Source organism: Actinomadura rupiterrae (genome assembly GCF_024172125.1).
In the GTDB taxonomy this organism is placed as follows: Bacteria; Actinomycetota; Actinomycetes; order Streptosporangiales; family Streptosporangiaceae; genus Spirillospora; species Spirillospora rupiterrae.
In genome coordinates this window covers 346,030-403,700 of sequence record NZ_JAMZEA010000009.1, presented here as the reverse complement: position 1 = coordinate 403,700, position 57,671 = coordinate 346,030, and the positions used below count along the sequence as shown (strand labels likewise).

43 protein-coding genes (2 of these 43 only partly in view) are annotated in these 57,671 nt (G+C 74.3%); 24 read left to right on the top strand and 19 right to left on the bottom strand.

Annotated features, from left to right (window positions below; genetic code table 11):
* Positions 1–811, bottom strand: partial view of an NTP transferase domain-containing protein gene (locus FHU30_RS31890; protein ID WP_253880822.1) — the 5' portion only. 683 nt of this gene lie to the left of the window's left edge; the window shows 811 of its 1,494 coding nt (coding positions 1–811); it begins with the start codon at positions 809–811; its stop codon lies off the left edge, out of view.
* A gap of 113 nt (positions 812–924) precedes the next feature.
* A complete protein-coding gene (locus FHU30_RS31885) occupies positions 925–2,463 on the bottom strand; it encodes a multicopper oxidase family protein (protein WP_253880820.1) in 1,539 nt (512 codons plus the stop codon).
* Positions 2,464–2,649: 186 nt separating this feature from the next.
* Here FHU30_RS31885 and FHU30_RS31880 point away from each other — a divergent pair, with 186 nt between their 5' ends.
* The 15 genes from FHU30_RS31880 to FHU30_RS31810 all read left to right on the top strand — a co-directional run bounded on the left by FHU30_RS31880 (position 2,650) and on the right by FHU30_RS31810 (position 14,553).
* Positions 2,650–3,381, top strand: a complete 732-nt coding sequence (locus FHU30_RS31880; protein WP_253880818.1) for a permease prefix domain 1-containing protein — start codon at positions 2,650–2,652, stop codon at positions 3,379–3,381.
* Positions 3,382–3,643: 262 nt separating this feature from the next.
* The gene (locus FHU30_RS31875; protein ID WP_253880816.1) at positions 3,644–5,347 is read left to right on the top strand and encodes an outer membrane protein assembly factor BamB family protein; all 1,704 of its coding nucleotides are present in this window, start codon (positions 3,644–3,646) and stop codon (positions 5,345–5,347) included.
* A gap of 236 nt (positions 5,348–5,583) precedes the next feature.
* Positions 5,584–6,327, top strand: a complete 744-nt coding sequence (locus tag FHU30_RS31870) for an SDR family NAD(P)-dependent oxidoreductase (RefSeq protein WP_253880814.1) — start codon at positions 5,584–5,586, stop codon at positions 6,325–6,327.
* Positions 6,327–6,722 (top strand): SchA/CurD-like domain-containing protein, encoded by a 396-nt coding sequence (locus FHU30_RS31865; RefSeq protein ID WP_253880812.1) that lies wholly within the window; start codon positions 6,327–6,329, stop codon positions 6,720–6,722. Before FHU30_RS31870 ends, FHU30_RS31865 begins: the two co-directional genes overlap by 1 nt.
* A gap of 3 nt (positions 6,723–6,725) precedes the next feature.
* Complete coding sequence (locus FHU30_RS31860) at positions 6,726–7,613, top strand: NAD(P)-dependent oxidoreductase (protein WP_253880810.1); 888 nt, start codon at positions 6,726–6,728, stop codon at positions 7,611–7,613.
* Positions 7,610–9,271, top strand: coding sequence for an acetyl-CoA carboxylase carboxyltransferase subunit alpha (locus tag FHU30_RS31855; RefSeq protein ID WP_253880808.1), 1,662 nt, complete (start codon positions 7,610–7,612; stop codon positions 9,269–9,271). The genes FHU30_RS31860 and FHU30_RS31855 overlap by 4 nt, the downstream gene beginning before the upstream one ends.
* A gap of 510 nt (positions 9,272–9,781) precedes the next feature.
* A complete protein-coding gene (locus FHU30_RS31850; RefSeq protein ID WP_253880801.1) occupies positions 9,782–10,111 on the top strand; it encodes a TcmI family type II polyketide cyclase in 330 nt (109 codons plus the stop codon).
* On the top strand, positions 10,104–10,547 hold the full coding sequence (locus tag FHU30_RS31845; protein WP_253880799.1) for a cupin domain-containing protein: 444 nt from the start codon (positions 10,104–10,106) through the stop codon (positions 10,545–10,547). Before FHU30_RS31850 ends, FHU30_RS31845 begins: the two co-directional genes overlap by 8 nt.
* Positions 10,544–11,827, top strand: a complete 1,284-nt coding sequence (locus FHU30_RS31840; RefSeq protein WP_253880797.1) for a beta-ketoacyl-[acyl-carrier-protein] synthase family protein — start codon at positions 10,544–10,546, stop codon at positions 11,825–11,827. Before FHU30_RS31845 ends, FHU30_RS31840 begins: the two co-directional genes overlap by 4 nt.
* Before the next feature lie 33 nt (positions 11,828–11,860).
* Positions 11,861–12,118 carry an acyl carrier protein gene (locus FHU30_RS31835; protein ID WP_253880795.1) on the top strand — a complete coding sequence of 86 codons (258 nt, stop codon included), beginning with the start codon at positions 11,861–11,863 and terminating at the stop codon, positions 12,116–12,118.
* A 12-nt stretch (positions 12,119–12,130) separates the two neighbouring features.
* Positions 12,131–12,634 (top strand): SRPBCC family protein, encoded by a 504-nt coding sequence (locus FHU30_RS31830; RefSeq protein WP_253880793.1) that lies wholly within the window; start codon positions 12,131–12,133, stop codon positions 12,632–12,634.
* A 5-nt stretch (positions 12,635–12,639) separates the two neighbouring features.
* Positions 12,640–13,101, top strand: coding sequence for an anthrone oxygenase family protein (locus tag FHU30_RS31825; protein WP_253880791.1), 462 nt, complete (start codon positions 12,640–12,642; stop codon positions 13,099–13,101).
* An 8-nt stretch (positions 13,102–13,109) separates the two neighbouring features.
* The gene (locus tag FHU30_RS31820) at positions 13,110–13,838 is read left to right on the top strand and encodes an SDR family NAD(P)-dependent oxidoreductase (RefSeq protein WP_253880789.1); all 729 of its coding nucleotides are present in this window, start codon (positions 13,110–13,112) and stop codon (positions 13,836–13,838) included.
* Positions 13,838–14,170 carry an antibiotic biosynthesis monooxygenase family protein gene (locus FHU30_RS31815; RefSeq protein ID WP_253880784.1) on the top strand — a complete coding sequence of 111 codons (333 nt, stop codon included), beginning with the start codon at positions 13,838–13,840 and terminating at the stop codon, positions 14,168–14,170. Before FHU30_RS31820 ends, FHU30_RS31815 begins: the two co-directional genes overlap by 1 nt.
* Positions 14,167–14,553, top strand: a complete 387-nt coding sequence (locus tag FHU30_RS31810; RefSeq protein ID WP_253880782.1) for an antibiotic biosynthesis monooxygenase family protein — start codon at positions 14,167–14,169, stop codon at positions 14,551–14,553. Before FHU30_RS31815 ends, FHU30_RS31810 begins: the two co-directional genes overlap by 4 nt.
* A gap of 64 nt (positions 14,554–14,617) precedes the next feature.
* On the opposite strand, the gene FHU30_RS31805 is transcribed toward FHU30_RS31810, so the two are convergent.
* Genes FHU30_RS31805 through FHU30_RS31785 form a run of 5 tightly spaced genes read right to left on the bottom strand, consistent with a single transcriptional unit; the run spans position 14,618 to position 18,781 of the window.
* Complete coding sequence (locus tag FHU30_RS31805) at positions 14,618–15,448, bottom strand: ABC transporter permease (protein WP_253880780.1); 831 nt, start codon at positions 15,446–15,448, stop codon at positions 14,618–14,620.
* On the bottom strand, positions 15,432–16,445 hold the full coding sequence (locus FHU30_RS31800; protein WP_301323902.1) for an ATP-binding cassette domain-containing protein: 1,014 nt from the start codon (positions 16,443–16,445) through the stop codon (positions 15,432–15,434). The genes FHU30_RS31805 and FHU30_RS31800 overlap by 17 nt, the downstream gene beginning before the upstream one ends.
* On the bottom strand, positions 16,442–17,791 hold the full coding sequence (locus FHU30_RS31795) for an acetyl-CoA carboxylase biotin carboxylase subunit (RefSeq protein WP_253880779.1): 1,350 nt from the start codon (positions 17,789–17,791) through the stop codon (positions 16,442–16,444). The genes FHU30_RS31800 and FHU30_RS31795 overlap by 4 nt, the downstream gene beginning before the upstream one ends.
* A 13-nt stretch (positions 17,792–17,804) precedes the next feature.
* Positions 17,805–18,458 (bottom strand): acetyl-CoA carboxylase biotin carboxyl carrier protein, encoded by a 654-nt coding sequence (locus tag FHU30_RS31790; protein ID WP_253880777.1) that lies wholly within the window; start codon positions 18,456–18,458, stop codon positions 17,805–17,807.
* Entirely contained in the window at positions 18,455–18,781 is a 327-nt protein-coding gene (locus FHU30_RS31785) for a hypothetical protein (protein WP_253880775.1), read from the bottom strand. Before FHU30_RS31785 ends, FHU30_RS31790 begins: the two co-directional genes overlap by 4 nt.
* Before the next feature lie 294 nt (positions 18,782–19,075).
* Between FHU30_RS31785 and FHU30_RS31780 the strand changes: the two genes are divergently transcribed.
* From FHU30_RS31780 to cydC, 4 genes are all read left to right on the top strand, one after another.
* Positions 19,076–20,344, top strand: coding sequence for a cytochrome ubiquinol oxidase subunit I (locus FHU30_RS31780; protein WP_253880772.1), 1,269 nt, complete (start codon positions 19,076–19,078; stop codon positions 20,342–20,344).
* Positions 20,345–20,379: 35 nt separating this feature from the next.
* Entirely contained in the window at positions 20,380–21,324 is a 945-nt protein-coding gene (locus FHU30_RS31775) for a cytochrome d ubiquinol oxidase subunit II (protein WP_253880767.1), read from the top strand.
* Entirely contained in the window at positions 21,324–23,024 is a 1,701-nt protein-coding gene (cydD, locus tag FHU30_RS31770; RefSeq protein WP_253880766.1) for a thiol reductant ABC exporter subunit CydD, read from the top strand. Before FHU30_RS31775 ends, cydD begins: the two co-directional genes overlap by 1 nt.
* 119 nt (positions 23,025–23,143) lie before the next feature.
* The gene (gene cydC / locus FHU30_RS31765) at positions 23,144–24,940 is read left to right on the top strand and encodes a thiol reductant ABC exporter subunit CydC (RefSeq protein ID WP_253880764.1); all 1,797 of its coding nucleotides are present in this window, start codon (positions 23,144–23,146) and stop codon (positions 24,938–24,940) included.
* A gap of 2 nt (positions 24,941–24,942) precedes the next feature.
* On the opposite strand, the gene FHU30_RS31760 is transcribed toward cydC, so the two are convergent.
* Entirely contained in the window at positions 24,943–25,275 is a 333-nt protein-coding gene (locus FHU30_RS31760; RefSeq protein ID WP_253880762.1) for a PadR family transcriptional regulator, read from the bottom strand.
* Between the two features lie 253 nt (positions 25,276–25,528).
* On the opposite strand from FHU30_RS31760, the gene FHU30_RS31755 reads away from it, so the two are divergent.
* Both FHU30_RS31755 and FHU30_RS31750 read left to right on the top strand, forming a co-directional pair.
* A complete protein-coding gene (locus FHU30_RS31755) occupies positions 25,529–27,670 on the top strand; it encodes a beta-ketoacyl synthase N-terminal-like domain-containing protein (RefSeq protein WP_253880760.1) in 2,142 nt (713 codons plus the stop codon).
* 29 nt (positions 27,671–27,699) lie between these two features.
* A complete protein-coding gene (locus FHU30_RS31750; RefSeq protein WP_253880758.1) occupies positions 27,700–28,401 on the top strand; it encodes an N-acyl homoserine lactonase family protein in 702 nt (233 codons plus the stop codon).
* A 70-nt stretch (positions 28,402–28,471) separates the two neighbouring features.
* Here the strand turns inward: FHU30_RS31750 and FHU30_RS47330 are convergent, their stop codons facing one another.
* Complete coding sequence (locus FHU30_RS47330) at positions 28,472–29,719, bottom strand: cytochrome P450 (RefSeq protein WP_253880756.1); 1,248 nt, start codon at positions 29,717–29,719, stop codon at positions 28,472–28,474.
* A 306-nt stretch (positions 29,720–30,025) separates the two neighbouring features.
* On the opposite strand from FHU30_RS47330, the gene FHU30_RS31740 reads away from it, so the two are divergent.
* Both FHU30_RS31740 and FHU30_RS31735 read left to right on the top strand, forming a co-directional pair.
* Positions 30,026–31,672, top strand: coding sequence for an FAD-dependent monooxygenase (locus FHU30_RS31740; protein WP_253880748.1), 1,647 nt, complete (start codon positions 30,026–30,028; stop codon positions 31,670–31,672).
* Entirely contained in the window at positions 31,669–32,094 is a 426-nt protein-coding gene (locus FHU30_RS31735) for an antibiotic biosynthesis monooxygenase family protein (RefSeq protein WP_253880746.1), read from the top strand. The genes FHU30_RS31740 and FHU30_RS31735 overlap by 4 nt, the downstream gene beginning before the upstream one ends.
* Here FHU30_RS31735 and FHU30_RS31730 read toward each other — a convergent pair.
* Positions 32,060–33,700: an FAD-dependent monooxygenase gene (locus FHU30_RS31730; protein WP_253880744.1), complete on the bottom strand. Its 1,641-nt coding sequence runs from the start codon at positions 33,698–33,700 to the stop codon at positions 32,060–32,062. The genes FHU30_RS31735 and FHU30_RS31730 overlap by 35 nt on opposite strands.
* Before the next feature lie 702 nt (positions 33,701–34,402).
* On the opposite strand from FHU30_RS31730, the gene FHU30_RS31725 reads away from it, so the two are divergent.
* Positions 34,403–36,742, top strand: coding sequence for an AfsR/SARP family transcriptional regulator (locus FHU30_RS31725; protein ID WP_253880742.1), 2,340 nt, complete (start codon positions 34,403–34,405; stop codon positions 36,740–36,742).
* A gap of 84 nt (positions 36,743–36,826) precedes the next feature.
* Here the strand turns inward: FHU30_RS31725 and FHU30_RS31720 are convergent, their stop codons facing one another.
* The 9 genes from FHU30_RS31720 to FHU30_RS31675 form a co-directional block, all read right to left on the bottom strand.
* Positions 36,827–37,201, bottom strand: coding sequence for a SchA/CurD-like domain-containing protein (locus FHU30_RS31720; RefSeq protein WP_253880740.1), 375 nt, complete (start codon positions 37,199–37,201; stop codon positions 36,827–36,829).
* Positions 37,202–37,232: 31 nt separating this feature from the next.
* Positions 37,233–38,447 carry a cytochrome P450 gene (locus FHU30_RS31715; protein WP_253880735.1) on the bottom strand — a complete coding sequence of 405 codons (1,215 nt, stop codon included), beginning with the start codon at positions 38,445–38,447 and terminating at the stop codon, positions 37,233–37,235.
* A gap of 41 nt (positions 38,448–38,488) precedes the next feature.
* Complete coding sequence (locus FHU30_RS31710) at positions 38,489–38,938, bottom strand: anthrone oxygenase family protein (RefSeq protein ID WP_253880733.1); 450 nt, start codon at positions 38,936–38,938, stop codon at positions 38,489–38,491.
* 47 nt (positions 38,939–38,985) lie between these two features.
* Positions 38,986–40,098 (bottom strand): pyrroloquinoline quinone biosynthesis protein PqqE, encoded by a 1,113-nt coding sequence (gene pqqE / locus FHU30_RS31705; RefSeq protein ID WP_253880732.1) that lies wholly within the window; start codon positions 40,096–40,098, stop codon positions 38,986–38,988.
* Positions 40,095–40,361: a pyrroloquinoline quinone biosynthesis peptide chaperone PqqD gene (pqqD, locus tag FHU30_RS31700; protein ID WP_253880730.1), complete on the bottom strand. Its 267-nt coding sequence runs from the start codon at positions 40,359–40,361 to the stop codon at positions 40,095–40,097. Before pqqD ends, pqqE begins: the two co-directional genes overlap by 4 nt.
* Positions 40,358–41,095 (bottom strand): pyrroloquinoline-quinone synthase PqqC, encoded by a 738-nt coding sequence (pqqC, locus tag FHU30_RS31695; protein ID WP_253880728.1) that lies wholly within the window; start codon positions 41,093–41,095, stop codon positions 40,358–40,360. The genes pqqD and pqqC overlap by 4 nt, the downstream gene beginning before the upstream one ends.
* Before the next feature lie 345 nt (positions 41,096–41,440).
* The gene (locus tag FHU30_RS31685) at positions 41,441–42,952 is read right to left on the bottom strand and encodes a sialidase family protein (protein WP_253880726.1); all 1,512 of its coding nucleotides are present in this window, start codon (positions 42,950–42,952) and stop codon (positions 41,441–41,443) included.
* 82 nt (positions 42,953–43,034) lie between these two features.
* Positions 43,035–50,567: a type I polyketide synthase gene (locus FHU30_RS31680; protein ID WP_253880724.1), complete on the bottom strand. Its 7,533-nt coding sequence runs from the start codon at positions 50,565–50,567 to the stop codon at positions 43,035–43,037.
* Between the two features lie 28 nt (positions 50,568–50,595).
* Positions 50,596–57,671: the 3' portion of a type I polyketide synthase gene (locus FHU30_RS31675; protein WP_253880722.1), read on the bottom strand. Its footprint extends 8,251 nt past the window's final position; only the last 7,076 of its 15,327 coding nucleotides appear in the window; the start codon falls outside the window, past its right edge; it ends in the stop codon at positions 50,596–50,598.

Sequence of the window (57,671 nt, the reverse complement as noted above, 5' to 3'; positions counted from 1 at the left end):
TGCAGTCCGGGCCGATGACGGTGTCCGCGCCGACGACGGTGCCGCCGCGCAGCTCGGTGTTGCGCAGGACGGTCGCGCCGGGCGCGAGGACCACGTCGGTGTCGATCCAGGTGGTCTCCGGGTCCAGGACGGTCACGCCGGCGGCCATCCAGGACCGGACGATCCGGTCGCGGGTGAGGCGCCGCGCGGTGGCGAGGCCCGCCTGGTCGACGACCCGGACGGCCTCGCGGGCGTCGGCCTCCACGGTGGCGACGTGCGCCCCCGAGGAGTCCAGCGCGTGCATCGCCCGGACGAGCGGCTCGCCCGTCGCGAGGTCGCCGCCGGGTGCCGTGCCGTCCGCCTCGTCCGCGGACGGGTCCGGCACGCCGGACGGCCCGGACGCGCCGGACGGCTCGGCGAGCGCCCGCACCAGGTCGCCGCTGCGGAACGCCCAGGCGGGGCCGAGCCGCACCGCGGCGTAGCCGCCCTGGTGCAGCAGCCCGGTCAGCCGGGTGACGCTCGCGGCGGTCAGCATCGGGGTGTCGGACGGGATGATCACGGTGGTCGCGGTGCCGGCCAGCGCCGCCCGCAGCTCCGCCAGGTCGCGCACCGGCCGCACCGGCGCCTCGCCGGGCGCGCCGTCCCCGAGCTCGGCGGCGACCTCGCGGTCCGCGCCGACCAGCAGGATCTCGCCGGCGCCCGCGGGCGCCGCGGCGGCGAGCACGTGCCGGATCATGGGGCGCCCGCAGAGCTCGGTCAGCGGGCCGGGTCCGTTGCGGGTCGGCGCTCGGCAGAGCAGGACGACCCGGACCGGTGTGGTGGATCGGCTCATGGGCGGCCCCTCCTCTCAGCGTGGTTCGTTGCTCGCATCGAGGGTGGGCGGCGCCGCTCGCGCCCCGGTAGTGGACACCTTGCTCGCGCCTGGCTCGTTCCCTGACCGACCGGTCAGACGACTTCGAAGTTGCCCATCATCGCCATGTCCTCGTGTTCGAGGTTGTGGCAGTGCAGGACGTAGCGTCCGCGATGTCCGGTGAAGCGGACGAGGACGCGGGCGCGCTCGCCCTGGTCCAGGTCGAGCGTGTCCTTCCAGCCGGAGTCGTACGGCCCGGGCTTGCCGCCCTTGCGCGCCAGCACCTGGAAGTGGCCGAGGTGGATGTGCACCGGATGCGTGGTCGCGCTGGCGCGGAACTCCCACAGCTCGACCGTGCCGAGCTTGGGCCGCGCGAGGACGGTGTCGGGGGAGAACGCCTTGTCGTTGATGGTGAAGCCGTGCCCGCCGTGCACCTTGCCGCGCTTGAACGTGAACTGCCGGTGCGCCACGGCCTGGCCGGCGGACAGCTGCTCGACGTCCGAGAGCCGCGCGGGGACCGAGCTGTCGTCGCGTCCGCCCCGGACGACCCGGAACCGCATGACCCGGGACGTCCCGCCCGACCCGGCCGCGTTGGCGAGCGTGACCTCGGTGCCGACGCGGTACTTCGAGAAGTCGATGACCACGTCGAACCGCTCGCCGGGCGCGACCGCGAGGGTGTCGTGCCGGACGGGCGCGGCGAGGAACCCGCCGTCGCCGCCCACCTGCACGAACCCGCCGCCGCCCGCCGGAGCCGGCGACAGCCTCAACCGGTAGACCCGCGCGTTGGACGCGTTCAGCAGCCGGAACCGGTACCGGACGGCCGCGACCTCCAGGAACGGCCACGGCGCCCCGTTGACCAGGATCGTGTCGCCGAGCACGCCGTCCGCGTAGTCGGACAGGACGCCCGGCCGCCCCCGCAAGGACGGGTCGAGCGACGGGTAGTGCAGCGAGCCGTCCGCGCCGAACGACCGGTCGGCCAGCATCAGCGGGATCTCGCGGTCGCCGTCGGGGAGCGGGAGCGCGTCGTCCTCGTCGTCCCGGACGATGTGGAACCCGGCGAGGCCCATGTAGACCTGCGGTCCGGTGAAGTCCATCCGGTGGTCGTGGTACCAGAGCGTGGCCGCGCGCTGGTCGAGCGGGTAGGTGTAGTCGCGTCCGGCGCCCGGCCGGACGACGTCGAGGGGGTAGCCGTCGCTGTCGGCGGGTGTGATGCCGCCGTGCAGGTGCGTCGCCGTCGGCCGTGGCAGCTCGTTGCGCAGGTGGACGACGGCCCGCCGCCCGCTGCGGCTCTCGATCGTCGGACCGGGGAAGGTGCCGTTGAAGCCCCAGATCTCCGTGCTGTGACCGGGGACGATCTGCGCCTTCGCCGTGTGCTGGACGAGCGTGTAGTGGTCGGACGACGCGTCCGACCGGTCGGGGCGCAGCACCGGCGGCACGGGCAGCGGCACCTTGAACGGCTCGACCTTCACCTTGCTGGGCAGCACCCGTCCTCCCGTGTCGGCCTCGCCGCCGCCCCTGTCGCCGTGGTCGCCGCCACCTCCGATCTGATCGGTGCCGCCGCAGGATCTCAGGGCCACGACGCCGGCGAGACCGGCCCCGGTGGCGAGCAGGAACGTTCGGCGCGAGGTCGGCATGGCTGCTCCCTGTCGTGCGGTGGCCGTCCATCCCGACTATAGGCTGGCTATATGTAGATGAGCTATCCATCGCAGTCGTGGACTCCGGTGGTGCGGCCGCCCGTGTTGGGCGAGAATGATCCACGGGGTGGCGACTCGATGCCGGGACGGCGCTGTGCCCGGCGGCGGAGGTTGATGATGCGATCGGTGGCTCGGCCGGCCGGGACCGGGCCGGGAGCGGAGGGCACCTCCCCGATCGATCGCTACGTCGCCCGGATGGAGCGCTCCCTGCGCGGCCCGTCCAGGGTCCGCGCGGACATCGTCCAGGAGCTTCGCGACGGCCTGGAGGACGCGGCCGGCGGCTACGCCGAGGAGGAGGGCCTGGACCGGGACGAGGCCGAGGAGCTGGCCGTCGAGGAGTTCGGCGACGTCAGCGAGCTGGCCCCCGACCTCCAGATAGAGCTGAGCTTCGCGCAGGGCCGCCGCACCGGCTGGATGGTCTGCCTGCTGATCGCGCTCCAGGCGTTCGTCGGCCAGTTCGCCTGGCAGCACGACCCGGACGCGGTCGGCCCCGGCGTCCGGCTCGGCGAGGGCTACCACCTGCTCGCCCAGAGCCTGGACTGGTTCCAGTACTCCACGCTGGCGGTGGCGCTGCTCGGCGTGCTGTTCTTCGGCTGGGGCGGGCGGCTCGCCCGGGTCCGGCCGCGCGTGGTCGGCATCGGCGCGCTGTTCGCCGTGGTCGCGCTGGTCGTCAAGAGCACCCTGGCGGTGCTGCTGGTGGCGCTCGTCCCGGGCATGCTCGCGCACGAGCTGTCGGCGCCGATGGGCATGCTCAAGGAGCTGGTCATCTGGGTCGTCCCCACGCTGTACGTGATGGGGTCGGCCGTGTTCTGCCTGCGCGTGTCGATGACCCGTCCGGTCGCCGAACCCGCCTGCTGACGAGCGCCGTCCGCGCCGCGCCGACCTGCTGACGAGCGCCGTCCGCGCTTGTTCCCGCATCTGATGACCTTCACTGGCCAGCCTCGCGCCCGTTCCTGACGGTCCGCCGTCCGCGCCCTCGCGCGAGCCGCAGGTCGTTCGTGTTTTCGCAGGTCAGCACGGTGCTCCAGGGATCCTCCAGCGATCTATATATAGACAGGCTATATGTAGGCGTAGTACATGTAGGCTGGCAAACTATTTGGAAAGGAGGTGCGCCGGACAGATGAACCGCGCAGCTTTCCGCGCACCGATCCGCCCGCCGCGTTCCTCCCGGCTCAGACCGGTCGTGGCGGCGCTCTCCCTGCTCGTCCTCGCCCTCGCGGCGGGGTTCGCGCCGGGAGCGGTGGACGCGGCGTCCCTGACCGACCGCGCGTCCATGCCGCCCGGGGCCAAGCCCGGCGACTGGGCGCAGTGGCAGTTCGGGAGCAGGGGCGGCCGGTACAACCCGTACGAGCACCGGATCACGCCCGCCAACGTCAAGAACCTCAAGCTCAAGTGGTCCTACGTCTTCGAGAACTACACGGGCATGGTCTGGAGCCAGCCCGCCGTGGTCGGCGACAGCCTCTACGTCGGCGGCCCCGACTCGAAGTTCTACGCGCTGGACCCGAAGACCGGCGCCACGAAGTGGACCTTCGACCTGCGGCCGTACGCCGGGCAGGTGCCGCCGCCCGACGCCGACATCTTCCAGAAGAACGCCGTCCGGGACGGGCCGTCGGTGGTCGGCGACCGCGTCTACTTCGGCGACGGGCGCGCGCACATGTTCGCCCTGGACCGGAAGACGGGCAAGTTCCTCTGGATGACCAAGATCGACACCCATCCGCACGCGATGGTGACCGGCTCGCCGACCTTCTTCCAAGGCCGGATCTTCGTCGGGGTGTCGAGCTACGAGTACAGCGTCGCGGGCGACGACTCCTACCCGTGCTGCACCTTCAGCGGGAAGATGGTCGCGCTCGACGCCCGGACCGGGAGGATCGACTGGACGTACCGGACCATGCCCCCGTCCCAGCAGGACGGGACGTGGCCCGGCGGCACACCCAGGTTCGTCTCCTCGGGCGGCTCGGTCTGGTCCACCCCCGTGGTCGACGCGAAGTCCAGGACGATCTACTTCGGCGCCGGCAACAACTACAGCGGCACCGGCGGACGGTCCGACTCGGCCATCGCGCTCGACGTCGACACCGGCAAGGAGCGGTGGACGCGCCAGATGACCCATCCGGACGCCTGGACCGTCCGGTGCCTGTCGCCGCTGCCGCCCGGCGGGTCGTGCCCCGGCCTCGGCGACGGCACCACGCTCGACTACGACGTGGGCAGCGGCCTGCTGTTCCAGATCCACGGCCGCCCGGTCGTCGGCTTCACCCAGAAGTCGGGGATCTACCACGTGCTCGACGCGCGGACCGGGCAGATCGTCTGGGAGACGCAGCTGTCGGTCGGCGCGGTGAACCAGCCGTGGCGCGGCATCGAGTGGGGCGCCAGCTACGACGGGCACCAGCTCTACATCGCCACCTGGCGCGCCTACCCGGGCACGCTGTTCGGGCTCAACCCCGACACCGGTGAGATCAACTGGCGCACGCCGATGCCGGACGACGCCTGCACCACCGGCGGCGCCGCGCACCCGATCCGGATCACCCCGCCGAACGACCCGCCCGTCTGCTCCAGGGGCATGGTGTCGGCGGTGTCGTCCTCGCCCGGCCTGGTGTACGAGGGCGGCGAGGACGGCAAGATGCGGATCTACTCGTCCGCCACGGGCCAGAACCTGTGGACCTACGACGCCGTGCACATGTTCCAGGGCGTCAACGGCCGCAGCGGCCCCGGCGGTTCCATCTCCGGCAACGGCGGGGCCGTGGTGTCCAACGGCATGGTCTTCGTCGAGTCCGGTTACCAGCTCAGCCACGGCATCCCCGGCCACGTCCTGCTGGCCTTCGGCCTCTAAGACACCTACCGGACGCCTTCCGGAGCGCTGAGCGCGCCGGGACCGAACGCCCCCGTGCGGCCCCGGCGAACGGGCCCTGACCCGCGGTTCCCCTGCCGCGGGTCAGGGCCTTCGGCATGCCCCGAGGCCGGAGGCGGCGGTGCGTGCGGCCTTCCACCCGGGCACCAGTGCGACGCCAGCGCCCGGGCCGACCCTCCATGAGGAGACAGCTTCCCCGGCCCAGCGGAGGTGGGCGTGTGACGAGCGGTGGAACCCTGAAGGACAGACGCGTTCTGGTCACCGGCGGGACGCGCGGGATCGGCCTGGCGACCGTGCGGGCCCTGGTCCGCGAGGGCGCCCGGGTGGTCACCTGCTACCACCGGGACCAGGCGGCGGCGGGCGCGCTCGCCGCCGAGTTCTCCGGCGCGGCCGAGCCGCCGCGGATCGTGCGCGCCGACGTGACCGACCCGGCCGCGCTGGAGCGGCTCGCCGCCTCGTGCGCCGAGGAGCTGGACGGCCTGGACGTCGTCGTGAACAACGTCGGCGTGGACGGCAGCGCCCCGCTCGCCCAGCTGGAACGGGCCGAGTGGGACCGCGTCCTGCGGACCGACCTCACCGGCTGCTACCTGGTCGTCCAGGCCGTCCTCGGGCTGCTGGGCGAGGGCGCGTCGATCGTGAACGTCGGCGCGTCCGGGGCGCTGCGCGGCCGGCCCGCCGCCGCCCACCACGGCGCGGCCAAGGCCGCCCTGATCGGGCTGACCCGGTCCCTCGCCAAGGAGCTGGGACCGCGCGGCATCCGCGTCAACACCGTCGCCCCCGGGCCGGTGCACGACCCGGACGCGCCGTCCCTCCCGCCGCGTGCGCTGGCGGGCATCCGCGGCATGGCGGCGCTCGGCCGCCTCGCCGAACCGCGCGACGTCGCCGACGCCGTGCTCTACCTGGCCGGGGACGGCGCGCGCTGCGTCTCCGGCGTCACGCTCAACGTGGATGGAGGAATGTGATGCCGTACCAAGCGATCACCTACCGGGTGAAGCCGGGGCACGAGGACGAGATCGCCGAGATCTTCTCCGACTTCCGCCGGGTGGACGACGCGGAGCTGCGCGACGAGGACGGCACGGTCGTCGGCCGCCTGCTCGGCACCGGGCTGTTCATCAAGGACGACGTGATGGTCCGGGTCATCCACTACGAGGGCGACTTCGTGGCGGTGGCGCGGAAGATGGCGGCCCAGTCCGGCGTGCACTCGGCCGAGGCGAAGCTGGCGCCGTTCCTGGCGCAGGAGCGCGACACCAGCACGCCCGAGGCGTTCGGGAAGTACTTCCGCGACAGCCTCATGCGGCCGATCTCGCAGCTCTCGGTCGACTCCCTGCCCGTTGAACCGGCGACGGCGAAGGGCTGACCGATGGGGACGTTCGAGGGGACCGTGGCGGTCGTCGGGCTCGGCGGCATCGGCGGCGGCGTGGCCCACCGGCTCGTCGCGTCCGGCCACGACGTCGTGGTGCACAACCGCACCGCCGCGAAGGCCGAGCCGCTGCGCGCGGCCGGGGCGCGGGTCGCCGCCACGCCCGCCGAGGCCGTCGCGGAGGCGGCGGTGGTCATGGTGAGCCTCGCCGACGAGGCCGCCATCGAGTCGGTCGTGTTCGGCGCCATGGCCGGGCACCTCAAGCCCGGTACGGTGCTGGTCGAGATGACCACGGTGTCGCCGGGCTACGCGCGCGAGGCCGAGCGGCGGCTCGCCGAGGTCGGCGTCCGCCGGGTCGAGGCGTGCGTGATCGGCAACCCGCAGATGGCGAAGGCCGGTGACCTGCGCGTGTTCGCGGCGGGCCCGGAGGAGGACGTCGCGGCCGTCCGCGACCTGCTCGGCACGCTCGGCCGCCAGGGTGTCCTGCACCTCGGCGCGACGGGCCGGGCCAGCGCGTTCAAGCTCGCCTTCAACCTGCTCCTCGGGGTGCAGACGGCCGGGCTCGCCGAGGCCGTCGCGTTCGCCGAGCACGCCGGCATCCCGCGCGAGACGCTGCTCACCGCCGTCCAGAAGAGCGGCTGGCGGTCGCCGGTGCTGAACTTCCGCGCCGAGTTCATGCGGACGCGCAGCTACCAGCCCGCCGGGTTCCGCGCCTCGCTGATGGCCAAGGACCTGCGCCTCGCGGCGGCCGACGCCCGCGAGAACGGCGTCGACCTGCCGCTGGTCGAGCGGACCGCGAGCCGGTTCGCCGAGGTGGTCGCGGCCGACGGCGGCGACAAGGACGCCGCCTACGTCGTCGAGCTCTCCGGCCCGGGAGGCGCGCGGTGACCACGGCCCCGGTCGAGAGCGCGGCCACCGAGCCGGACTGGCTGCGCTGCTCGTCCTGCAAGGAGTTCGTGTTCCGGGCGCGCTACGTCCGCGAGCTGAGCGTCTGCCCGTCCTGCGGCGCGCACGGCCGGCTGGACTCGGCGGCCCGCGCCCGGCAGCTGCTCGACCCCGGCTCGGTCGAGCCGCTGCCCGCGCCGGACGTGCCGGACGACCCGCTCGGGTTCGCCACCGCCCGCGCCGCCTACGCCGCCGAGCTGGCCCGGGCCCGCCGGTCCGGCGTGGACGAGGCGGTGGTGTGCGTGCGCGGCGCGGTCCGGGGCCGTCCGGTGATCGCCGCGATCATGGACTTCCGGTTCTTCGGCGGCAGCATGGGCGCCGCCGCGGGCGAGCGGCTGACCGGGGCGATGGAGACCGCGCTGCGCGAGCGCACCCCGCTGCTCCTGGTCACCGCGTCCGGCGGGGCGCGCATGCAGGAGGGCGCGCTGTCGCTCATGCAGATGGCCAAGACCAGCCAGGCCATGGCCGAGCTGGACGAGGCGGGCGTCCTCACGGTCACCCTCGTCACCGACCCGACCTACGGCGGGGTCGCGGCGTCCTTCGCCTCGCTCAGCGACGTCGTGATCGCCGAGCCGGGCGCGCGGATGGGGTTCGCGGGCCCGCGGGTCATCGAGCAGACCATCCGGCAGCGGCTCCCCGAGGGCTTCCAGACCGCCGAGTTCCTGCTGGCGGAGGGCCTGGTGGACGGCGTCGTCCCGCGGCAGCTGCTGCGCTCCGCGCTGGCCCGCGTCCTCGCCGCGCACGACGCCGGCAGGAGCGGCCCGTCCGCCGCCGCGCACGCCGAGCTCCTGCGCGACCCGGACGCCCTGTCCGGTCGCGACCCGTGGGAGGCGGTCGGCCTCGCCCGGCACGTCGACCGCCCCACCACGCTCGACTACGTCGCCTACTTCCTGGAGGACTTCCTCGAACTGCACGGCGACCGGATGACCGCCGACTGCCCCGCGATCGTCGGCGGGATCGGCCTGCTCGCCGGCCGCCCGGTCATGCTGATCGGCCACGAGAAGGGCCACAGCACCCGGGACCGGACCGTCCGGAACTTCGGCATGGCCACGCCCGCCGGGTACCGCAAGTCCGCCCGGCTCATGCGCCTCGCCGCCAAGCTCGGCCTGCCGGTCGTCACGCTCATCGACACCCCCGGCGCCTACCCGGGCCTGGAGGCCGAGCGGGACGGCCAGTCCATCGCGATCGCCGACAACCTCCGCCTCATGTCCGGCCTCCCGGTCCCGGTCGTCGCCGTGGTTACCGGCGAGGGCGGCAGCGGCGGCGCCCTCGCGCTCGGCGTCGCCGACCGCGTTCTCGCCCTGCGCAACGCCGTCTACTCGGTGATCAGCCCGGAGGGCTGCGCGGCCATCCTCTGGAAGGACGCGGCCGCCGCGCCCGAGGCCGCCGCCGCCCTCCGCATGCACGCCGGCGAGCTGCTCCGCCAGGGCATCGTCGACGCCGTCGTCCCCGAACCCGAAGGCGGCGCCCACACCGACCCCGCCCACGCCGCCACCCTCCTCCGCAACGCCCTCCTGACCACCCTCGAAGCCCTCCAAGACCAGGACCCTGTCGACCTCATCCAAACCCGCCGAGCCCGCTTCCGCCGCTACGGCCTCTGAATAACCCACCCCCACAGCGCCGCGGTCCCCAACGACCGCGGCGCTTCCATGTCCCCACCCCCACCCGCGCTCGCGCGCTGCCCCCACCCGCGTGGTGCCCGTGCCCGCGTGGTGCTCGTGCCCGCGTGGTGCTCGTGCCTGCGTGGTGCTTGTGCCCGCGCGTTGCCCGTCCCGCGTGGTGCCCGCGCCTGCGCGTTGCTCGTGCCCGCGCGTTGCTCGTGCCCGCGCGCTCCCTGCGCCCGCGTGGTGCTCGCGGGCGGGTTGCTCGGCTTGCGGGGGGCGTTGATTCACGCGCGCGTCCGGCGCCCTCTGGGGCGCTGGACGCGCGCTCGTTCGCGGCTGCGGGCTCGCGCTGTTCTGGTGTGCGGGTCGAGGGGTGGGGTCGAGCGCGGTTCTAAGGGGGTGCGATCGGGGGCGTCGAGCATGAGGCGACCGAAACGAACCGGCGTGAGGACGCGGGGCGGGGGAGTGACCCGCCGGCGGCGCCGGGACGCCGGAGAGGAGCAGCGAGTGGCGCACCGGACCCTGATCGTCGCGCGGATGGAGCCGTCCCACGCGGACGCGGTCGCGCAGATCTTCGGCGAGTCGGACTCGACCGACCTGCCGCACATGATCGGCGTTTCGAGGCGGACCCTGTTCCGCTTCCACGACCTGTACTTCCACCTGGTGGAAGCCGACGACGACATCACCCCGAACCTGTACAAGGCGCGCAGCCACCCCCTGTACGACGACATCAACAAGCGGCTGGCCGAGCAGGTCAGCCCCTACGACCCGAACTGGAAGGAGCCGAAGGACGCGATGGCCCTCCCGTTCTACAGCTGGGAGGCGGGCCGTGGCTGACGGAGTGGCCGAGCGGACCGCCCGCACGTTCGCGCGCTGCGACTGCGCGGTGAACGCGCGGCGCGGCGGCGAGATCCGCGTCCTGCTGAGCCCGAAGACGGTGGGCTCCACGTCCGGCTTCATGGGCGACCTGGTGCTCAAGCCGGGCGAGTACGTGTCCGAGCACTACCACCCGTACTCCGAGGAGTACCTGTACGTGCTGCGCGGCAGCCTGCACGTCCGCCTGGAGGGGGACGAGGAGCTGACCGTCGGCGCGGAGGAGGGCGTGCTCATCCCGATCGGCGTCCGGCACCGGGTGTCGAACGCCGGGGACGAGGAGGCGTTCGCGGTGTTCCACCTGGCGCCGCTCGCGCCGCGGCCCGAGCTCGGGCACGTCGACACCGAGGAGCCCCCGGGGGCCGGTGCGGCCAACCCGGAGGTGGGAGGACCGCGATGAGCGGACGCAGGCACGGGCGTCCGGAGGGACGGCGGGTGGTGGTCACCGGGATCGGCGTGGTCGCCCCCGGCGGCGTCGGGACGAAGGCGTTCTGGCAGCTGCTGATGGACGGCCGCACCGCCACCCGCACGATCTCGCTGTTCGACGCGTCCGACTTCCGGTCCCGGATCGCCGCCGAGTGCGACTTCGACCCGGCGGCCGAGGGTCTCACCCCGCAGCAGATCCGCCGGATGGACCGGTCGGCCCAGTTCGGTGTCGTCGCCGCGCGCGAGGCGCTCGCCGACAGCGGGCTGGAGCGCGACCGGCTCGACCCGGAGCGGATGGCGGTCAGCATCGGCAGCGCGGTCGGCAACACCATGGGCCTGGAGCAGGAGTACGTGGTGCTGAGCGACGGCGGCCGGAACTGGGCCGTCGACTGGCGGTACGGCGTCCCGCAGCTCTACGGCTACATGGTGCCGAGCACGATCGCGGCCGAGGTCGCGCGCGACTGCGCGGCCGAGGGGCCGGTGAACCTGGTGTCCACCGGCTGCACGGCCGGGCTGGACGCGGTCGGGCACGGCGTCCAGCTGCTGCGCGAGGGCTCGGCGGACGTCGTCATCGCCGGCGCCACCGACGCGCCGGTGTCGCCGATCACCTCGGCGTGCTTCGACGCGATCAAGGCCACCTCACCGCGCAACGACGACCCGGGGACGGCGTCGCGGCCGTTCGACGCGTCCCGCAACGGGTTCGTGCTCGGCGAGGGCTCGGCGGTGCTGGTGCTGGAGGAGCGCGAGGCGGCGCTGCGTCGCGACGCGCACATCTACGCCGAGATCGTCGGCTTCGCCGGGCGCAGCAACGCCTACCACATGACCGGCCTGAAGCCCGACGGCCGCGAGATGGCCGAGGCGGTGCGGGCCGCGATGCGGCAGGCGCGCCTCGACCCGGACGCCGTCGACTACATCAACGCGCACGGCTCCGGCACCAAGCAGAACGACCGGCACGAGACGGCGGCGTTCAAGCGCAGCCTCGGCGGCCGCGCGTACGAGGTGCCGGTCAGCTCGATCAAGTCGATGATCGGGCACTCGCTCGGCGCGATCGGCGCGATCGAGGTGGCGACCTGCGCGCTCGCGCTGGAGCACCAGGCCGTCCCGCCGACGGCCAACCTGCACGCGGCCGACCCCGAGTGCGACCTGGACTACGTGCCGCTGACCGCGCGCGAGCACCGGATGGAGACCGTGCTGAGCGTCGGCAGCGGGTTCGGCGGGTTCCAGTCGGCGATGCTGCTCAGCCGCGCCGCCTGACCCGCGCCCTAACCGGAGAAGGAGACGGACCAAATGATGGGGCACTTCACGCTCGACGACGTGCGGAGGATGATCCGCGCCTGCGCCGGGGAGAGCGGCGCCGACCTCGACGGCGAGATCGGGGAGCTGAGCTTCGAGGAGCTCGGCTACGACTCGCTCGCCGTGCTGGAGCTGGCCGCGCGCGTGCAGCGCGAGTACGGCGTCGCCATGCCGGACGAGTCGGTCGAGTTCATGCGGACGCCCGAGGAGGCCGTCCAGTACGTCAACGGCCGGCTCACCGCGGCCGCCTGAGAGGAGAACGCCATGTCCGCAACGCCGCCCGCCGCGGTGTCACCCGGCCACACCGACAACCAGATCGTCATCGACGCGCCGTTCCAGCTGGTCTGGGACATGACCAACGATGTCGCGTCCTGGCCGAGCCTGTTCAGCGAGTACGCCGAGGCCGAGATCCTGTCCGAGGAGAACGGCGCCGTCCGGTTCCGGCTCACGATGCACCCCGACGAGAACGGGGTGAAGTGGAGCTGGGTGTCGGAGCGGACGCCGAACCCGTCCGCGCGGACCGTGCGCGCGCACCGGGTCGAGACCGGGGTGTTCGAGTTCATGGACATCTACTGGGAGTACCGCGAGGTCGAGGGCGGCGTGCGGATGCGCTGGGTCCAGGACTTCCGGATGAAGCCGACCGCGCCGATCGACGACGCGGCGATGACCGAGCGGCTGAACACCAACACCCGGATCCAGATGGAGCGGATCAAGGGACTGGTGGAGGCGGCGGCCCGCGAGGGCGCGCGCACCGCCGGGGCGGCGTGACGGCGATGACCGCCGCCCTGGTCGTGCTGGTGCTGCTGGGCAACGGGCTCACCGCCGGGATCATGCTGTCCACGGTCATCGGGATCACGCCGCTGACCAACGCGCAGAGCTACGACCGGTACGTGGAGACGATCCAGTTCCTGTGGCCGCGCTACGACCCGTTCATGCCGATCACCCACCTGCTGACCATCGCGGCGGACGCCGGGCTGGTGTTCGCCGCGCCGGACGCGGGCTCCCGCGCGCTGTTCGGCGCCGCCGGCGCGGTGCTGCTGGTGGTGATGGCCATCTCGCTGGTCAAGAACGTGCCGATCAACCGGTACGTGATGTCGCTGGACCCGGCGGCCCGCCCCGCCGGGTGGGAGCAGGCCGACCCGCGCGTGCGCTGGCGCAACTGGAACATGCTGCGCACCTCGCTCGCGCTGGCCGGCCTGGCCGTCAACGCCGCGGCCGTCGCCGCGCTCATCTAAGGAGAACCATGATCGACCTCAACGGACGCAAGGCCGTGGTGACCGGGGGGACCCGGGGCATCGGCCGGGCGATCGTGCTGGCGCTGGCCGGCGCGGGCGCCGACGTGATCACCTGCGCGCGCGGCGACGGCGAGCCCGCCCAGTCGCTGGCCCGCGAGCTGAAGGACCTCGGCGGCGACCACGCCGTGCTGAAGGCGGACGTGGCCGAGGCCGCCGACGTCGCGCGGCTCGCCGAGGAGGCCCGGACCCGCTACGGCACGGTGGACGTCCTCGTGCACAACGCCGGCGTGATCAGCCACATCCCGTTCGGGGAGCTGCCGCTGGCGGAGTGGAACCGCGTCATCGACACCAACCTCACGTCCGCGTTCACCGTGCTGCAGTCGATGCTGCCGGTGCTGCGGGACGGGGCGTCGGTGGTGAACGTCGGGTCCCGCGTCGCGACCATCGGCATCCCGATGCGCGCGCACTACACCGCGTCCAAGGCGGGCCTCATCGGCCTGACCCGCTCGGCGGCCAAGGAGCTCGGCTCGCGCGGCATCCGGGTGAACGTGGTCGCGCCGGGCCCGATCGAGACCGAGGCCGAGGTCCCGGCCGCGGTCCGCGAGCGGTACCAGAAGATGATCCCGCTCGGCCGGCTCGGCGCCGCCGAGGAGATCGCGGGCGCGGTGCTGTTCCTCGCCAGCGACCTGTCCGGGTTCGTCAACGGCGAGACCCTGCACGTGGACGGGGGCATCTGATGGGACGCTCGACGGCCTTCCGGGTGATGCTGAGGATGGACATCATCCCGGGCAAGGAGCGCGACTTCGAGGACACCTGGGCGCGGGTGGGCAAGGCGATCACCGACCAGCCCGCCAACCTCGGCCAGTGGCTGTCCCGCAGCGCCGAGGAGGACGGCGTCTACTACGTCGTCAGCGACTGGGTGGACGAGCCGCGGTTCCGCGCGTTCGAGACCAGCCCGGAGCACCTGGAGCACCGCACCAAGCTGCACCCGTTCCGCTCCGGCGGCACGATGACCACGATGAACGTGGTCTACGAGATGACCGGCGCGGCGGCGAACGGCGGCCGATGAACCGGCTCCGCGTCCTGCTCCACGCGATCGCCCCGGGGGACGACCCCGGGGCGATCGAGCGCGCCTACCACGACATCAGCACGGCCCTGGCGGGGACGCCGGGCCTGCTCGGCAACGAGCTGCTGGCGTCCACCACCGAGCCGGGCAAGTTCGTCGTGATGAGCGAATGGGAGAGCGCCGAGGCGTTCCGGACCTGGGAGGTGGGCTCGGAGCACCGCGGCACGACCGCCCCGCTCCGTCCGTACCAGGACCGCAGCGCGGGCTCGCCCTTCGGCATCTACGAGGTCGCTGCGTCCTACTCCCACGCGCCGGCGGCCGACGGCCAGGCGGCTCACGACCCGGCCTTCCCCGACCCGGTCTCCTGCGGGCGACGGACGCACTGACACAACGAATCCACCCCACACGAAGAGGCCGGGCCCGGCGGGCCCGGCCTCTTCCATGGAGCGGTCAGCGGTTGGCCGCCCGGTTGAACAGGCGGACGGCGAGCGGCAGGCACACCGCCGGGACGCCGACGAACCACGCCAGGCCCAGCAGCACCGGGCCCGTCGCCGAGCCGTAGCCGATGAACAGCGCGCGCATCGCGTCCACCGCGGCGGTGACCGGGCTGATGTCGGACCACCAGCGCAGCCAGACCGGCAGCCGCGCGGACGGGACGAACGCGCTGCTCACATAGGTCAACGGAAATATCCAGACGGAAGTGCCCATGTGGGCGGCCTCGGGCGTCTTGGCGACCAGGCCGATGACCGCGCCCACGCACGAGAACGTGAAGCCGAAGCCCATCAGCATCAGCACGCCGCCGACCGCCTGCACCGGACCGGTGGTGATCTTGAAGCCGACGAGCTGCGCGGCGATGCCGAGCCAGACCACGATCAGCACGTTGCGCACGACGTCCGCCGAGATCCGCCCGGCGAGCACGGCGAACCGCGCCATCGGCAGCGAGCGGTACCGGTCGATGAACCCGTTGCGCAGGTCGTCGGCCAGCCCGACCGAGGTGCCCGCGCCCGCGAACGCCATCGACTGGACGAACGCGCCGGGCACCATGAACACCCGGTAGTCCACGCCCGGCACGTGCACGGCCCGGCCGAACACCGACGCCAGCAGCAGCATGAACACCAGCGGCTGGACGGTCGAGAAGAACAGCACCTGCGGGACGCGCCGGACGTGCCGCAGGTGCCGCCCCATCACCAGCCACACGTCGCGGAGCGCCCACAGCGCGGCGGCGGGCCCGCCGGGGACGGGCGCCGCCGCCGGGCGCAGCTCCTCAAGCGCCGCGGACATCGCTCACCTCCACTTCGGGCGTGCCGGCCCGCTCGCCGGGCCCGCCGCCGGTCAACGTCAGGAACACCTCGTCCAGGCTGGGGCGGCGCACCGACAGGCCGCGCGCGGGGATCCCCGCCCGGTCGAGCCCGGCCGACACCTCCGCCAGGGCCCGCACGCCGTTCCGCACCGGGACGGTCAGCGTCAGCGTCGCCACCTGCGTCCCGACCTCGCCGTGCGCCTGGGCCGTGCTGCGCAGCACGCGCTCGGCCGCCTCGACATGCCCGCGGTCGGCGAGGACGAGTTCGAGCCGCTCGTCCCCAACGCGCGACTTCAGCTCGTCGGCGGTGCCCTCGGCGATCGACCGCCCTTTGTCGAGGATCATGATCCGGTCGGCGAGCGCGTCCGCCTCGTCCAGGTACTGGGTGGTGAGCAGCAGCGCCGCGCCGTCCGCGACCAGGCCGCGGACGGCCTCCCAGATGTCCAGCCGGGCGCGCACGTCCAGGCCGGTGGTCGGCTCGTCCAGCACGATCACCCGGGGCCGGACGATCAGCGCCGCCGCCAGGTCGAGGCGGCGGCGCATCCCGCCGGAGTAGCCGCGCGCCACGCGGTCGGCGGCGTCGGTGAGCCGGAACCGTTCGAGCAGCTCGTCCGCGCGGGCCCGCGCGGCGCGGGCGCGGAGCCGGTAGAGCCGCCCGAACAGGACGAGGTTCTCGCGCCCGGTCAGGTTCTCGTCCACCGCCGCGTACTGGCCCGACAGGCCGATGACGCGCCGGACCTGGTCGGGCTGCCGGACGACGTCGTACCCGCCGACGCGGGCGCGCCCGCCGTCCGGGCGCAGCAGCGTCGTCAGCACCCGGACGGTCGTGGTCTTGCCCGCGCCGTTCGGGCCGAGCAGCCCGAGCACGCTTCCGGCCGGAACCCGCAGGTCCAGCCCGTCCAGGACGGTCGCGGACCCGTAGCGTTTGACCAGCCCGTGAGCCTCGACGGCCGGTGCGCCGTGCTCGTCCATGCTCATCCCTCGCGCATCGTGTCGACCAGGGCCGTGGTGTGGCGCGCCTCGCGGAACTCCGGTCGCGCGAGCACCTCCCGCAGGAACCCGGTGGTGGTCCGGACGGCGTGGCTGGAGACGGTCAGCTCGCCCAGCGCGCGGTCCATCCGCGCGATGGCCTGGGCCCGGTCCGGCGCCCAGACGATGACCTTGGCGAGCAGCGAGTCGTAGTCGGCGGTGACCCGCGCGCCGGAGACCGCGTGCGTGTCCACCCGGACGAACGGGCCGCCCGGCAGGACCAGCTCGTCGATCAGGCCCGGCGTCGGCAGGAAGCCGCGCGCCGGGTCCTCGGCGTTGATGCGGCACTCGATCGACGCGCCGCGGATCTCGACGTCCTGCTGCCGGAACGACAGCGTCCCGCCCGCCGCGACCAGCAGCTGCTCGCGGACGAGGTCCAGCCCGGTGACCATCTCGGTGACCGGGTGCTCGACCTGGAGCCGGCTGTTGACCTCCAGGAAGTAGAACTCGTCGTCCTCGTCGGCGACGAACTCGAACGTCCCGGCGCCGACGTAGCCCGCCTCGCGCGCGACCTTCGCCGACAGCTGCCCGATCCGGTCCAGGTCGGCCGCGCGCACCGACGGCGGCGGGCTCTCCTCGACCAGCTTCTGCCGGCGGCGCTGCACCGAGCAGTCGCGCCCGCCCAGGTAGACGGCGTTGCCGTGCCCGTCCGCGAGGATCTGGATCTCGATGTGCCGGGCGGCGTCCAGGTACTTCTCGACGTAGACCCGCGCGTCGCCGAACAGGTTCTGCGCGGCGCTGCGCGTCTCGGCGTAGGCGCGCGGGAAGTCGCGCGGGTCGCGGACGATCGCCATGCCGCGCCCGCCGCCGCCGGCGGACGCCTTGATGATGACCGGGTAGCCGATCCGGTCGGCGACCCGCGCCAGCTCCGTGCCGCCCTGCTGCTCGGGATCGCTGCTCGGCAGCACCGGCAGGCCGAGCTCGGCGACGAACCGGCGGGCGCGCAGCTTGTCGCCGAGCAGCGAGATCACCTCGGCGGGCGGGCCGATGAAGGTCAGCCCCTCGGCCGCGCAGATCTCGGCGAAGTAGGGGTCCTCCGACAGGAAGCCGTAGCCGGGATGCACGGCGTCGCAGCCGTGCACCTGGGCCGCCGACACGATCGCGGCGGCGTTGTTGTAGCTGTGCCGGGACGGCGCGGGCCCGATCTGCACGGCCGCGTCGGCGTACCGCACGGGTGTCGAGTCGCGGTCCGCGGTCGAGTGCGTGACCACGGTCCGGATGCCGAGCTCCCGGCAGGTCCGCGCGACCCGCAGGGCGATCTCCCCGCGGTTGGCGATGAGCACGGTCTTGAACATCGCGTCCTCCTCCCTAGGCTCCGCCGGGGGCCGCGCCGCCGGCCGGCGCGAGCCGGATCAGCGGCTGGCCGTACTCGACCGCGGCCTGGTCCTCCACCAGCACCGCCACGACCCGTCCGGCCTGCTCGGCCTCGATCGGGTTCATCAGCTTCATCGCCTCCAGGATCCCGACCTGCTGGCCCGGCTCGACGTCGTCGCCGACCGCCACGAACGGCGCGGCGCCAGGCTCGGGCGCGCGGTAGAACACGCCGACGGCCGGGGCGGTGACCAGCACCGTGCCCTCGTCCTCGGCGGCCTCGGGCGGGTCGGCCACCGCGACCCCGGCCGTGCCGCTGGCCCCTCCGTTCGCCACGGCCGTCCCCGGCGCGTGCCCGGCCGCGTGGCCGTTCACGTGGGGGAAGGCGACCAGGTGCGCGCTCGGGTGCGCCTGCACCGGCGCGGGCGCGGCGGGCGCGGCCTCCGGCACCGCCCACTCGATCTCCACGGTCATGTCGTCCGCCTGGACCCGCACCCGCTTCACGGGCGCGCTCGCCGCGGCCTGGAGCTGGGCGGCGCGGCGCACCACCGCGTCCAGCAGCGGCTCCGGGCCCGTCGCCGGGCCGCCGGCCGGGTCGGCAGCCGGTCCCGTCGCCGGGGCGCCGGCCGGGTCAGTCGCCGGGTCGGTCATCTCCCGTCCTCCTGTCTGATCAGCTCGTCCAGTTCGAGGAAGAGCCGGCGCTCCGCCTGCGCCAGCTCGGCATAGGGCGTGCTCGGGTCCGGGGCGGACGGCGGGACGGCCGGGACGGTCTCCCGGGCCGGGGTCCGCTCGCGTCCCGCGGCGCCGGGGGCGTCCGCCGGGTCCGCCGTCCGGGCCGCGTCCTCGTGCGCGGTCCGCAGGACGAGGCTGGCCTCCTGGGAGGACCACGCCATCGCCCCGGCGTAGATGAAGGCGAGCCGCAGGTGGCGGAGCACAGCGCGGAGCGCCGCCTTCGCGGGGTTGTGGTCGGGCATTCGCTCCTCCGAGTGGGGGCGGGCCGTCCCTCGGGGCGGGACCGGCCGGCACTCCGGGTGGTCGACATCCGACACTCCCGGGCCCGGCTCTCGGCCCGGTCGAGGGCCGCTGGTCGCCGTCCGCCGCCGCCCGCCGGACGGGTCGAGCGGGCCGCCACCCGGCCGCGAGCAGGACGCCGCAGGCTCGTGACGCTCGGGCCTCCGGGCCCTCGACAAGTAGCCAACCTACATGTAGCTTGTCGGCGTACCGCGCCGTGCTCCGGCGGGGTCCGACGTGACGGGAGGAGCGGACACGTGGCACTCGACCTGGCGCGGCTCCAGTTCGCGGTGACGACGAGCCTGCACTTCCTGTTCGTCGTGCTGACGCTGGGGCTCGGGCCGATCATCGCGGTGACCGAGACCCGGTTCGCGATCACCGGTAAGCCGGTGTTCGAGCGGATGACCCGGTTCTGGGGCCAGATCTACGTCATCAACTACGCGCTCGGCATCGTCGTCGGGCTCGTCCTGGAGTTCCAGTTCGGGCTCAACTGGAGCGGGCTCACGCACTTCGCGGGCGACGTGTTCGGACCGTCGCTGGCGATGGAGACGCTGGTGGCGTTCTTCGTCGAGTCCACCTTCCTCGGCATCTGGATCTTCGGCTGGGGGCGGATGCCCCGGTGGCTGCACGCCCTGGTGTTCTGGGTAGTGCTCGCGGGCGGCTACGCCTCGGTGTTCTGGGTGCTGGTGGCCAACGGCTTCCTCAACCACCCGGTCGGGTCCGTCCGGCGCGGCGACCACCTCGCGCTGACGGACTTCGGCGCGCTGCTCTCGAACATCTCCACCACGCACGCGATCGAGCACATCGTCTCCGTCGTGCTGCTCGCCGGCGGCCTGTTCGTCTCCGGCGTGAGCGCCTGGCACTTCCGCAAGGGCACCGGCGACACCGAGCTGTTCCGCCGCTCGATGCGGATCGGGATCGTGTTCGCGTTCCTCGGCGGGTTCCTCGTCGCGCAGACCGGCTACCCGCAGCTCGACATGGTCAAGGAGACCAAGCCGGTCGAGTACGCCGCGATCTGGCGCGGCGACGTGAACGCGGCGCAGGCGCAGGCCGTGGCCCAGTTCGGGCCCGGCGACTACCGGCCGCCCGGCTGGATCGACGCCTCGTTCCAGACCATGTCGATCATCGGCGAGATCTTCGAGTACTTCTTCTGGGTGCCGCTGGTGTTCCTCATCCGGAACTGGTTCGAGCGCCGCCGGTTCATCCAGTGGACGCTCATGATCCTCATCCCGGTGCCGTTCGTCGCGGCGATCGCCGGCTGGCTCACCCGCGAGGTCGGACGGCAGCCCTGGATCGTCTACGGGCAGCTGAAGACCGCCGATGCGGCCTCGCCGGTGAGTGCCGGGACGGTCCTGACCTCGCTGATCCTGTTCACCGCGGTGTTCCTCGCGCTCGCCGTCGTGGACTACGCGCTCATCGCCCGCACCGCCCGGCGCGGCCCGGACGGCGTCGTCCTCGGCGCCGCGTTCGGCGCGGTGGAACCGCCGGGCTCCCCGTCGGCCGACGAACTGCCGCTTCGGCTCTAGCCGGAAGGGCCCCTACTCATGGACGGGCGGTACTGATGGACGTGCTGTGGCTGCTGGTCGTGGGCCTGCTGTTCGGCGGCTGGCTGGCGCTGGACGGGTTCAACATCGGGGTCGGCCTCACCCTGCCGTGGGTGACCCGCCCCGGCGCGGAGCGCCGCCTCGCGCTCACCGCGGTCGGCCCGTTCCTGCTGGCGAACGAGGTGTGGCTGGTCGCGACGGCGGGCGTGCTGTCCGCCGGCTTCCCGGAAGCCGAGGGCCGGGTGCTGTCCGGCCTGTACCCGGTGGTCGCGGTGCTGCTGGTGTCGTGGGCCGTTCGCGACGCGGGCTTCTGGTTCCGCAGCCGCGGCGTCTCCGACACGTGGCGGCGGACGTGGGAGGGCGCGATCACGGCCGGGAGCCTCGGCCTCGCCGTCACGTCCGGGCTGGTGATCGGGAACCTGGTCGGCGGGGTGCCGGACGGCCGCCCCGGCATCGGCATCCTCGACCCGCTGGCCCTGGTGTGCGCGGTCGCGGTCACCGGGCTGCTCGCGCTGCACGGCGCGGTGTTCCTCGGGCTGCGGCTGCCGGTCGCGAACGGCGCGGCGGCCTCCGCCCTGGCGCGGCGGCTCGTCCTGCCGGTCGCCGGGCTCGGGCTGCTGACCGTCCTGCTCGCGCTGCCGCTCGGCGGGCTCGCGCGGCCGTGGCCCGCGCTCGCGATCGGCATTGTCGCGCTGGCGGCCGTCGCCGGGACCGGACGCGCCCTCGCCGCCGGACGGACCGGAGTCGCGTTCACCTTCACCACGCTCGCCGGGCTGCTGACGGTCCTCGCGCTCGGCGTCGGGCTCGCGCCCGGCATGCTGGACCAGGCCGCCGCGCACGACTCGCTGCGCACGTTCGGGAAGATGGCGCTGCCCGTCCTGCCGGTGCTGCTGCTCATGCAGGCGTGGCTCTGGTGGATCTTCCGGCGCCGGGTCGACCGCGACAGCGTGGCCTTCTTCTGATGCGGCCGGACGAGCGGAGGCTGCTGCGCCACCTGCCGGGGGCCCGCGGCCACCTGGCGGGCAGCGCGCTGGCCGCCGCGGCGGGCACGGCGCTGGTCCTGCTCCAGGCCGAGCTGCTGGCCGGGATCATCTCCGGCGGCGTCGTCCACGGGGACGGCGCGCGGGCCCAGCTCGTCCCGTTGCTGCTGCTCGCGGGCGTGCTGGTCGCGCGTGCCGTGGTGGTCAGGGTGCGGCAGGCCGCCTCCCACCGCGCGGCCGCCCGATTGAAGGAGACCCTGCGCGGCGAGGTGCTCGCGCACACCCAGCGGCTCGGTCCGGGCCGCCTCGCGAGCCGCCGGACGGGCGAGGTGGTCACGGCGCTCGGCCGCGGCGCCGACGCCCTCGACCCCTACCTGACCGGCTACCTGCCGACCCTGTTCGCCGCGGCGCTGCTGCCGCTCTGCGTGCTGCTGCGGATCGCCTTCGCGGACGCGGCGTCCGGCCTGACCGTCGCGCTCACCCTGCCGCTCGTGCCGCTGTTCGGCGTCCTGATCGGCCTGCACACCCGCGCCGCCGCGCGCCGCCAGTGGGGCCTGCTCGCCCGGCTCGGCGGCCACTTCCTGGACGTCCTCACCGGCCTCCCGACGCTCCGCGTGTTCGGCCGCGCCCGCGCGCAGGCCGAGTTCGTGGCCGAGGCCGCGGACGCGCACCGCGCCGTGACGGTCCGCGTGCTGCGCACCGCGTTCCTGTCGGCGCTCGTGCTGGAACTGGTCGCCTCGTTCTCGGTCGCGCTGGTCGCCGTCCCGATCGGCATCCGCCTGCTGGACGGCTCGATGGACCTGCGCACCGGCATGCTCGTCCTGCTCCTCGCGCCCGAGGCGTACCTGCCGCTCCGCGCGGCCGGCTCCCGCTTCCACGAGGCCGTCGAGGGCATCGCCGTCGCCCGCCGTCTCTTCACCCTCCTGGACGAACCGGAACCCGCGCCTGTCGAGGCGCCCGTCGTCCCCCTGCCGTCCGGTGCGCCGGCGCTGCGGTTGAGCGACGTGGTCGTCCGCTATCCGGGCCGCGCCGTATCCGCGCTCGCGGGCCTGGACCTGAGCGTGGAACCGGGGGAGCGCGTGGCGCTCATCGGCCCAAGTGGAGCGGGCAAATCCACGATCCTCGCCGTGCTTCTCGGCCTGGTCGCGCCTTCCGGCGGGACGGTCCGCATCGGCGACACCGATCTGGCCGCGCTCGACTTGGCCCATTGGCGCGGGCGCCTGGCCTGGCTCCCGCAACGTCCGCACCTGTTCGACGGAAGCGTGGCCGACAACATCCGGCTAGGACTCCCGGACGCCACCGACGAGCAGGTCCGGGACGCCGCCAGCCAAGCCGGCGCCGACGCGTTCGTGACCGCGCTTCCCGATGGCTACGACGCTCGCCTCGGCGATCGGGGCGCGGACCTGTCCGGCGGCCAGCGCCAGCGACTCGCACTAGCCCGGGTGTTCCTGCGCTGCGCGACCACCGACGTCGGCCTGCTCCTCCTGGACGAACCCGGCGCGCACCTGGACCACGACACCGAAACGACCATGCTCGACGCGCTGCGAGCCCTGATGCCCGGCCGCACCGTCCTCGTGGTCACCCATCGCCCGTCAACGCTGGCCCACGTCGACCGCACCGTCCGGATCGAGTCCGGCCGCGCGACCTCCGGCGAGCCCGCGGGGGTGCCGCAATGGGCATGAGGACGGAACTCGCGTCGCCTTCGGGCGCCGCGGGCGCGGGGACACCGGTCGCGCAGGCGGGGGCGGCGGGCGCGGCGGATACGGGCGCGGGGTTTCCGGACGGAGGGTTGAGGCGGTTCTTGGGATTGCTTCGCCCGGCTGGGCCGCGGCTTGCGCTGGCGGTGCTGGCGAGCGTGGTCGCGGAGCTTTCGGCGCTCGGGTTGATGGCGACGGCGGCGTGGGTGCTGGCACGCGCGGCGCAGCGGCCGCCGGTCGAGGCGATCACGCTGGCGGTCGTGTCCGTCCGGGCGTTCGCGCTGGCCCGCGGCGGTTTCCGGTATGTCGAGCGGCTGCTGTCGCATGACGCGGCGCTGCGGGCGCTCGCCGACCTGCGGGTCCGGGTGTTCCGGGCGCTGGCGGGGCGGACGTCCGGAGGGCCGCGCGGTCCCGAGGCGCTGTCGCGCCTGGTCGCGGACGCCGAGGCCGTCCAAGACCTGGTGCTGCGGTGCATCGTGCCCGGCGCGGTCGGGCTGGTCGCGTCGCTCGCGGCGGTCGCCGTCGCGGCGGCGCTGCTGCCGGCGGCCGGGCTCGTCCTGGCGCTCGGTCTGCTGCTGGTCGGCGCCGTCGCCCCCGCGCTCACCGCGTGGACGACCGCCCGGCATGCCCGGCGGGCCGCTCCCATCCGCGACAGGCTGGCCGTCCAGCACGCGGACCTCCTTCACGGCGCGGCCGACCTCGCGGTGTCCGGCGCGACGGACGCGGCGCTCGCCGCCGCCGGACGCACCGCCGCCGATGCCGCCCGGCTGGAACGCCGTGCCGGTGCGCTCGCCGCTACCTGGTCGGCCGTTGGTGTCGCTGTCCAAGGTCTGGTCACAGTCGGCGTCACCGCGCTCGCGCTGCACGCCGCATCGCAAGGACGCATCGACCGTCCGCTCGTCGCGGTGCTCGCGCTGGTCGCCCTGGTCGCGTTCGAGCCGGTCGCGCCGCTGACGAACGCAGCTCGGCACGCGGTCGAGCTGCGCGAGGCGGCCCGCCGCGTCCTCGCGACGCTCGACCTGGGCGAGTCCGAGCCCGAGCCCGAGCCGGAGTCCGAGCCCGAGCGGCCTGCGGGCTCGGCGGTGCCGGACGGCCCGCCGCCGCCCGCGATCGAGCTTGAGGGTGTCCGGGTGCGGTACGCCGGACGGCCGAGCCTCGCACTCGACGTCTCGCTCCGCCTCGAACCAGGGCGCCGGACCGTCCTGGTGGGGGCGAGCGGAGCCGGCAAGAGCACGCTCGTGGCGACGCTGCTGCGGCTGGTCGAGCCGGAGGCCGGGCGCGTCCTGGTCGGTGGCCGTGACCTGGGCGGATACCCCGAGGCCGAGCTGCGCCGGACGGTCGGCGCGGTCACGCAGGACGCGCACGTCTTCCACGTCACGCTGCGGGAGAACCTGCTGCTCGCCAAGCCGTCCGCGACCGAGGCCGAGCTGCGCGAGGCGTGCCGCGCGGCCGGACTGCTCGACTGGATCGACACCCTCGCGGACGGCCTGGACACCCCCGCGGGCGAGAACGGCGCGCGGTTGTCCGGCGGGCAGCGGCGCAGGCTGGCTCTGGCCCGCGTCCTGCTGGCGGACCCTCCGGTGCTGCTGCTGGACGAGCCGACCGAGGGCCTGCCCGCCGATGTCGCGGACGCGCTGCTCGCCGATGCGCTCGCCGCCGCCGCGGGCCGGACGACGCTGCTGGTCACGCACCGGCTCGCCGGGCTCGACCCGGCCGACGAGGTGATCGTCCTGGACAGCGGCCGGGTGGCCGAGCGCGGCCCGCACGCCGAGCTTTCGGCGGGAAGCGGACGCTATGCGGAACTGGTGAGGGAAGCCGGGAACGCGGAAGGGCCATCCGGCGGAACGGCGGAACGCGCCGCGCGGGAAAGGCCCGGGGAACCGCTGGAGGCCCGCTTGTGAGCTCAGTTGTGGTCGGACGCCGGCCCGAGAATGCCACCGATGACGGACGAGAAGGAACGCCAGGCGCTCCTTTCTCCGTCCAGCGCTCGCCGCCCCGCGTTGGTGATGCGGTAGGTGCGCCGCCGGCGGCCCCCGACCGTGCTCCACGCGCTCCGCACGTAACCGAGCCGCTCCAGTCGGCGAAACGCCGGATAAAAGGTTCCGGTGGGCAGGTCGATGTTGCCCGAACTCGACTCGCGAAGCTTCTCCATAATGGCGTAGCCATGCAGGGGCTCGTTTTCGAGGACGGCCAGGATCAGAGCGTCCAGGTGCCCGCGTAGCTCGTCCGGCTTCATGTCGCCAGTCTACATGCCCGGCGCTCGGACGGCCATCCCGGAAACGTCCGAAATCGGCCCGGACCTCGGCGGGCGGAGTGGAATGCGGGCTCCAGTGATTCTCTAGGACGCGCTGCTAGCTTCCGCTTACCCATTAAGCGGCGGACATTGTGAAGGGGACATCGGACGGTGTCCGGGGGCGCGCGATGTATCTTTCGGTGAACGGAGAAATACTGATCATGCTGGTCTGCGTAATGGGTCGGAAGTGGGGCCGGTGACGGTCGCGGTCATCGGTATCGCCTGCCGATTCCCCGGCGCGCCCGGCAAGAGCGAATTGTGGGACGTGCTGATGTCGCGGAGCGCCGTTCCGGCGGTTCCCGCGACCGGACCGGACGGCCCGTTCGACCCCGCCGTGTTCGGTGTCTCCGCCGCCGACGCCCGCCGCCTCGACGCCCGGCAGCGGCTGCTGCTGTCCTGCGGCTGGCACGCCGCCGAGGACGCCGGGATGGACCCGGGCGCGCTCGGCGCCGCCACCACCGGGATCTACGTCGGACTGGCCGAGCCCGGCCGGCCCGGTGGCGCCGCGGACGAGCCGCCCGAAGGGAACGCGCCGCCGGGAGGGGACGCGCCGGTCGAACCGTCCGGCGGGGACCAGCTGGTCGAACGCGTCGCCCGCCACCTGGATCTGCGCGGTCCCGGTCTCGCGGTCCTCGGCGGCGGTCCCGCCGCGCTGGTCGCGGTGCACCTGGCGTGCTCGGCGGTGCTGCGCCGCGAGTGCGACTACGCGCTGGCCGGCGGTGTCGACCCGACCGGCGCGGGCGGCGGGCTGGTCATGCTGCGGCGGCTGGACGACGCGCTCGCCGAGGGCCGGTCGGTCTACGCCGTGGTGCGCGGCGGCGCGGTCGGCGGCCACGGCCGCGGCGAGCCGCTCGGCCCGCAGGCGTGGCGGCGCCGGCACGAGGTGCTGTCCACCGCCTACCAGCGCGCCGGGGTGGTGCCCGCCGAGGTCGCGTTCGCCGAGGTCACGCTCGCCTCGCCGGGCCGCGGGGGCCGGCCGCTGGCGGACGCGCCGGAGCTGCGCGCCCTCGCCGCCGTGCACGACGTCCCGCGCGACCGGCCCTGCGGCGTCGGCACCGTCGCGGGCGGGCTCGGCGAGCCGGGCGGCGCGGCCGGGATCGCCGCCGTCATCAAGGCGGCGCTCGCGCTGCACCACCGAGTCGTCCCACCAAGCGCGCACAGCGACCCGCCCCCAGCCGCCGACCTCGACGGCACGGGTCTGCGGCTGCTGGACGACTACCAGCGGCTCCCCTCCGACCGGGAGATCGCGTGCGGGGTCGGCGGGGGCACCCGGTCCGGCACGATCGCCCACCTGGTGCTCAGCATGGTCCGGCCGCTCCCGGAAGGTCCGTCGCCTGCCGAGGCCGCGATCCGCGGCGGCGTGTTCACCCTGTCCGCCCCGGACCGGGCGGGCCTCGCGCGGAACCTGCGCGCGCAGGCCGGGGTGCTCGCGAACTGCCGTCCGGACGAGCTGGGCGCCATCTGCTACACGAGCAACAAGGTCAAAAGCTCGCTGCTGCACCGGTTCGTCACGGCCGTCCCGTCACTGCCCGAACTGCTCGACCGGCTGCGCTCCGCAGCGGCCGATCCGGACGTCCTTGCCGAGCTGTCGGGCGTGCGGCGCGAGGGGCTGCGGCACGGGCTGGTCCTCCCCGACCTCGCGGCCTGGCCCGCCGGAGCCCAGATCGAGCTGTCGGCCGGACCGGCCGTCTTCCACACTGCGCTGGACGAGGCCGCGACCGAGGTGTTCGTCCAGGGCGAGCTGCGCGACCTCGACCTGGACGACGACGCGAGGCCGCCCACGCTCGTCGAGGTCATGGAGTGCGTGGACGCGGCGGTCGCGTTCTGCGTCGCCTACGCGCTCGGCCGGATGCTGATGGCGCTCGGCCCGCGCCCGGCGTTCGTCGCGGGCTGCGGCGTCGGCGCGGTCGCGGCGCACTGCCTCGCCGGGACGGTCTCGCTGGACGACGCCGCGCGCGCCGTCACCGGACGCGGACCGCTCGTCCCGTCGGCCGCGGCGTCGCTGCCGGTGTTCGCGGTCGCCGCGCCGGACGAGCCGGGCCTCGGCCTCGCCGCGAGCTGGCCCGACGAGCGCCTCCTTGACGAGGCGACCCACCTGGTCACCGCCGGTCCGGTCGACGGGTTCGCCCGCGCGCTGTGGCAGCGGTCCGGCGCGTCCGGCCCGCGGTTGCTGGCCGGCGCCGACCGCGACGGGCTCGTGGATCCGCTGGAGCTGGTCGCCGAACTCGTCCGCGAGGGCTTCGACCTGGACTGGGACGCCCTGTACCCGCCGCGCCAGCGCGCGCTGCACCGGCTCGCCCCCTACGAGTTCGCCCCGCAGGCGGGCCCGCCCGACTGACACCCGCAGGATCCGAGAGGAGCCCCCCGATGAAGCTCTACCTGTTCAAGGCCGGGACGGTCCGTGCGACCGGTGCGCCGGTCCCGGCCTACCTCGTGCGGCACGACGACGGCGACGTCCTCATCGACACCGGCTACCCGAGGACGCGCGGCACCGGCCCCGACGAACCCGTCATCGTGGAACCGGGCGAGGACGTCCCGACCCGCCTGGAACGCCTCGGCGTCGATCCGGGCGAGCTGACCGACGTCGTCCTGTCGCACTTCGACCCCGACCACGCCGGGAACCTCGACGCCTTCCCGCGCGCCCGCTTCTGGGTGCAGTCCGCGCAGCTCGCGGCGGCCCGCTCGGGCTCGGTGCCCCGCCTGGAGCGCTTCCGCGCCCTCTGGGACCTCCCGGACGACCGCTTCCGCCAGGTGACCGGCGATCATGAACTGCTGCCGGGCATCGAGCTGGTGGAGTCGGGCGGGCACGTCCCGGGCCACCAGTCCGTGCTGCTACGGCCGCCCGGCGCCGCGCCGATCCTGCTGGCCATCGACGCGATCCCCACCGCCGCCGACCTGGACGCCGAGCAGCGCCGCATCTACCCCCTGGACCACGACGAGCCCGGGGTCCGCGACTCCACCCGCAAGCTGGTCGACCTGGCGACGCGCGAGAACGCCAGGATCGTCCACGGGCACGACGCCGCGCAATGGGCCGGCCTGCCGCTCGCCCCCGACCCGTATCCCTTGTAACCCGAAGCTCGCCGCCCCCGCCACCGGTCCGGGCCGGAACGCCGCGGCGTTCCGGCCCGGACCAGGGCGTTCACCAGGCGACGGGCAGGACGCGCGGGCCGCGGATCATGCCCTCGCGGCGCCAGTCGATCTCCTCGACCGGCACGGTGAGGCGCAGGTCCGGCATCCGCCGGGTCAGCGCGGCGAACGCCGCGCGCAGCTCGGCGCGGGCGAGCTGCGCGCCGAGGCAGCGGTGCACGCCGTGGCCGAACGCGACGTGCGGGTTGGGGGAGCGTTCGAGGTCCAGCTCGTCCGGACGGTCGAACACCGACGCGTCCCGGTTCGCCGAGACCAGCGCGGGCAGCACGCCCTCGCCCGCCCGGACCGCCGTGCCGCCGATCTCGGTGTCCTCGGTCGCGACCCGGATCGTCCCGCCGCTGACCGACACCGGCGTGTAGCGCAGCAGCTCCTCGACGGCCGTCTCCAGCAGCTCGGGCCGGTCGCGCAGGGCGCGGTAGCGGGCGGGCTCGGAGAGCAGCACGACCGTCCCGGCCGCGATCTGGTTCGCGGCCGTCTCGTACCCCGCGACCAGCAGCGTCAGGCCGAGCACGACGAGGTCCGCGTCGTCCGCCGCCGCGTCCGGCGCCCGGACGGCCAGGGAGCTGAACAGGTCGTCGCCGGGCGCGAGGCGGCGGCGCGCGAGCAGATCGCCGAAGTAGCCCTTGAGCCGCGCGTCGGCGTCCTCGATCCCGGTCCGGGACGCGCCGAGGTAGTCCTCCGTCCACTCCCGGAACCGCGGCCGGTCGTCGGCCGGGACGCCGAGCAGGTCGCCGATCACCGAGATCGCCAGCGGACGCGCGAACCCCGCGACCAGGTCACCGGACGTCCCGGCCTCGACCATCGCCGCCAGCAGCGCGTCGGCGGTCGCGGCGAGCCGGGGGCGCAGCCTTTCGACGCGTCCGCTGGTGAAGGCGCGCAGGACCAGGTCCCGCAGCCGGGTGTGCTCGGGCGGGTCGAGCGTGGTCAGCGACCGCCGCTCCAGCGGCGCGGCGCGCAGCCGCGGCGCGCCCGGCTCGGCGGCCGCGCGGCGGCTCAGCCTCGGGTCGGCGAGCAGCGCCCGGTTGTCCAGGTAGCGCGTGACCAGCCAGGCCCGGTCCCCGGACGGCAACCGCACCGCCGCGACCGGGCACTCGTCCCGGAGCCGCGCGTAGTCGGGTGCCGGTGAGAGCGGTTCCGGCGTCGCCGGCGGGAACCCCAGCGCCGGCTCGGACGCGGTGAGCGCGTCAGGCGGATCCTGCGGGGCGCCGTGCGCCGTCGGTCCGGGTGCGGTGTGCGACACGGGTGCCTCCATGGTCACTGGTGCGCTGTCTAGGGACCGGTGTCGGTGGTCCGGTGCCCGCATGGTCGCGCCCGGGCGTCCTCGGAGGCTGGTCGCGTGCTGGTGCGCTGCTCGCACGCGCGGGGGCGCGCGCGGGGAGGCGTCGAGCGGACGTCGACGGGAGGCGGCCATCATCGCGGCACACCGAACTCGACCCGCAACGAGACGACACAGAACGACTCACGCAAACCGAACTCGACACGCTCACCGAGCGGAACACATGCCGGGCGGACGCCGGCCGCGGCGGTCCCGGCGGGAAGGACGAACATGCTTCCGGAAACGACACCGGTGCTGGTCGTGGGGGCAGGGCCGGTCGGCCTGGCCACGGCGGCGTTCCTCGGCTGGCACGGGATCGAGGCGCTGGTGGCCGAGCGGCGCCCGTCCGGCTCGGGCCATCCGCGCGCCCGGGGCGTCTCGCCGCGGACGATGGAGCTGCTGCGCGGGCTCGGGCTGGAGGAGCGCGTGCGCGGCACCCGCTCGGCCCGGGACCTCGCCGACAACGACGGGATCGTCGTGGCGGAGACGCTCGCCGGGCGCCAGCTCAAGGAGATGAGCGCGCCGTACTTCATGTTCGGCGCGCTCAACTACACCGATCTGGGCCCGTCCCCCTGGTGCATGTGCCATCAAGACGAGCTGGAGCCGATCCTTTTGGACCGCGCCCGCGAACTCGGCGCGGACGTGGCGTTCGGTGCCGAATGCGTGGAACTGCGCCAGGACGCCACGGGAGTCGACGCCGTCCTGCGGACCGACAGCGGTCAGCAGACGGTCCGGGCCCAGTACGTGATCGCCGCCGACGGCGCGGGCAGCCCAACCCGGACGCGGTTGCGCGTGCCGATGTCCGGGCCCGGACGGCTCGGGCATTTCCTGAACATCCAGTTCGAGGCCGACCTGCGGGACGCGCTCGGCGACCGGCGGTTCATCATGTGCTACATCGCCGGTGCGGGCGTCCGGTGCGCGCTGCTGCCGGTCGACAACGCCGAGCGGTGGATGCTGCACGTGATGTGCGAGCCGGAGGAGGTGCCCGACTTCACCGAGGAGCGCTGCGCGGACCTCGTGCGCGCCGCAGCGGGCGTGCCGGACCTGGACGTCCGGATCCGGTCGGCGCTGCCGTGGGAGTCCGCGGGACGCGTCGCCGACCGCTGGCGGCACGGCCGCGTCTTCCTCACCGGGGACGCCGCGCACACCATGCCGCCGACCGGCGCGTTCGGGTCCAACACCGGCATCCAGGACGGCCACAACCTCGCCTGGAAGCTCGCCGCTGTGCTGCGCGGCCGGGCGGCGGACGCGCTCCTCGACACCTACGAGGAGGAGCGGCTGCCCGTCGCGAGGGAGACGATGCGGCAGGCGGTCGCGCGGTCCCAGGACCGTCCGGGCGCGGAGTCCGGGAAGGGCGGGCCGTCCGGGATCGTCCCGGACCCGGTCGTGGTCCTCGGCTACCGCTACCGGTCGGCGGCCGTCGCCGCCGAGCCCGGCGACGACGCCGGGAACGTGTGGGAGAACCGGCCGACCGGTTCGCCCGGGGCGCGCGTGCCGTACGTGCCGCTGCCGGACGGCTCGACCGTCGACCTCGTCCGCCGCCGGTTCGTCCTGTTCGCCGGAGCGGACACCGCCGGGCTCTGGCAGGACGCCGCGGACGAGTGCGACCGCGCCCTCGGCATCCCGTTCGACGTGCACGTCATGGGCTCGGGCTCGGGATGGCCGGAGGCGGCCGGGGTCACGTCGAGCGGCGCCGTCCTGGTCCGGCCGGACGGCTTCGTCGCCTGGCGCAGCACCGACGTCCCCGAGGACATCGGACGGACGTTCACCGAGGTCGTCGCGCGCCTGCTCGGCCGCCCGGCGCCCGCCGAACCCGTCCAGGGCGACCAGGCAGACCAGGCCGAGGCCGGAGCCGTCGCGGCCGGGGCCGTCCGGTGAGCGGCGTCCACGTGCTCGTGCACCTGCGCGAGCCCGAGGACGAGCGCGGCGGGGTGCTCGCCGCCTACCGGGAGGCGCGCGCCCAGCTCGACGGGACGCCGGGGCTGCTCGCCGACCGGCTGCTGCGGTCGGTGACCGATGCCGGGCGGCTGACGCTGCTGATGGAGTGGGCCGACCGGCCGTCCTACGAGCACTGGGAGCGCGAGCACCGGCGGCGCGGCCACCCCTCGCCGCTGCGCCGCTACCAGGACCGCGACCGTCCCGGCGGGCACCACGAGCTGTTCGCCGTCGCCGAGGCCCGCAGCTTCACGCCTCCGGCCGAAACCCCGGCCGAAACCCCGGCCGGAGTCCTTCCGGCCGGGGCGGTGACGCGGCAACGTTTCGGGATCAGAGGGACAGGACCCGGCGCAGCGTCCGCGTGAGGACGTCCCGGTGTCCCGCCGGCTCGGGCGGGGCACCGGGGGAGCGCCAGGCCACGAACCCGTCCGGACGGACCAGGACGGCCCCTTCCGGCCCAAGGCCGTACGCGGAGGCGAAACGCCCGGCGGGTTCGGTCACATCGCGTCCGACAACGAACGTGTCGACCTCCGTGCCGACCTCGTCCGCCGCTTCCCGCGCCGCGCGCGCCCACGGCTCGCCGGACGAGGCCGCCAGCAGGACGGGACGCCGCTGGAACAGGTCGAGCACCGACACCTCCGCGCCCGACTGCCGGACCCACACGTGCGGGGCGCGCGTCCCGGGCTTCCCGTCGAGCTGCGCCGGAGGCAGCGCCATCACCTCGGCCGGAAGATCGTCCTCCAGGACGACCGCGCTCGACCGGTACGTCACGCCGAACACGACCAGATCGGTGTCCACGGGCTTCAACGCGGGGTCGAGCGGGACCGAGCGGCCGGTGCGCTCCCGGCTCTGCAGCAGCGCCTGCTCCATCGTGAACAGCGCGACCCGGCGGCGCTCGTCCTCGTAGCTGTCGAGCAGGCCGGGTCCGGCGTGCCCGCGCAGGACGGCGGCGAGCTTCCAGGCGAGGTTGTGCGCGTCCTGGATGCCGGTGCTCGCGCCGAACGCGCCGGTCGGCGGGACGACGTGGGCGGCGTCGCCGACGAAGGAGAACGGACCGTGCCGGAACCGGTCGGCGACCTTCGCCTCGACCTCGTAGGCGAGGACGGTCGTTCCGTCCTCAAGCTGCGGGACGATCGTGACGTCGAGGTCCGGCATCCCGACGGCCTCGCGGACCATGTCGGCGCACCGCTCCGGCGTGAAGTCGGCGAGCGACTCCCCGGCGGACGGGTCGAACGGGATGCCGAGCACCCAGCGGTCCGACCCGTCGTGCGGCAGCAGCACGGTGCCCGGACGCGGCCGGTCGAAGTGCCCGACGCCGAGGTGGCGGCCGCGCAGCGCGGGGGCGAGGTCGGCGGTGAAGGTGAAGTTGGCCGAGCCGCCGAGCGCGCCGGGCCCGGTGTGGCCGATGCCGAGCCGGCGGCGCAGCGGGCTGCGGTAGCCGTCGGCGGCGACGACGTGCCCGGCGTGCACGGTGCGCACCCCGCGGGCGTCCTCGATCTTGGCGAGCACGCCGCCGTCCCAGTCCGGCCCGGCGGGCTCGACCGAGCGGAGCGCGGTGCCGAACCGGACGTCCGCGCCCAGCTCGGCGGCGTGCGCCCGGAGCAGCACCTCCAGCCGGTCCTGGTCGATCGGCGCCCAGGGGCAGGGCGAGACGCCGATCGAGCCGTCCGCCGAGCGCGGCGCGGCCATGCTCGTGGGGCGCAGCTCCGGCCCGGCGAGGGTGGCGGCCTTGATGCGCTGCGACCGCTCGTCGTAGACGCGGGACCGGCCGGCCAGGACGGCGGGCGCGAGGCCCACGCCGCGCAGGGTCTCCATGGCGCGCGGGTTGACCGCCCGGGCGCGCGGGTGCAGCAGCGTGCCGGACCGCCGCTCCACGACGGTCGCCGGCACGCCGTGCCAGGCCAGGAAGGTCGCGGCGGACAGCCCGCAGAGGCCGCCGCCGACGATCAGCACGGGGGTGTGTTCGTCCACCAGGTCCCACCTCGCTGCGGGGATGTCGGGTTCGTTCCGGGGCCGTTCCGGGGTGGCTCCCGGAGGCCGCGCGGCGGACCGCGCCGGAGCGGCCCGGGGCCATCGTTCCCCGGCCCGCTGGACGCGCCGTCGAGCCCCGCTGGACGGAATTGTTTTCCCCGGTGACAGCCGTAGTACGTTCCGTGGAACCGGCCGCGGCACGGCCTGGCAGAACGCGCGGATCCCGCTCTCACGTTTTTCTCATGAACAAACGTATAGGCGGTTACGCAGCGTGCATGACAGTTAGCCGGACGGCCTGCCAGAGAAATTTGAATCCAAGTAAATATGGCGGTACGGCACCGGCCGCGCCGCACCGGGGCGGGCGGCCCGCCGGCGCGGCCGGAGCCGGTGTCACGCTTAGTGATCCGGGTCTCTTTCGAGGCGGCTCGAAGAGGTCAGCGGCCTCTCGGAGCATGTGTAGCCAGCCTATACACGAGCGCCTTCCGGGGCAGGCTTTCCGGCTGGCCGCATGTGGTCAGCATGTCACGGATCTTTCTATTGTCTAATGTGCATGAATGGCCGTTGGGGAGGCGGCCGATTAAAAGAAGGAGTCACGCACGTTCGGTTGTTGCAGAGTAACTCAGGGTCATCTCGCGGGATCTCAGGAAAATAAGTCCCAAGCTGAAGGCTCCCAGTTAATTCCGCTATTGGATGGTGACTGATATGAAATTCCAGGTCTTGGGGCCGCTGGAGGTGTCCGGCGAATCGGGGGACATGACGCCGTCCGCGCCCAAGGTCCGGGAGGTGCTGGCACTCCTGCTGCTCCAGCACGGCCACATCGTGCAGAGCCGCACCCTCATCGACGAACTGTGGGGAGAAGACCCCCCGCCGAGTGCGCTCGCGACCCTCCAGACCTACATCTACAAACTGCGCAAGGTCCTGATGCGCGGCCGCAGCGGCGAGAGCCTGCGCACCAAGGTGTACGGGTACGTCCTGTCGGTGCCGGCGGACGACCTCGACCACTGCCGCTTCGAGCGGCTGCTCGCCGACGGCCAGGGGGCCTTCGACGCGGGCGACCTGGAGCGCGCGACCGGCGCGCTCGGGGAGGGCCTGGCGCTGTGGCGCGGGCCCGCCCTCGCCGACGTGGACTCCGGGCCGATCCTGTCGGCCGAGGTGACCCGGCTGGAGGAGCGCCGGCTGCGGGCGCTGGAGCTGCGCATCGACGCCGACCTCGGCCTGGGCCGCCACCAGGAGCTGGTCAGCGAGCTGAAGACGCTGATCTCCACGCACCCGCTGCACGAGGCGTTCCACGCCAAGCTGATGCTCGCCCTCCAGGGCGCCGGGCGCCGCTACGAGGCCCTGGACGTCTACCAGCGGCTGCGCAGCACCCTCGTGGCCGAGCTGGGCCTCGAACCGTCCGCGTCGCTCTCCCGGCTGCACCAGTCGCTGCTGTCGTCCGACTACGCCCCCGAGCCCCCCGCCCGCCGGACCGTCGTGCTGGCGATGTCCCACAACGCGTCCCAGAGCATCGCTCCCGACACGACCCGCCCCGCCTCCCAGAACCCAGGCCACAACGTCTCCCAGAGCACGACCCATGACGATGCGCAGGGCGCGCCTCGCGGCGGAGGCCGCACCGGCGGCCGCGTCGCGACCTGGAGCGGCGCCGACGGCTCCGCGGACGAAGGACCGGCGATCGGACGGCCTTCCGCCCACCAGCAGGCATCGGGCCACCAGGACGGCGCGCCGGTACGCCAGTCGGCCCCGGTAGCCCACCACGAGCCGTCCGCGCCGCTGAGGCCCGCCGCGGCGGCTTCCGCCGAAGCCGCCCGGCACGGTGACGGACGGCCCGACACCGCGCGCGAGCGGACGCCCGGACCGTCCGGTGCGCTGCTGCCCGCCCAGCTCCCTCCGGACATCGCCGACTTCACCGGCCGCGAGGACGTCATCGAGCGGCTCGCCGGCCACCTGCTCGGCGACGGCGAGACGGCCTGCTCGGTGCGGGTCGCGTCCATCGTCGGGATGGCCGGGATCGGCAAGACGGCGCTGGCGGTGCACCTGGCGCACCGGGTCGCGCACGCCTTCCCCGACGGCCAGTTCTTCGTCGGCCTCGGCTCGGTGGGGGACGACGACGAGGGCACCGGCGAGGTGCTGCGGCAGACGCTGCGCGCGGCGGGGCTGTCCGCCGCGGAGATCGCGCCGACCACCGAGGAGCGGGCCAAGCAGTTCCGCAGCTGGGCGGCCGGCCGCCGGGTGCTGATGGTGCTGGACGACGCGGAGTCGGCCGCGCAGATCACCCGGCTGGTGCCCGGCACGCCGGGCTGCGCGGTGCTCGTCACCGGCCGCTCGTACGGGCTGCCCGCCTCCACCACGGTCGCGCTGGACGTGCTCGACCGGCGCGAGGGGCTGGACCTGCTCGCTGAGATCATCGGCCGCTGGCGGGTCGAGGTGGAGAGCGCCGCCGCGCAGCGCATCGTGGAGATGTGCGGCGCGCTGCCGCTCGCGCTGCGGGCGGCGGGGATGCGGCTGGTGGCCGCGTCCGCCTCCCCGTTGGAACGTTTCGCGGACGAGCTGGAGGGCCCGCGCGACCGGTTCAACGCGCTCCGGATCGGCGACCTGGACCCGCGCGCGGCCTTCGCGGCCAGCTACGAGCGCGCGGGCGAGCGGGAGCGGTCGGTGTTCCACCTGCTGGCGCTGCTGCCCGCGGTGCCCTTCACCGCGGCGCGCGCGGCGAGCCTGCTGGGCTGCGACCGGGCGTCGGCGGAGGCGGTGCTCGGCCGGCTGGTGGAGCACCACCTGCTGCGCGCCGAGCGGCGCGGGCAGGGCGAGCCGCTGCACTACGCCCTGCCGGAGCTGTGCCGGGTCTACGCCAGGGAGCGGCTTGAGCAGATCATCGAGGACGCCCCGGCGCCCCGCCACCAGTACGCGCCGCGGGTGCAGCTCGGGCCGCTGCCCGGCGGCCTGTTCGCGGAGCCGGCGTTCTCCGACCTGCCGTACTCGGCGGGGCAGCCGGGCTGCCCGGCTCCCGAGGGCCTGCCCACCGACGCCGAGGAAGTTGCTGGCTAGGCCCGCCGAACCGTCCCGCACACAGGACGGGCCGTCCTCCCGGAGGGAGGACGGCCCGTTCTGCTCGGTCTACGGGGAGGCTGGTCAGGACGCGGTGCGCGGTGGGAAGAGCTGGGAGATGCAGCGCATGGTGCTCTTCTGGAACGTCGCGACGAAACCGTCCGCGGTCGCGGTGTCGCGGGGGCTCGCCAGGTACGGCTTGAGCCGCCGCTCGACCTCCTGGACGCCCGGCTGGGCCGCCATGAAGCGCGCGACGTCCTCCAGCGGCCCCTCGTACTCGATGAACCGCACCATCGTGTCGTCCGAGATGAACAGGGCGGTGCCGACGACGCGGCCGACCTCGCGCCCCTCGGCGTCCTTCACGGCCGGGTTCTTCACCCGCTTGAAGTCGGAGAAGACCGCGGCGATGTCGTCCTCGTGTCCGGGTTTGATGTCGTAGGTGATGGCCGCGAACGGCATGTGCGCTCCTTCAGGAGTCAGGGCTTGACGGTCAGGGGTTGAGCCGGACGGGGAGTTCGGCCAGGCCGCGGATGATGAGGTTGTCGCGGTAGCGGAGGTCGCCCGTGGCCAGTTCGGAGTTCGGCGCGCGCCGGGCCAGCGCGGCGAACGCGATCGAGCCCTCCAGCCGGGCGAGGGGGGCGCCGAGGCAGAAGTGGATGCCGCCGTCGAAGGCCAGGTGCTTGGTGCTGCCGCGGGTGAGGTCGAGCCGGTCGGGCTCGGGGAAGGCGTCCGGGTCGCGGTTGGCCGCGCCGCGCAGGATGACGACCTGCTCGCCCTTGGCGACCGCCTGGCCGCCGACCTCGGCGTCCTCCAGGGCCGTCCGGCGGGACATCTGCGTGGGCGGGTCGAAGCGCAGCAGCTCTTCAACGGCGGTGCCGGAGATGCCGGGGTCGGCGGCGAGCCGGCGCAGCTCGCCGGGGTTGCGCAGCAGCGCGAGCAGGCCGTTGCCGAGCAGGTCCATCGTGGTCTCGTGCCCGGCGACGTAGAGCAGGATGCAGGTGGTCAGCAGCTCCGGCTCGGTGAGCCGCTCGCCCTGCTCCTGGACGGCCGCCAGCGCGCTCAGCAGGTCGTCGCCGGGCGCGCGGCGGCGCTCGGCGAGCAGCCCGCCGAAGTACTCGTCGAACCGCGCGAACGCGGCGTCCCGCTCGGCGATCGCCTCGGGGGAGTGCTGGAAGTCGGGGTCCACGCCCCGCGCGACCAGGCTGGACAGGTCCCGGACCGCGTCCCGGTCGGCCTCGGGGACGCCCAGCATCTCGCTGATCACCGTCACCGGCAGCCGGTAGGCGAACCGGTCGATGAAGTCGACCTCGCCCGCGCCGACGAGGTCGTCCAGCATGCCGTCGCACAGCTCCCGGACGCGCCCGGCCAGGCGCGCCACGGTGCGCGGCGTGAACGCCTTGTTCACCAGCGACCGCAGCCGGGTGTGCTCGGGCGGGTCCAGCAGGATGAACGGCCGGGCGCGGCCGTTCACCGGGCGGCGGAAGGTGTTGCCGTCGAGCAGCTGCGGCGAGCCGTGCCCGAAGCGCGGGTCGCGCAGCACGGCCGCGCAGTCGGCGTGCCGGCTCAGCAGCCAGTGGCCGAGCGGCGTGCGGAACACGGGCGCGTTCTCGCGCAGCCGCCGGTAGTACGGGTACGGGTCGGCGCGGTAGGCCGGGTCGAACGGGTTGAAGTCGATCTCCGGATCGGACGTCGGGGTCTCGGTCATCGATCCGTCTCCTTTCTCGGGCTGGTCAGGCGCGGAGCGGGTCAGGCGAGCGCGACGGCGGCGGCGTTCACGGCCAGCGCGGCGATGGCGAGGCCCGTGCGCAGCAGGTGCCAGGACCGCCAGGTCGGGCGCGGGTCCTGCCAGTCGGCGGGCAGCGCGCCGGGGGTCAGCTCGCGCATCTGCTTGTTGATGGGGACGTTGCACAGGTGCGACACCACCGAGACGCCGAAGAGCAGCGCGGCGGACGCGAGGAACAGCCAGCGTCCGGCGCCGTCCGCGACGAACACCAGGACGACGTCGAGCAGGACGGAGCTGAGCACGATGGCCGGCATCGTCGGGTCCCAGTTCCGTCCGAGCAGCTTGTGCGCGTAGATGTAGCGGTCGGGCGGCATCGCCATCAGGGCGGGCACCATGCTGAGCGCCACCGCGAACAGCACGCCCGCGACCAGTCCGCTGCCGACCAGTTCCACCGTGCCCAACATGCCGGTCATCCGGGGCCTCCACGGATCGTCCTCGGCCCCGGACGTCCCGGGGCGGGTTACGAACGCAGGATGCGCGGCACCACTGGAGCCGGGCTGGCCGCTGGCTCGCGCCCTGGACCGCCGCTGGAGGGCGCCGTCCGGGCCTCGATCAGGTGGTGGTCGGGCGACAGCGTGCAGGCCGGGTCGGTGCGGGCGGCGTCGCCGGTGAGCGCGCGGGCCTGACAGCGGCAGCCGCCGAAGTCCTCCGCGCGGCGCGGGCAGGACCGGCACGGGTCGGGCATCCACGCGTCGCCGCGGTAGGCGGCGAAGGCGGGCGAACGGCGCCAGATCTCGGCGAGCGAAGCGTTCCGGACGTTCGGGAAGTCCAGCTCGGTGATGACGTACGCGCCCGGGCACGGCAGGACGGTCCCGTCCGGCGCGACGGTCAGCGACAGCGCGCCCCAGCCGCCCATGCACGGCTTCGGGACGCCGGTGAAGTAGTCCGGCAGCACCCAGATCAGCTCGACGCTCCCGGCGAGCCGCTCCCTCCAGCGTCCGACGGCATCCTCGGCGCGCGCGAGCTGCTCCCGGGAGGGCAGCAGCGCCGCGCGGTTGAGCAGCGCCCAGCCCTGGTACTGGGCGTTGGCCAGCTCGATCCGCGAGCAGCCCCACGCGATGCCCAGCGCGATGATGTCGTCGATCGCGTCCAGGTTCTGCCGGTGCAGGACGACGTTCAGGCCGAGCACGATCCCCGTCTTCCGGACGAGCGCGGCGGCGCGTTCCTTGGCCGCGAACACCCGCGCCCCGGCGATCTCGTCGTTCGCCCGCAGGTCGGCGTGCTGGACGGAAAGCTGGACGCAGTTGAGCCCCGCGTCGACCAGCCGGCCGAGCCGCCGCTCGTCCAGCCCGACGCCGCTGGTCACCATCTGCGAGTGGATGCCAGCGCCCGCCGTCGCGGCGACGATCTGCTCCAGGTCGGCGCGGCGCAGCGGCTCCCCGCCGGACAGGTGCGTCGAGACGACGCCGAGCGCGGCCGCCTCGCGCATGACCCGCGCCCAATCCTCGGTGCTCAGCTCGGCGTCCCGTTTCACCAGCTCGACGGGGTTGGAGCAGTACGCGCAGTGCAGCGGGCAGCGGTGGGTCAGCTCGGCCAGCAGCGCCCACGGCGGCGCGACCTCGGGCGCGGTCATCGCAGCCAGCCCTCCTGGCGCACGCGGTCGAGGAAAACCGGAACGTCCGTGGCGACGGGCGCGTCCGGGAAGTCGCGGCTCAGCCGGTCGACGATCGCCGCCGCGCCGGTCTCGCCGTCGCAGAGCCGCAGGACGGCCGCCGCGCTCGGCGTCAGCACGACCGCGCGCTCGGGCAGGACGAGCAGGTCCACGTCCCGGACGGCGTCGTGCCGCAGCACCACGGACGCGGCCAGCGCCGGCCGCCACTCCGCCGCGCCGCTCACCGCCCGTCCCCGTGGCCGTTGGGCTCGGACGCCTGGTCGACCGCGTCGAGCAGCGACCACAGGACGTCGCACTTGAACTCCAGCGCGGCCACGGCCGCCTCCTGGTCGGCGCGGGTCGTCGCCCAGGCCGTGACCAGTTCGAGCGCCTCCGCGCCGTCCCGCGTGCCCTGCGGGACGCGCGACCGGAAGTACTCCAGCCCGGCGCGGTCGATCCAGCCGTAGTGCTTCTCGAACGCGTCGATCCGGGTGCGCATCAGGCCGGGCGCGAACATCTCGGTCAGCGACGACGCGACGGCCTCCAGCGGGGTCCGCAGCCGGACGAAGTTGACGTAGCCCTCGACGGCGAGCCGCACGCCGGGCAGCACGTCCGCCCCAGAGAGGAGCCGGTCGCGGTCCAGCCCGGCGGCCTCGCCGAGCCGCAGCCAGCGCTCGATGCCGCCCTCGCCGGGCCGGTCGCCGTCGTGGTCGCGGACCCGCCGGATCCAGCTCCGGCGCAGCTCGGGCGTGCCGAGCGCGGCGAGGATCAGCGCGTCCTTCACCGGGATGTGCCGCTGGTAGTGGAACCGGTTGAGGATCCAGCGGCGCAGCTCCGCGCGGGTCAGCCCGCCCGCGTGCATGCGCCGGTTGAACGGGTGCAGGTCGTGGTAGCGCCGCTCGGCCACGGCGCGCATCCGGTCGGTGAGCTCCGCGGCCGTCCACGGCCGGGGCGGTGAGGTCGTGCCGGTGGCGTTCACAGTGATGACCATTCCCTCGCACGGACGGACAGTCGGGCGGGCCGGTGGCGGCCGGCGGGCCGGAACCGCGCGTGCCGCGGAGAGTTCCGCACGCGCGGTTCCGCCGAGGGCTCCCGTGCCGCCGCGCTTCCCAGATCACGCGGCGGCGCGGGGATTCCCTTGCGCCGTTCTTTCAGCGAGTGGACAGGAAGTACGCGGTCAGTTCGAGGGACGTCTCGATGACCTCGTAGTCGGGCGTGGTCCAAACGGACATGAAGGTGACGCTCCTTTCGTCGGGAACCGATTGCCGTCCTCCTCCTCCGGTGCCGCCGGAATGCACCCCATCCGGCGCCTCCGAAGGGAGGTCTAGTGGCGCACTCCGGGGCTCGCGGGAGTGCGGGCGAAATAGATGTCCTGCTTGTCGTCCGCGTCGGAGTTCGCCATCACGAACGCCGTCACGAACGAGTTCCGGGTGTGGGTGAGGCCGTAGTAGCCGCCGATGAACGGGCCGTTCCATTTCACGGCGTTCTCGATGTCGAACGGCCCGGCGATCCGCCGCTCGCGCCACCGCGCCGGGTCGGACGCGCAGGACGCGCCGCGGCAGGTGGCCATCGAGAAGGTCGTGGGCGTGCCCGCCGCCGGGGTGTTGGCGCGGAAGTCGTAGTAGGTGACCGCGACGGTGCCGTTGTCCGCGACGTCCACCTGCGGGAGGAACGCCTGGCCGTTGCCGCCCTTCGCGCTCTCCGGCGCGTGGTCGATCCGGCGCGGCGTGCTCCAGGTGCGTCCGCCGTCGGCGGAGGCGGACAGGGCGACCGCGCTGTCGCTGGTGGAGATGCCGGTCTGCGCCCACACCGCGTACAGAGCGCCGGTGCGCCGGTCCACGGCGACGTCGGGGATGATCCCGGACGCGTCGACCGGCGTCCCCGCGTCCGGCAGGACCGGCTTGTTCAGCCGGTGCTCGCTGATCACCGCGGCCCTGGACCAGGTCGCGCCGTGGTCGCCGGACCGGATCGCGCGGACCTGCTCGGGCAGGTCGGCGGGCGGCCAGGGCGGCCCGCCGATCGGGAACTCGTTCTCCAGGAACACGTTCACCAGCGAGCCGTTCGGCAGCACCACGATCTGGTTGCCGAGCGTGCCCTGGTCGGGCCGCTCGGACCGGTAGACCGCCTTGGCGGGCAGCCAGCTCCGGCCGCCGTCCAGGCTGCGGGCGAGCATCACGTCGTGCTGGTCCTGGTGGACGGTCCGCCGGTTCCAGATCGCGTACACGCGGCGCGGGTCGCCCGGGTCGGCGGTGATGGACGGCTTGTCGTGCCAGTACACGCCCGCGGTGTCGGCGGCGACCTTGACCGGTTTGCCCCAGCTGCGGCCGCCATCGGTGGACCGGGCGACCTCGACGGCGGACTCGTCGCTCGCGTAGGTGCGGGTCGTGGCGCTGACGTAGACGTCGCCGTTGGGCGCGAAGCTCACCCAGGGCCCGCCCGCCTTGTCCTGCCCGCCGCCCGAGCACAGCGACAGCCCGCCGACGACGTCGCGCCGCCACGTCCGGCCGCCGTCGCGGGTCACGGCGGCGACGACGCCGCGGGAGTTGCTGGAGCTGCGCCGGTCCTGCTGCCACACGGCGACCATGTGCCGGTCGTCGCGGGGGTCGACCGACAGCTCGGGCTCGACCTCGGCGTTCAGCGCGATCTGGTCGGTGCCGGGGTCGAGGGTGCAGGCGGCGAAGGGGCTCGGCCCGGACACCGCGACGGGCCGTGGGACGGCGCCCGGCCCGCCGGCGCGGGGCTCGGCGGCCCCGGCCGGTGAGCTCGCGGCGGCCGTGGCGAGGGCCGTGCTCAGCGCGGTTCCCAGGGCGAGCAGTGGACGGGCGGCGGTTCGCATCGTTCCTCCTGACTCGGGGATGGCCGTAACGATGGTCCGGGCCGCTGGAACGGCTCTGGAGCGCCGATGGTGAACGTGAGGGCTAGTCGGATTCGATCCAGAAGCGGCTGCGCTGGAACGGGTAGGTCGGCAGGTCGACGGCACGGCCGGTGACGACTTTCGTCCAGTCCACGGGAACGTTCGTGGCGACGTGCAGGTGCGCGAGCGCGGCCTCGAAGCCGGGGTCGCCGTCCGGTGTCGTGATCGCGACGGCCCTGGTGGGGAGCGCCGCGCGCAGGCCGGGGCCGGGCTCGACGAACAGGCGGTGCCCGTCGCCGGTCAGCCTGGCGGCGGCCTCGGCCCAGACGGCGGGGTCGGTTCCGCTTTCGGTGGTGAGCGAGCGGTGCCAGCGGCCGGGGGTGAGCGCTTCGGGCGTCAGCGGCTCCGGCGCGTCCGTCGAGTGGAGCGCGATCTCGCTCTTGCGAGGCTCCAGCGTCGTCAGAGCGGCCGTGAAGTCGTCCGGCGCCGCGCCGCGCGCGCCGAGGTCCACGATCTCGGCGGCCTCGGCGAGCGTGAGCATTCCGGTGGCGTGCGCGGCGGCGACCTCGCCGACTCCGTGCGCCAGGACCGCGTCCGGTTCCAGGCCATGCGCCTTCCAGAGCGCGCCGAATGCGACCAGGCTCGCGAAGCGGACAGGGAGCGCGTCCGGCCGCGTCTCCAGCAGCGCGTGGACGTCCCATTGGCCTGCGAGGGCTTCGGCGTAGGCGTTGAACGCGTCGCGGAAGGCGGGCCGTTCGGCGAGCAGCCTCGCCACGGCCTCCGGACGCCGCGTCACGCTCCCGTCGAAGACCAGGACGGTCCGTCCGGTGCGGGCGGGAGTCCCGACGATCACGCTCGCCTCGGCTTCGGCCTCGCCGCCGGCCAGAGCGCCGAGCCGCCGGGACAGCTCGTCCCGGTCGCGGCCCAGGACGACCGCGCGGTGGGCGAGGAGCGTGCGGGTCGTCGCCAGGGAGAACGCCACGTCGCGCTCGTCCAGTCCGGTGTGCTCGGCGAGGTGATGTTGCACGAGCCGGGCCTGTGCTCGCAGCGCGTCCGGTGACTTTCCGGAAAGGATCAGCGGGATCGTCCCGTCGCCGCCGGACGCGCTGGAGCCGTCCTCGACCGCCGGTGGCTCCTCGATGATCAGGTGCGCGTTGGTGCCGCTCAGCGCGAACGCCGACACCGCCGCCCGGCGCGGACGGTCGCCGTCCCGCTCCCAGGGCCGCGGCCCGGTCAGCAGCCGGACCGGGCCGGAGCCCCAGTCCACCAGCTCGGACGGTCGTTCGGCGTGCAGGGTCGGCGGGAGCGTGCCGTGCCGCATCGCCATCGCCATCTTCAGGACGCCCGCGATCCCGGCCGCGGCCTGCGTGTGCCCGATGTTCGACTTGACCGTCCCCAGCCACAGCGGACGGTCCTGCCCGCGCTCCTCGCCGTAGGCCGCCATCAGCGCGCCGACCTCGATGGAGTCGCCCAGGGACGTGCCGCTGCCGTGACCGTCCACGGCGTCCACGTCGCGCGGTCCGAGCCCGGCGGCGTCCAGCGCGGCGCGGATCACGCGCTGCTGCGCGGGCCCGTTCGGCGCGGTGAGGCCGTTGCTCGCGCCGTCCTGGTTGACCGCGCTGCCGCGCACGACCGCCAGGATCGGACGGCCGTTCCGGCGCGCGTCCGACAGCCGCTCCAGCAGGACCATCCCGGCGCCCTCGGCCCAGCCGGTGCCGTCGGCGTCCGCCGCGTACGACCGGCAGCGGCCGTCCTCCGACACCCCGTGCCCGGCGCTGAACTCCACGAACAGCAGCGGGCTCGCGATCACCGTCGCGCCGCCCGCGAGCGCGAGGTCGCACTCGCCCGACCGCAGCGCCCGCGCGGCCAGGTGGATCGCCACCAGCGCGGACGAGCAGGCCGTGTCGACCGTGATCGCCGGCCCTTCGAGGCCGAGCGCGAACGCGACCCGCCCGGACGCGACGCTGGAGGTGTTCCCGGTGAGCAGGTGCCCGCCGAACCCGGCCGCGCCGCCCGTGAAGTAGCGGCGCGCGCCGTAGTCGTTGTGCATGACCCCGGCGAACACGCCGGTTTTGCTGCCGCGCAGCGTCCCTGGCGCGATCCTGGCCCGCTCGACGGCCTCCCACGAGGTCTCCAGCAGCAGCCGCTGCTGCGGGTCCATCGCCTCGGCCTCGGCTTCGGAGATCTTGAAGAACGCCGGGTCGAAGCCCGCCGCGTCGGCGAGGAACCCGCCGTGGTCGGTGCGGCTCGCGGCGGACGCGCGCAGCTCCGCCAGATCCCAGCCCCGGTCGGACGGCGCGGGCCCGATCGCGTCCGCCCCGGACCTGACCAGGTCCCAGAGCCCTTCCGGGCTGGTCACACCGCCGGGGAAGCGGCAGCCCGCGCCCACGATGGCGATCGGCTCGTCCTCGGGGGCGCGCGACGCGACCCTCGCCGGACGCGTTTTCGCGGCGGCGGCGGCCTGGCCGAAGCCTTCGGCGAGGTGCGCCGCGAGGGCACGCGGCGTCGGATGGTCGAACGCGAGCGTGGCGGGCAGCCGCCGCCCGACGGCCATGCCGAGCCGGTTGCGCAGCTCGACCGAGGTCAGCGAGTCGAAGCCCAGCTCCTCGAACGCCTGGCCGGGATCGACGTCGTCCGCACCGGAATGCCCGAGGACGAGCGCGACCGTCTCCCGGACGAGATCCAGCACGGCCCGCTCGCGCTCCGCCTCGGGCAGCGCGCCGAGCCTCCCGGCCACGTCTTCCTGTGTGGGGGCCGTCTTCGCCGCCGGTTTCCGGACCAGGCATTCAAGCAGTTTCGGCAGGCGGCCGGTGTCGGCCTGCGCCTGGAGCGCGGCGCGGTTCCAGCGGACCGCGACCGGCGCGGGCTCCTCCGACGCCAGCGTGGCATCGAGGAAGCCGAGACCTTCGTCCGGGCTCATCGGCAGGACCCCGGCGCGGCCGAGGCGGGCCAGGTCGGCTTCGTCCATGCCGCTGGTCAGGTTTCCGGACTCGGCCCAGAGCCCCCACGCGATGGAGACGGCCGGCAGGCCGCTCGCCCGCCGCCGCTGCGCGAGCGCGTCGAGGCAGGCGTTCGCGGCGGCATAACCCGCCTGGCCCCCGTTGCCGAGCACTCCGGCCAGCGACGAGAACAGGACGAACGCCTTCAGACCGAGGTCGCGCGTCAGCTCGTGCAGGTTCTCGGCGGCGGTGGCCTTGGCGCGCAGAACTGCCACGATCCGGTCCGCTGTCTGCTTGGTGATCAGCCCGTCGTCCAGGACGCCGGCGCAGTGCACCACGCCGGTCAGCGGCGCCGCGGCCGGGATGTCGGCGAGGAGTGCGGCGAGCGCGGTGCGGTCTCCCGCGTCGCATGCCGCGATCGTCACGTCCGCGCCGAGGGCGCGCAGTTCTTCGGCCAGCTCGGACGCGCCTTCGGCGGCCTCGCCTCGGCGGCTGATCAGCAGCAGGTGCCGGACATCGTGCTTCGTCACCAGGTGGCGGGCGGTGAGCGCACCCAGCGCGCCCGTCCCTCCGGTGATCAGCACGGTTCCGTCCGGGCCGAACGGGCTGTCCGGCTCGTCCGGCTCGTCTGGGACGGTGGCCGGGGCCAGGCGCGGCGCGTACAGAACGCTCTCCCGCACGGCGAGCTGTGGTTCGTCGTGGGCGGCGGCCGCTTGGATCAGGTCGTCCGGGACGTTGGGGCCGTCCAGGTCGAGCAGGGTGATCCGGCCGGGGTTCTCGGTCTGCGCCGACCGCAGCAGGCCCCACGCGCCGGCACCGCCCAGGTCGGGAAGCTCGGCGCCGGTCACGGCGACCGCGCCGACCGTCGTCACCACGAGCCGCTCGTCGTCGTCCGCATGCTCGGCAAGCCACTCCTGGACGAGCCGCAACGCTCCGACAACCGTGCTTTCGACATCTCCGCTTTGCGGAAGGGCGACGACCGTGGCGGTGGTCGTGGCGGGTTCGGGGAGGGCGATCTCGGACCAGGCGACGCGTAGCGGCTCGGGTGCGGCGGCGCGGGGTGCGAGGCGGTCCGCGCTGATCGCCCGCACCGACATCGCCTCGACCGACGCGACCGTCCGGCCGTCCGGGGCCTCGATCCTCAGCGCCACGGTGTCGTCCCCGGCGAGGGTGAGACGAGCCCGCAGGGCTCCGGCGCCCGGAGAGTGCAAAGACACACCCCGCCAGGCGTACGGGACGCGCAACTTCTCCCCGCTGCCCGCGGCGGCGTGCAGCGCGGCGTCGAACAGCGCCGGGTGCAGCCCGAACCCATCCGTTTCGATCCCTTCGGGCGCCTCCAGCTCGGCGAACACAATGCCGCCGTCCCGCCAGGCTGCCGTGAGACCTCGGAAGGCGGGCCCGTAGTCGAGTCCGAGCGCACCGAGCCCCGAGTAGAGATCGGCGAGGTCGACAGGCCCGGCGCCTGGCGGCGGCCACGCTCCGATCGGGTCGGCGTCGGACGCGGCGTCCGAGGTCAGGATGCCGGAGGCGTGCCGCGTCCAAGGGGCGTCGGGATCGGTGTCGGGGCGTCCGTGGACGGTGACGCGGCTGTCGCCTGACGCGTCGGGCTCGCCGACGGCGATCTGGAGCCGGATACCGTCGCCGCCAGAAAGCGCCAGCGGCGCTTCGAGGGTGAGTTCGGCGATGCGCGGGAGCCCGACCGCCGCACCGGCGTGCAGCACCAGCTCGACCAGGGCCGTCCCGGGGAGCAGGGGCGTGCCGTGCACCGAGTGGTCGGCGATCCAGGGCTGGGACGCGGCGGAGAGGCGTCCGGTGAGGAGCAGGCCGCCGCCGTCCGCGACACGGGTCGACGCGCCGAGCAGCGGATGCCCGGCCGCGTCGAGCCCGGCGGCCGACACATCGCCCGCCGCGACGGGCGCGTCCAGCCAGAACCGCTGCCGCTGGAACGGGTAGGTCGGCAGCGGCACATGCCGTCCGGGCATGCGACGCGTCCAGTCCACGGGCACCCCGGCCGCGTGCGCCTCGGCCAGCGCCGCCGTGAGCGCATGAACCTGCGGTCGCCGCGGTGCCTGCATCGGGACGACCGCGAATCGCCCCTCCGGATCCTCGGCGGCGAGCGTGTCGCGCGTCGGTGAGGTCAGTGCTGGCGACGGGCCGAGTTCCAGGAAGTGGACGAGGCCTTGCCGCCACAGCGTCCGCACACCGTCCGCGTACCGGACTGTCCCGCGGATGTGCCGCACCCAGTAGTCAGGAGAGGCGAGCTGATCCGGATCGGCCAGCTCGCCGGTCAGGTTCGACACGACTGGCGTGTGCGGCGGCCGGTAGGTGAGACCGGCGGCGACCTCGCGGAACGCCTCCAGAACCGGGTCCATGTGCGGCGAGTGGAAGGCGTGCTTCACCCTCAACCGGACGGCCCGGAACCCCTCCGCACGGAACAGGTCGGCGAATGCCTCGGCCCGGTCGGCGTCCCCGGCGACGACGGTCGCGGACGGCCCGTTGACGGCGGCGATGTCCAGGTACGGGCGCAGGTCCGCGGTGAGCCGCGCGCGGACGTCCGCTTCGGCGACGGGCAGCGCGATCATCGCGCCGTCCGTGCTCGTGGCGTCCATCAGCCGGGCCCGCGCGGCGACGAGCGCGGCGGCGTCGGGGAGGTCGAGCACGCCCGCCAGATGGGTGGCCGTGATCTCGCCGAGCGAGTGCCCGATCAGATAGTCGGGGGTCACGCCCATCTCGCTCAGCAGCCGGACGAGCGCGACCTGGTAGGCGAACAGCGCGGGCTGGGTGAAGGACGTCCGGCCGAGCAGTTCGGCGTGGGCGGTGCCTTCCGGCGCGAACATGACCGTCCGGATCGGCGTTCCGAGATGCGGGTCGAGATGCTCGGCGACCTCGTCCAGCGCCTCGGCGAACTCCGGGCACGCGTCGTATAGTTCCGCTCCTTGCCCCGGGCGTTGGCTGCCCTGGCCGGAGAACACGAACGCGCTCGGCCCGGATAGGGCGCTGCCCGTCACGACGTCCCGTGCCGGACGGCCCGCGGCGAGCGCTTCGAGCGCTGCCCGGACACTTTCCGCCGAGTCGGCGACGACGGCGGCGCGGTGGGTGAAGGCGGTGCGCCGGGCGAGGGTGTGCGCGACGTCCGCGTGCTCGTGCTCGCCGACGACCTCGGCGAGGCGGGCGGCCTGGTCGCGGAGCGCGGGTTCGCTCTTCGCCGACAGCAGCAGCGGGACGGGCGCGGGAAGCGGGGGAGCCTGCTCGTCCGCGTTCTCCCGGGCCGGGGCGGCTTCGAGGATGACATGGGCGTTGGTGCCGCTGATCCCGAACGACGACACGCCCGCCCTTCGCGGACGGTCCGCCTCGTCCGGCCAGGCGTTCTCCTGCGCGAGCAGCCGCACCGGCGCGTCCGTCCAGTCGACGTGCGCGGTCGGCCGCTCGACGTGCAGCGTCCTGGGCAGCACGCCGTGCCGCATCGCCATGACCATCTTGATGATCCCGGCGACCCCGGCGGCGGCCTGCGTGTGCCCGAGGTTGGACTTGACCGAGCCGAGCAGCAGCGGCCGCGAGCGCTCCTGGCCGTAGGCGTCGATGAGCGCCTCGACCTCCATCGGATCGCCGAGCGTCGTGCCCGTGCCGTGCGCCTCCACCGCGTCCACGTCCCTAGGGTGCAGCCCGGCGGCGGCGAGTGCGTCGGCGATGAGGCGCCGCTGTGCTTCGCCGTTCGGCGCGGTCAGGCGGCTGCTCGCGCCGTCCTGGTTGACCGCGCTCCCGCGCACGACCGCCAGGACCGGATGCCCGAGGCGCTGCGCGTCGGCGAGCCGCTCGACGGCGAGCAGCCCGGCCCCTTCGCTCCACCCGGTGCCGTCGGCGTCCGCGCTGAACGCCTTGCAGCGGCCGTCCGGCGACAGCGCCCGCTGGCGGCTGAACTGCACGAACGTCGCCGGTGTGGCCATCACCGTGACACCGCCCGCGAGCGCGAGGTCGCATTCGCGGTTGCGCAGCGCCTGGACGGCGAGGTGGAGCGCGACCAGCGAGGACGAGCAGGCCGTGTCCACGGTGACGGTCGGGCCCTCCAGCCCGAGCGTGAAGGCCACCCGCCCGGACAGCACGCTCGCCGCGCTGCCCATGCCGAGGCTGCCTTCCAGCTCGCTCGGCGCCGGTCGCACGCGCGTCGCGTAGTCCCCGTACATGCAGCCCGCGAACAAGCCGGTCCGGCTGCCGCGCAGCTCCGCCGGATCGAGCCCGGCGCGTTCCAGCGCCTCCCAGGCGACCTCCAGCAGGAGCCGCTGCTGCGGATCGACCGCGACGGCCTCGCGCGGGCTGATGCCGAAGAACGCCGGGTCGAACCGCGCCGCGTCGTGCAGGAAACCGCCGCGCGTGACGTAGGTCTTTCCGGACGCGTCGGGGTTCGGGTCGTACAGGCCGTCCAGGTCCCAGCCACGGTCGGTGGGGAACGCGCCGATCGCGTCCGTGCCCGCCGCGACGAGGTCCCACAGGCCCTCGGGAGTGGCGACACCGCCCGGATACCGGCAGGCCATTCCGACGATCGCGACCGGCTCCCGCGCCGCCGACGCGGCCGACTCCGCCTCGCGGAGGCGCTGGCGGGTCAGCTTCAGGTCGGCCGTGACCCGCTTCAGGTAGGTCCGGAGCTTCTCCTCGTTGCTCATCTCGTCCTCTCCGGTGGCGGTAGCGGGCTCATCGGCCGTCCAGCTCGCGGTCGATCAGGTCGAAGATCTCGTCGTCGGTGGCGTCGTCGAGCGCGGCGAGCGGGTCGGCGAGCGGGTCGATGCCGGGGATCGGGTCGGGGGTCGTGGCGGAGTGGCCGTCGCCGCCGTCCGTCCGGAGGCCGGCCGCGACCAGGCCGCGGAGGTGCCGGGCCAGCCGGACGGGCGTCGGGTGGTCGAACAGCAGCGACGCCGGCAGCCGCAGCCGCGCCGTCGCGCTGAGCCGGTTGCGCAGCTCGACGGCGGTGAGCGAGTCGAAGCCCATGTCCATGAACCCGCGCTCGACCTCGACCGTCCGGACGTCGGGGTGCCCGAGCGCCGTGGCGACCTCGGACCGGACGACGTCCAGGACGATCCGCTCCTGCTCGCGGTCGGTCCGTCCGGTGAGCCGCGTGACCAGGTCGGGCCCGGACGGCTTCGCGGCGCGCCCGGACACCGCCGCCGGGACGAGCCCGCGCAGGACGTCCGGCAGCGCGCCCTCGGCGGCCCGCTCGCGCAGCACGCCGAGGTCGAACCGCGCCGGGACCAGGACTGGCTCGTCGCGGCCGAGCGCGGCGTCGAAGAGGCCGAGCGCCTCGTCGGAGCCGAGCGGGGCGATGCCGGTGCGGGCGAGGCGGTTCCGGTCGGCCGCGCCGAGCGTGCCGGTCATCCCGCTGTCCGCCGCCCAGAGTCCCCAGGCCAGAGACGTCGCGGGGAGGTTCCGGGCGCGGCGGTGGCAGGCGAGGGCGTCGAGGAAGGTGTTGGCCGCCGCGTAGTTCGCCTGCCCGGCCGAGCCGAGCGTCCCGGCGAGCGAGGAGAACAGGACGAACGCGTCCAGGTCCGTCCCGGCCGTGAGTTCGTGCAGGTTCCACGCGGAGGCGGCCTTGGCGCGCATCACCGCCGCGAGCCGCTCGGGAGTGAGGTCGGCCAGGACGCCGTCGTCGAGCACGCCCGCCGCGTGGACGACCGCCGTGAGCGGCCGGTCGGCGGGGATTCCGTCGAGCAGCCCTGCGAGCGCGTCGCGGTCGGACGCGTCGCAGGCGACGATCTCGACGTTCGCGCCGAGGTCCCGGAGCTCGGCGGCGCTCGCGGCCCGCGGCCCGGAACGGCTGGTCAGCAGGAGGTTCCGCGCGCCGTGCCGGGTGCCGAGGTGGCGGGCGAGGAGCACGCCGAGCGTTCCGGTGCCGCCGGTGATCAGGATGGTCCCGTCCGTGCGGAGCAGCGGCGCGGGAGCCTTGCCGGTCGGAGCCGTCCGGACGAGGCGCGGCGCGACCGTGCCGCCGTCCTGGCGGGTGACGAGGGTGATGCGGCCGGGGTTCTCGGCCTGGGCGGCGCGGACGAGGCCGAGCGTGGGAGCGCTGGTCAGGCCGTCCTTCGGGACGGTGACGACCAGCTGCCTGGCGTCGTTCGCGGGGTCGGCGAGGAAGCCCTGGATTTCCCGGAGCGAGCGTTCCGTGCGCTCAAGGACGTCCTCGGGACGCCCGCTGTCGTCCACTTCGAGATGCACGGCATCGGTGTCGGTGCCCGGAGCCGGGACTTCGACCCACTCGACGGTGTAGAGCGACTCCTGCCGGACGGCCCGCAACGCGGCCAACGCCTGCTCGCCGACAGGACGCGTCGTAAGCGTCCCGGCCGCGATCGACTGCACCTCGTCGAACACGGTCACCGATACGGAGTCGCCGGAGGCGGTCAGCTTGACGCGCACGCGAGTCGTACCGTCTGCCCAGCATTCGAAGTCCTGCCAGGCGAACGGCAGTCGGAGGGTGTCGCCGTCGTAGGCGTGGGCCAGCGGGTGAAGCGCGGCATCGAGCAGTGCGGGATGGAACCCGTAGCCGGTGGCGTCCTGCCCGTCCGGAAGGGCGATGTCGGCGTACAGCGCGTCGCCGTCCCGCCAGGCTGCCTGGAGGCCACGGAAAGCAGGCCCGTAGTTGAGACCTTGGCCGGCCAGGGTGGCGTAGAGGTCGTCTGTGTCGAGTGGCTCGGCGTTGGGCGGCGGCCACGCTTCGGCGGATTCGGTCGGGGGAGTGGCCTGCGCCTCGGCGAGCGTGCCCGTCGCGTGCCGCGTCCAGGGCCCGGCTTCGGCGGCGCGAGCGTGGATGCTGAGCGTGCGGCGACCCTCGTCGTCCGGCCCGCCGACCGCCACCTGAATGCGGACGGGATCGCCAGGCGTGAGGACGAGCGGCTGCTCGAAGGTCAGCTCCTCGACGCGCGGCGTGCCGGCACGCGTCCCGGCGTGGACAGCCATGTCGAGGAACGCGGTTCCGGGGACGAGCACGGCGTCTTCCACCGCGTGGTCGAGCAGCCAGGGCTGCGCGGCCGTGCTCAACTGGCCGGTGAACATGATCCCGGTGCCGTCGGCCGGCTCGATGGCGGCGCCGAGGAGCGGGTGGCCGGTGGCGTCCAGGCCGAGCCGCTCCGCGCTTCCCGCCGGACGCGTCGGCATGAGCCAGTACCGCTGGCGGTCGAACACGCTGGTCGGCAGGTCGATACGCCGGGCGCCGGGGAAGACCGCCTCCCAGTCGGGTGTGGCATCGGCGGCGGTGATCGCGACGCCCATCGCCCGCGCGAACGTCCGCTCCTCCGGCTGCCCGACGCGCATCGTCGCGGCCAGGGCCACCTTCTCGTCCGCAAGGGACGAGGTGGCGAGCGTCGTGAGCGTTCCGTCCGGCCCGAGTTCGAGGAAGGTGGTCGCGCCTGTGGCGTGCAGGGTCGTCACGCCTCGGTGGAAGTCGACCGTGCCGCGCAGGTGGCGGACCCAGTAGTCGGGATCGTCGTGCTCGGTGCCGATCTCGCCGGTGATGTTGGAGATGACCGGGACGGTCGGCCGGTGGTAGGTCAGCCCGGCCGCGACCTCGCGGAACGCGTCGAGAACGGCGTCCATGTGGTGCGAGTGGAACGCGTGGCTGACCTTCAGCGGACGAGCGCGTCCGCCTCGGTCGCGCCACTGCTCGGCGACGTGGTGCGTGGCATCGTGGTCGCCGGAGATGACGGTCGCGTTCGGCCCGTTGATCGCGGCGATGGCGACCGTCCCGTCGTCCGGGAGGAGTTCCCGGACGGTCCCGGCGGGCGCGTCGAGCGCGATCATCGCGCCGTCGCCGCCCGCGCTCTGCATGAGCCGGGCGCGGGAGCTGACCAGCGTGCAGGCGTCCTCCAGCGACAGGACGCCGGAGACGTGAGCCGCGCTGATCTCGCCGAGCGAGTGGCCGATGAGCAGATCGGGCGTGATGCCGTGGTGCTCAAGGAGCCGGTAGAGGGCGACCTGGAGGGCGAAGAGCGCCGGTTGCGCATGCTCGGTCTGGTCCAGTTCGGCGTGCGCGAGCAGTGCTTCGGGAGTCTCCCCGAACAGCTCGGCGATCTGAGCGAGGGCGCTCGCGAAGGCCGGGTGGGTCCCGGCCAGTTTCAGGCCCATGCCGGGACGCTGGCTGCCCTGCCCGGTGAACATGAACGCCACCTTGCCGGGAGCACCGGAGGCGGTCGGAACGACCAGCGGCGAACTCGCACCCTCGGCGAGAGCACGCAGCCCGGTCCGGAGTTCGTCCAGGTCAGAGGCGATCACCGAGGAACGGTGCGCCAGGCGCGGACGGCCCGTGGCGAGCGCGTGGCCGACATCGCTGAGACGGATGTCCGGGTTGTGGTCGAGGTGGTCGGCCAGCCGGGACGCCTGGAGGCGCAGCGCGGCGCCGTTGTGTCCCGAGATGGGGAACGGGACGGGCGGCAGCGGCCGATCGTCACGCGAAACAGGCTCCTCAACGGGCGCGGGAGCGGCTTCGAGGATGACGTGCGCGTTGGTGCCGCTGATCCCGAACGACGAGACGCCCGCGCGGCGCGGCCGTCCGGATTCGGGCCACTCGGTCGTCTCGGTGAGGAGTTCGACGGCTCCGCGCGTCCAGTCCACGTGCGGGGTGGGCGCGTCGATGTGCAGCGTGCCGGGCAGGGTGCCGTGCCGCATCGCCATGACCATCTTGATCACGCCCGTGACCCCGGCGGCGGCCTGCGTGTGCCCGATGTTGGACTTGACCGACCCGAGGAGCAGGGGCCGCGAGCGCTCCTGGCCGTAGGCGGCGATGAGCGCCTCGGCCTCCATCGGGTCGCCGAGGGTGGTCCCGGTGCCGTGGCCTTCCACGGCGTCCACGTCGTCGGGGGTGAGCCCGGCGTTCGCGAGCGCCGCCCTGATGACGCGCTGCTGGGACGGTCCGTTCGGCGCGGTGAGGCCGTTGCTCGCACCGTCCTGGTTCACGGCCGAGCCGCGCATGACCGCGAGCACCGGATGCCCGGCGCGCTGCGCGTCCGACAGCCGCTCGACCAGCAGGACGCCCGCTCCCTCGGCCCAGACCGCGCCGTCGGCCGCAGCGGAGAACGGCTTGCAGAAACCGTCCCGCGCCAGGCCGCGCTGGCGGCTGAACTCGATGAACAGGGCGGGTGTGGCCATCACGGTCGCGCCGCCCGCGAGCGCCAGGTCGCACTCGCCGTTGCGCAGCGCCTGCGCGGCGAGGTGCAGCGCGACCAGCGAGGACGAGCAGGCGGTGTCGACCGTGATCGCGGGCCCTTCGAGACCGAGCGTGTAGGCGATCCGGCCGGACGCGACGCTGCCGGTGTTGCCGGTCCCGAGGTAGCCCTCCAGCTCGGGCGGGCCGCCCTCGCCGTCGTAGGCGTTCTTCATCAGGCCGGTGAACACGCCGGTGGAGCTGCCGCGCAGCGATGCCGGGTCGATCCCGGCGCGCTCGACCGCCTCCCACGACACCTCCAGGAGCAGCCGCTGCTGGGGGTCGGTCGCGAGGGCCTCGCGCGGGCTCATTCCGAAGAACGCCGGGTCGAAGTCGGACGCGTCGCGCAGGAAGCCGCCGCGCCGCGTGTACGAGGTGCCGGGGACGTCCGGGTCGGGGTTGTAGAGGGCGTCCAGGTCCCAGCCTCGGTCGGTCGGGAACGCGGTGGTGGCGTCCGTGCCGTCCAGCAGGAGGCGCCACAGCTCCTCGGGAGTGGTCACCTCGCCGGGCAGGCGGCACGCCATCCCGACGATCGCGATCGGTTCGTCGGCCGCCACGACCCGCGTGACGGGCGCGGCGGACGCCTCGTCGCCGAACAGCTCGGACGCCAGGAACCGGGTGAGCGCCGCCGGGGTCGGGTGGTCGAACACCAGCGTGGCGGGCAGCCGCAGGCCGGTGGCCTTGGCGAGGCGGTTCCGCAGCTCGACCGCGGTGAGCGAGTCGAAGCCGAGGTCCTTGAACGGACGGTCCGCCGCGACCGATTCGCCATCGTCATGGCCGAGCACGGACGCGAGCTGAGCCCCGACGATCGCCAGCAGTTCGGCGTCGCGGTCGGCCGCGGGAAGGCCGCCGAGCCGTTCGGCGAGCGTGCCGGCGGCGGCTGGAGCGGCGGCGGCGCGCGGCGTTGCCGGACGGACCAGACCGCGCAGCATCGGCGGGATCTCCGCCGACCGCCGCGCGCCCGCCGCGTCCAGCCGGAACGGAACGAGGACCGGCTCGTCCGAGGCGAGCGCGGCGTCGAGCAGGGCGAGCCCGGCGTCCGAAGGCAGCGGCGCGACACCGGTCCGGGCGAGCCGGGCCAGGTCGGCGGTGCCGAGGTGGCCGGTCATGCCGCTGTCCTGCTCCCACAGCCCCCAGGCGAGGGAGGCGGCGGGCAGGCCGAGCGCGCGGCGGTGCCGGGCGAGCGCGTCCAGGAACGTGTTCGCCGCCGCGTACGAGGACTGCCCGGCCGAGCCGAGCGTCCCGGCGAGCGAGGAGAACAGCACGAACGCGTCCAGGTCGCGCCCGGTCGTCAGCTCGTGCAGGTTCCAGGCGGAGACGGCCTTGGCGCGCAGCACAGCGTCGATCCGCTCGGACGTCAGGTCGGTCATGACGCCGTCGTCGAGCACGCCCGCCGCATGGACGACCGCCGACAGCGCCGGCACGCCGTCGAGGAGCCGTGCGAGGGCGTCGTGGTCGGACGCGTCGCACGCCGCGATCTCCACGTCCGCGCCGAGCCCGCGCAGCTCGGCGGCCAGCTCGGACGCGCCGGGCGCCCGCTCGCCGGAGCGGCTGGTGAGCAGCAGCCGCCGCGCGCCGTGCGCGGTGACCAGGTGCCGCGCGACCAGCGCGCCGAGCGTTCCGGTCCCGCCGGTGATCAGGACCGTGCCGTCCGGGCGGAGCGTGATCGGTACGCGGTCGGCGGGAGCCGTCCGGGCCAGGCGCGGCAGCAGGGCCGTCCCGGCGCGGAGCGCGATCTCGGGTTCCCCGGCGGCGACGGCCGTGGCCAGCGCTTCGGGAAGCGCCGCGTACGAGGCCGGGTGGTCGTCGATGTCGACCAGGACGAACCGGTCCGGGTTCTCGGCGCGCGCGACCCGGGCGAGGCCGGTCACCGCGGCCTGGCCAAGATCGGTGACGTGGTCCACGGGCTCGACGCGCGCGGCGTTCGCCGTCAGGATCGCGAGCCGCGAAGCCGAGGTCCGCTCGTCGCCGAGCCACGCCCGCGCGAGATCGGCCGTCCGGGCGACCGTCTCGGTCACCGGCCCGCCTGCCGGAGCGGGCAGCACCAGCACATCGGGCGCGGCCTGACCGGCCGCATCGAGCGAGTCGAACCGCTCGGCGCCCGGGACCGGAACGGCCCCGAGCACGCCGACCCGCAAAGCGGGCGCGGACTCCGCGCTCAGCGGCGACCATTCGACCCGGAACAGCGCGCCGCCTCCAGTCCGCGCTGGAAGCGCGCCCGGGTCGAGTGCCCGGACGGTCAGCGCGGACACCGTCACGACGGGCCCGCCCGCCGGATCGAGGCCTGCGACCGTGATCCGGCCGTCGCCGTCCTCGGTCAGCCGGACGCGCAGCACCGACGCGCCCGCCGCATGGACGGTCACGCCCTCCCAGGCGAACGGCAGCACCGCGCCCTCGTGTGCGCCGAGCAGACCGAGCGCGATCGGGTGCAGCGCCGCGTCCAGAAGCGCCGGGTGCAGCGCGTGGCCGTCGTCGGTCCGGTCTTCTGGCAGCGCGACCTCGGCGAACACCTCGCCGTCCCGGCGCCAAGCCGCGCGCAACCCCTGGAAGGACGGCCCGTAGTGGTAGCCGCGCTCGGCGAGGT

What these genes read in the sequence shown, in the direction of transcription:
- FHU30_RS31885 (WP_253880820.1), bottom strand. Translation starts at nt 2,463, where the DNA reads ATGCCGACCTCGCGCCGAACGTTCCTGCTCGCCACCGGGGCCGGTCTC.
- FHU30_RS31875 (WP_253880816.1), top strand. Translation starts at nt 3,644, where the DNA reads ATGAACCGCGCAGCTTTCCGCGCACCGATCCGCCCGCCGCGTTCCTCC.
- FHU30_RS31865 (WP_253880812.1), top strand. Translation starts at nt 6,327, where the DNA reads ATGCCGTACCAAGCGATCACCTACCGGGTGAAGCCGGGGCACGAGGAC.
- FHU30_RS31860 (WP_253880810.1), top strand. Translation starts at nt 6,726, where the DNA reads ATGGGGACGTTCGAGGGGACCGTGGCGGTCGTCGGGCTCGGCGGCATC.
- FHU30_RS31840 (WP_253880797.1), top strand. Translation starts at nt 10,544, where the DNA reads ATGAGCGGACGCAGGCACGGGCGTCCGGAGGGACGGCGGGTGGTGGTC.
- FHU30_RS31835 (WP_253880795.1), top strand. Translation starts at nt 11,861, where the DNA reads ATGATGGGGCACTTCACGCTCGACGACGTGCGGAGGATGATCCGCGCC.
- FHU30_RS31830 (WP_253880793.1), top strand. Translation starts at nt 12,131, where the DNA reads ATGTCCGCAACGCCGCCCGCCGCGGTGTCACCCGGCCACACCGACAAC.
- FHU30_RS31825 (WP_253880791.1), top strand. Translation starts at nt 12,640, where the DNA reads ATGACCGCCGCCCTGGTCGTGCTGGTGCTGCTGGGCAACGGGCTCACC.
- FHU30_RS31820 (WP_253880789.1), top strand. Translation starts at nt 13,110, where the DNA reads ATGATCGACCTCAACGGACGCAAGGCCGTGGTGACCGGGGGGACCCGG.
- FHU30_RS31815 (WP_253880784.1), top strand. Translation starts at nt 13,838, where the DNA reads ATGGGACGCTCGACGGCCTTCCGGGTGATGCTGAGGATGGACATCATC.
- FHU30_RS31810 (WP_253880782.1), top strand. Translation starts at nt 14,167, where the DNA reads ATGAACCGGCTCCGCGTCCTGCTCCACGCGATCGCCCCGGGGGACGAC.
- FHU30_RS31805 (WP_253880780.1), bottom strand. Translation starts at nt 15,448, where the DNA reads ATGTCCGCGGCGCTTGAGGAGCTGCGCCCGGCGGCGGCGCCCGTCCCC.
- FHU30_RS31800 (WP_301323902.1), bottom strand. Translation starts at nt 16,445, where the DNA reads ATGAGCATGGACGAGCACGGCGCACCGGCCGTCGAGGCTCACGGGCTG.
- FHU30_RS31795 (WP_253880779.1), bottom strand. Translation starts at nt 17,791, where the DNA reads ATGTTCAAGACCGTGCTCATCGCCAACCGCGGGGAGATCGCCCTGCGG.
- FHU30_RS31790 (WP_253880777.1), bottom strand. Translation starts at nt 18,458, where the DNA reads ATGACCGACCCGGCGACTGACCCGGCCGGCGCCCCGGCGACGGGACCG.
- FHU30_RS31785 (WP_253880775.1), bottom strand. Translation starts at nt 18,781, where the DNA reads ATGCCCGACCACAACCCCGCGAAGGCGGCGCTCCGCGCTGTGCTCCGC.
- FHU30_RS31775 (WP_253880767.1), top strand. Translation starts at nt 20,380, where the DNA reads ATGGACGTGCTGTGGCTGCTGGTCGTGGGCCTGCTGTTCGGCGGCTGG.
- cydD (WP_253880766.1), top strand. Translation starts at nt 21,324, where the DNA reads ATGCGGCCGGACGAGCGGAGGCTGCTGCGCCACCTGCCGGGGGCCCGC.
- FHU30_RS31760 (WP_253880762.1), bottom strand. Translation starts at nt 25,275, where the DNA reads ATGAAGCCGGACGAGCTACGCGGGCACCTGGACGCTCTGATCCTGGCC.
- FHU30_RS31750 (WP_253880758.1), top strand. Translation starts at nt 27,700, where the DNA reads ATGAAGCTCTACCTGTTCAAGGCCGGGACGGTCCGTGCGACCGGTGCG.
- FHU30_RS31740 (WP_253880748.1), top strand. Translation starts at nt 30,026, where the DNA reads ATGCTTCCGGAAACGACACCGGTGCTGGTCGTGGGGGCAGGGCCGGTC.
- FHU30_RS31725 (WP_253880742.1), top strand. Translation starts at nt 34,403, where the DNA reads ATGAAATTCCAGGTCTTGGGGCCGCTGGAGGTGTCCGGCGAATCGGGG.
- FHU30_RS31720 (WP_253880740.1), bottom strand. Translation starts at nt 37,201, where the DNA reads ATGCCGTTCGCGGCCATCACCTACGACATCAAACCCGGACACGAGGAC.
- FHU30_RS31715 (WP_253880735.1), bottom strand. Translation starts at nt 38,447, where the DNA reads ATGACCGAGACCCCGACGTCCGATCCGGAGATCGACTTCAACCCGTTC.
- FHU30_RS31710 (WP_253880733.1), bottom strand. Translation starts at nt 38,938, where the DNA reads ATGACCGGCATGTTGGGCACGGTGGAACTGGTCGGCAGCGGACTGGTC.
- pqqE (WP_253880732.1), bottom strand. Translation starts at nt 40,098, where the DNA reads ATGACCGCGCCCGAGGTCGCGCCGCCGTGGGCGCTGCTGGCCGAGCTG.
- FHU30_RS31685 (WP_253880726.1), bottom strand. Translation starts at nt 42,952, where the DNA reads ATGCGAACCGCCGCCCGTCCACTGCTCGCCCTGGGAACCGCGCTGAGC.
- FHU30_RS31680 (WP_253880724.1), bottom strand. Translation starts at nt 50,567, where the DNA reads ATGAGCAACGAGGAGAAGCTCCGGACCTACCTGAAGCGGGTCACGGCC.